This window comes from Kribbella catacumbae DSM 19601 (genome assembly GCF_000372465.1).
In the GTDB taxonomy this organism is placed as follows: Bacteria; Actinomycetota; Actinomycetes; order Propionibacteriales; family Kribbellaceae; genus Kribbella; species Kribbella catacumbae.
This window is the reverse complement of the sequence record NZ_AQUZ01000050.1, coordinates 1-57671: the sequence shown is the minus strand read 5'-3', so window position 1 is coordinate 57671 and position 57671 is coordinate 1. Positions and strand designations below refer to the sequence as shown.

The 57671-nt window shown below is 68.3% G+C and carries 48 protein-coding genes (1 of these 48 running past the window's edge); 32 read left to right on the top strand and 16 right to left on the bottom strand.

Translation table 11 applies throughout. The annotated features are described in order from the left end of the window. The 4 genes from A3ES_RS0135435 to A3ES_RS0135420 all read right to left on the bottom strand — a co-directional run. On the bottom strand, nucleotides 1-235 hold the beginning of the coding sequence (locus A3ES_RS0135435; protein ID WP_020391588.1) for a sensor histidine kinase. Its footprint begins 911 nt before the window's first position; the window shows 235 of its 1146 coding nt (coding positions 1-235); it begins with the start codon at nucleotides 233-235; its stop codon lies beyond the left edge, outside the window. 42 nt (nucleotides 236-277) lie between these two features. After that, the gene (locus A3ES_RS49535; protein ID WP_020391587.1) at nucleotides 278-2377 is read right to left on the bottom strand and encodes an MMPL family transporter; all 2100 of its coding nucleotides are present in this window, start codon (nucleotides 2375-2377) and stop codon (nucleotides 278-280) included. A 124-nt stretch (nucleotides 2378-2501) separates the two neighbouring features. Further along, a complete protein-coding gene (locus A3ES_RS0135425; protein ID WP_020391586.1) occupies nucleotides 2502-3119 on the bottom strand; it encodes a hypothetical protein in 618 nt (205 codons plus the stop codon). Continuing rightward, entirely contained in the window at nucleotides 3112-5049 is a 1938-nt protein-coding gene (locus tag A3ES_RS0135420) for an acyl-CoA dehydrogenase family protein (protein ID WP_020391585.1), read from the bottom strand. Before A3ES_RS0135420 ends, A3ES_RS0135425 begins: the two co-directional genes overlap by 8 nt. A gap of 111 nt (nucleotides 5050-5160) precedes the next feature. On the opposite strand from A3ES_RS0135420, the gene A3ES_RS0135415 reads away from it, so the two are divergent. The 10 genes from A3ES_RS0135415 (at nucleotide 5161) to A3ES_RS0135370 (ending at nucleotide 18511) form a co-directional block, all read left to right on the top strand. Next, entirely contained in the window at nucleotides 5161-5556 is a 396-nt protein-coding gene (locus A3ES_RS0135415) for a TOBE domain-containing protein (RefSeq protein ID WP_026163501.1), read from the top strand. Then, nucleotides 5556-6320, top strand: coding sequence for a molybdate ABC transporter substrate-binding protein (gene modA, locus A3ES_RS0135410; RefSeq protein ID WP_020391583.1), 765 nt, complete (start codon nucleotides 5556-5558; stop codon nucleotides 6318-6320). Before A3ES_RS0135415 ends, modA begins: the two co-directional genes overlap by 1 nt. Before the next feature lie 139 nt (nucleotides 6321-6459). After that, on the top strand, nucleotides 6460-7182 hold the full coding sequence (gene modB, locus A3ES_RS0135405) for a molybdate ABC transporter permease subunit (protein ID WP_020391582.1): 723 nt from the start codon (nucleotides 6460-6462) through the stop codon (nucleotides 7180-7182). Beyond that, nucleotides 7179-8243, top strand: a complete 1065-nt coding sequence (locus A3ES_RS0135400; protein WP_020391581.1) for an ABC transporter ATP-binding protein — start codon at nucleotides 7179-7181, stop codon at nucleotides 8241-8243. Before modB ends, A3ES_RS0135400 begins: the two co-directional genes overlap by 4 nt. Before the next feature lie 887 nt (nucleotides 8244-9130). Then, nucleotides 9131-10099 carry a catalase family protein gene (locus A3ES_RS0135395; RefSeq protein ID WP_026163499.1) on the top strand — a complete coding sequence of 323 codons (969 nt, stop codon included), beginning with the start codon at nucleotides 9131-9133 and terminating at the stop codon, nucleotides 10097-10099. Between the two features lie 248 nt (nucleotides 10100-10347). Beyond that, nucleotides 10348-12930: a class III lanthionine synthetase LanKC gene (gene lanKC, locus A3ES_RS0135390; RefSeq protein ID WP_020391579.1), complete on the top strand. Its 2583-nt coding sequence runs from the start codon at nucleotides 10348-10350 to the stop codon at nucleotides 12928-12930. A 4-nt stretch (nucleotides 12931-12934) separates the two neighbouring features. Continuing rightward, nucleotides 12935-13069, top strand: coding sequence for a SapB/AmfS family lanthipeptide (locus tag A3ES_RS53565; protein WP_020391578.1), 135 nt, complete (start codon nucleotides 12935-12937; stop codon nucleotides 13067-13069). Nucleotides 13070-13203: 134 nt separating this feature from the next. Continuing rightward, entirely contained in the window at nucleotides 13204-15171 is a 1968-nt protein-coding gene (locus tag A3ES_RS0135380) for a prolyl oligopeptidase family serine peptidase (RefSeq protein WP_020391577.1), read from the top strand. After that, nucleotides 15168-16826 carry an ABC transporter ATP-binding protein gene (locus A3ES_RS0135375; RefSeq protein ID WP_020391576.1) on the top strand — a complete coding sequence of 553 codons (1659 nt, stop codon included), beginning with the start codon at nucleotides 15168-15170 and terminating at the stop codon, nucleotides 16824-16826. Before A3ES_RS0135380 ends, A3ES_RS0135375 begins: the two co-directional genes overlap by 4 nt. Continuing rightward, nucleotides 16823-18511 carry an ABC transporter ATP-binding protein gene (locus tag A3ES_RS0135370; RefSeq protein ID WP_020391575.1) on the top strand — a complete coding sequence of 563 codons (1689 nt, stop codon included), beginning with the start codon at nucleotides 16823-16825 and terminating at the stop codon, nucleotides 18509-18511. Before A3ES_RS0135375 ends, A3ES_RS0135370 begins: the two co-directional genes overlap by 4 nt. On the opposite strand, the gene A3ES_RS0135365 is transcribed toward A3ES_RS0135370, so the two are convergent. Continuing rightward, entirely contained in the window at nucleotides 18490-19089 is a 600-nt protein-coding gene (locus tag A3ES_RS0135365) for a response regulator transcription factor (protein WP_026163498.1), read from the bottom strand. The two genes, A3ES_RS0135370 and A3ES_RS0135365, sit on opposite strands and share 22 nt — an antisense overlap. A gap of 610 nt (nucleotides 19090-19699) precedes the next feature. On the opposite strand from A3ES_RS0135365, the gene A3ES_RS0135360 reads away from it, so the two are divergent. Next, complete coding sequence (locus A3ES_RS0135360) at nucleotides 19700-20344, top strand: transglycosylase family protein (RefSeq protein ID WP_020391573.1); 645 nt, start codon at nucleotides 19700-19702, stop codon at nucleotides 20342-20344. A 112-nt stretch (nucleotides 20345-20456) separates the two neighbouring features. Here the strand turns inward: A3ES_RS0135360 and A3ES_RS0135355 are convergent, their stop codons facing one another. Genes A3ES_RS0135355 through A3ES_RS0135345 form a run of 3 tightly spaced genes read right to left on the bottom strand, consistent with a single transcriptional unit; the run spans nucleotide 20457 to nucleotide 22355 of the window. Next, nucleotides 20457-21104, bottom strand: a complete 648-nt coding sequence (locus tag A3ES_RS0135355; protein WP_020391572.1) for a class I SAM-dependent methyltransferase — start codon at nucleotides 21102-21104, stop codon at nucleotides 20457-20459. Between the two features lie 7 nt (nucleotides 21105-21111). Next, nucleotides 21112-21756: a Pr6Pr family membrane protein gene (locus A3ES_RS0135350; RefSeq protein ID WP_020391571.1), complete on the bottom strand. Its 645-nt coding sequence runs from the start codon at nucleotides 21754-21756 to the stop codon at nucleotides 21112-21114. A 41-nt stretch (nucleotides 21757-21797) separates the two neighbouring features. Then, nucleotides 21798-22355, bottom strand: a complete 558-nt coding sequence (locus A3ES_RS0135345) for a 2TM domain-containing protein (protein WP_020391570.1) — start codon at nucleotides 22353-22355, stop codon at nucleotides 21798-21800. A gap of 76 nt (nucleotides 22356-22431) precedes the next feature. Here A3ES_RS0135345 and A3ES_RS0135340 point away from each other — a divergent pair, with 76 nt between their 5' ends. The 3 genes from A3ES_RS0135340 to A3ES_RS0135330 all read left to right on the top strand — a co-directional run bounded on the left by A3ES_RS0135340 (nucleotide 22432) and on the right by A3ES_RS0135330 (nucleotide 25780). After that, nucleotides 22432-23031 carry a TetR/AcrR family transcriptional regulator gene (locus A3ES_RS0135340; RefSeq protein ID WP_020391569.1) on the top strand — a complete coding sequence of 200 codons (600 nt, stop codon included), beginning with the start codon at nucleotides 22432-22434 and terminating at the stop codon, nucleotides 23029-23031. 75 nt (nucleotides 23032-23106) lie between these two features. Then, nucleotides 23107-23625, top strand: a complete 519-nt coding sequence (locus A3ES_RS0135335) for an AAA family ATPase (protein ID WP_020391568.1) — start codon at nucleotides 23107-23109, stop codon at nucleotides 23623-23625. Nucleotides 23626-23674: 49 nt separating this feature from the next. Then, nucleotides 23675-25780 carry a molybdopterin-dependent oxidoreductase gene (locus A3ES_RS0135330; RefSeq protein WP_020391567.1) on the top strand — a complete coding sequence of 702 codons (2106 nt, stop codon included), beginning with the start codon at nucleotides 23675-23677 and terminating at the stop codon, nucleotides 25778-25780. 138 nt (nucleotides 25781-25918) lie between these two features. Here A3ES_RS0135330 and A3ES_RS0135325 read toward each other — a convergent pair whose 3' ends face one another. Continuing rightward, nucleotides 25919-26932 carry a LacI family DNA-binding transcriptional regulator gene (locus A3ES_RS0135325; RefSeq protein WP_020391566.1) on the bottom strand — a complete coding sequence of 338 codons (1014 nt, stop codon included), beginning with the start codon at nucleotides 26930-26932 and terminating at the stop codon, nucleotides 25919-25921. A gap of 534 nt (nucleotides 26933-27466) precedes the next feature. Between A3ES_RS0135325 and A3ES_RS0135320 the strand changes: the two genes are divergently transcribed. The 4 genes from A3ES_RS0135320 (at nucleotide 27467) to A3ES_RS0135305 (ending at nucleotide 32549) form a co-directional block, all read left to right on the top strand. Beyond that, nucleotides 27467-28213: a sugar phosphate isomerase/epimerase family protein gene (locus A3ES_RS0135320; protein WP_020391565.1), complete on the top strand. Its 747-nt coding sequence runs from the start codon at nucleotides 27467-27469 to the stop codon at nucleotides 28211-28213. Next, the gene (locus A3ES_RS0135315) at nucleotides 28210-29307 is read left to right on the top strand and encodes a Gfo/Idh/MocA family protein (protein ID WP_020391564.1); all 1098 of its coding nucleotides are present in this window, start codon (nucleotides 28210-28212) and stop codon (nucleotides 29305-29307) included. Before A3ES_RS0135320 ends, A3ES_RS0135315 begins: the two co-directional genes overlap by 4 nt. Then, complete coding sequence (locus A3ES_RS0135310; RefSeq protein WP_020391563.1) at nucleotides 29307-29918, top strand: SGNH/GDSL hydrolase family protein; 612 nt, start codon at nucleotides 29307-29309, stop codon at nucleotides 29916-29918. Before A3ES_RS0135315 ends, A3ES_RS0135310 begins: the two co-directional genes overlap by 1 nt. Nucleotides 29919-30074: 156 nt before the next feature. Beyond that, nucleotides 30075-32549, top strand: a complete 2475-nt coding sequence (locus tag A3ES_RS0135305; protein ID WP_157630912.1) for a glycoside hydrolase family 2 protein — start codon at nucleotides 30075-30077, stop codon at nucleotides 32547-32549. A gap of 27 nt (nucleotides 32550-32576) precedes the next feature. On the opposite strand, the gene A3ES_RS0135300 is transcribed toward A3ES_RS0135305, so the two are convergent. From A3ES_RS0135300 to A3ES_RS0135290, 3 genes are read right to left on the bottom strand one after another with little or no spacing between them, the layout of a single operon-like run. Next, the gene (locus A3ES_RS0135300; RefSeq protein ID WP_020391561.1) at nucleotides 32577-32987 is read right to left on the bottom strand and encodes a type II toxin-antitoxin system VapC family toxin; all 411 of its coding nucleotides are present in this window, start codon (nucleotides 32985-32987) and stop codon (nucleotides 32577-32579) included. Beyond that, a complete protein-coding gene (locus tag A3ES_RS0135295) occupies nucleotides 32987-33265 on the bottom strand; it encodes a ribbon-helix-helix protein, CopG family (protein WP_020391560.1) in 279 nt (92 codons plus the stop codon). The genes A3ES_RS0135300 and A3ES_RS0135295 overlap by 1 nt, the downstream gene beginning before the upstream one ends. Before the next feature lie 39 nt (nucleotides 33266-33304). Further along, nucleotides 33305-33889 carry a TetR/AcrR family transcriptional regulator gene (locus A3ES_RS0135290; RefSeq protein ID WP_020391559.1) on the bottom strand — a complete coding sequence of 195 codons (585 nt, stop codon included), beginning with the start codon at nucleotides 33887-33889 and terminating at the stop codon, nucleotides 33305-33307. A 50-nt stretch (nucleotides 33890-33939) separates the two neighbouring features. Here A3ES_RS0135290 and A3ES_RS0135285 point away from each other — a divergent pair, with 50 nt between their 5' ends. The 6 genes from A3ES_RS0135285 to A3ES_RS0135255 all read left to right on the top strand — a co-directional run bounded on the left by A3ES_RS0135285 (nucleotide 33940) and on the right by A3ES_RS0135255 (nucleotide 39453). Further along, nucleotides 33940-34497 (top strand): GNAT family N-acetyltransferase, encoded by a 558-nt coding sequence (locus A3ES_RS0135285; RefSeq protein ID WP_020391558.1) that lies wholly within the window; start codon nucleotides 33940-33942, stop codon nucleotides 34495-34497. Between the two features lie 31 nt (nucleotides 34498-34528). Continuing rightward, nucleotides 34529-35452 (top strand): polysaccharide deacetylase family protein, encoded by a 924-nt coding sequence (locus A3ES_RS0135275; RefSeq protein ID WP_051084881.1) that lies wholly within the window; start codon nucleotides 34529-34531, stop codon nucleotides 35450-35452. Nucleotides 35453-35586: 134 nt separating this feature from the next. Continuing rightward, nucleotides 35587-36948: an APC family permease gene (locus A3ES_RS0135270; RefSeq protein ID WP_040456313.1), complete on the top strand. Its 1362-nt coding sequence runs from the start codon at nucleotides 35587-35589 to the stop codon at nucleotides 36946-36948. A gap of 17 nt (nucleotides 36949-36965) precedes the next feature. Continuing rightward, a complete protein-coding gene (locus A3ES_RS0135265) occupies nucleotides 36966-37370 on the top strand; it encodes a hypothetical protein (RefSeq protein WP_020391554.1) in 405 nt (134 codons plus the stop codon). Then, a complete protein-coding gene (locus tag A3ES_RS0135260; RefSeq protein WP_020391553.1) occupies nucleotides 37370-38596 on the top strand; it encodes a glutathionylspermidine synthase family protein in 1227 nt (408 codons plus the stop codon). The genes A3ES_RS0135265 and A3ES_RS0135260 overlap by 1 nt, the downstream gene beginning before the upstream one ends. Before the next feature lie 83 nt (nucleotides 38597-38679). Beyond that, nucleotides 38680-39453 carry a GDSL-type esterase/lipase family protein gene (locus A3ES_RS0135255; RefSeq protein WP_237745150.1) on the top strand — a complete coding sequence of 258 codons (774 nt, stop codon included), beginning with the start codon at nucleotides 38680-38682 and terminating at the stop codon, nucleotides 39451-39453. Nucleotides 39454-39459: 6 nt separating this feature from the next. Here the strand turns inward: A3ES_RS0135255 and A3ES_RS0135250 are convergent, their stop codons facing one another. Beyond that, nucleotides 39460-40920 carry an NAD-dependent succinate-semialdehyde dehydrogenase gene (locus A3ES_RS0135250; RefSeq protein WP_020391551.1) on the bottom strand — a complete coding sequence of 487 codons (1461 nt, stop codon included), beginning with the start codon at nucleotides 40918-40920 and terminating at the stop codon, nucleotides 39460-39462. 54 nt (nucleotides 40921-40974) lie between these two features. Further along, nucleotides 40975-42048: an MsnO8 family LLM class oxidoreductase gene (locus A3ES_RS49530; RefSeq protein WP_020391550.1), complete on the bottom strand. Its 1074-nt coding sequence runs from the start codon at nucleotides 42046-42048 to the stop codon at nucleotides 40975-40977. 388 nt (nucleotides 42049-42436) lie between these two features. On the opposite strand from A3ES_RS49530, the gene A3ES_RS0135240 reads away from it, so the two are divergent. The 5 genes from A3ES_RS0135240 (at nucleotide 42437) to A3ES_RS0135220 (ending at nucleotide 50285) form a co-directional block, all read left to right on the top strand. After that, the gene (locus A3ES_RS0135240; protein ID WP_020391549.1) at nucleotides 42437-45319 is read left to right on the top strand and encodes a type 2 lanthipeptide synthetase LanM family protein; all 2883 of its coding nucleotides are present in this window, start codon (nucleotides 42437-42439) and stop codon (nucleotides 45317-45319) included. 29 nt (nucleotides 45320-45348) lie between these two features. Beyond that, nucleotides 45349-45561 (top strand): hypothetical protein, encoded by a 213-nt coding sequence (locus tag A3ES_RS0135235; RefSeq protein WP_020391548.1) that lies wholly within the window; start codon nucleotides 45349-45351, stop codon nucleotides 45559-45561. An 87-nt stretch (nucleotides 45562-45648) separates the two neighbouring features. Next, nucleotides 45649-45834 carry a hypothetical protein gene (locus A3ES_RS0135230; RefSeq protein ID WP_020391547.1) on the top strand — a complete coding sequence of 62 codons (186 nt, stop codon included), beginning with the start codon at nucleotides 45649-45651 and terminating at the stop codon, nucleotides 45832-45834. A gap of 117 nt (nucleotides 45835-45951) precedes the next feature. After that, complete coding sequence (locus A3ES_RS0135225) at nucleotides 45952-48873, top strand: helix-turn-helix transcriptional regulator (protein ID WP_020391546.1); 2922 nt, start codon at nucleotides 45952-45954, stop codon at nucleotides 48871-48873. A gap of 182 nt (nucleotides 48874-49055) precedes the next feature. Then, a complete protein-coding gene (locus A3ES_RS0135220; protein ID WP_237745149.1) occupies nucleotides 49056-50285 on the top strand; it encodes an ROK family transcriptional regulator in 1230 nt (409 codons plus the stop codon). A gap of 31 nt (nucleotides 50286-50316) precedes the next feature. On the opposite strand, the gene A3ES_RS51845 is transcribed toward A3ES_RS0135220, so the two are convergent. Further along, the gene (locus A3ES_RS51845; RefSeq protein WP_020391544.1) at nucleotides 50317-51066 is read right to left on the bottom strand and encodes an alpha/beta fold hydrolase; all 750 of its coding nucleotides are present in this window, start codon (nucleotides 51064-51066) and stop codon (nucleotides 50317-50319) included. Continuing rightward, entirely contained in the window at nucleotides 51063-51749 is a 687-nt protein-coding gene (locus tag A3ES_RS51840; RefSeq protein WP_020391543.1) for a DUF998 domain-containing protein, read from the bottom strand. The genes A3ES_RS51845 and A3ES_RS51840 overlap by 4 nt, the downstream gene beginning before the upstream one ends. 58 nt (nucleotides 51750-51807) lie before the next feature. On the opposite strand from A3ES_RS51840, the gene lysX reads away from it, so the two are divergent. From lysX to A3ES_RS0135195, 3 genes are all read left to right on the top strand, one after another. After that, on the top strand, nucleotides 51808-55161 hold the full coding sequence (gene lysX, locus A3ES_RS0135205; protein ID WP_020391542.1) for a bifunctional lysylphosphatidylglycerol synthetase/lysine--tRNA ligase LysX: 3354 nt from the start codon (nucleotides 51808-51810) through the stop codon (nucleotides 55159-55161). Between the two features lie 115 nt (nucleotides 55162-55276). Next, nucleotides 55277-56245 (top strand): hypothetical protein, encoded by a 969-nt coding sequence (locus A3ES_RS0135200; RefSeq protein ID WP_020391541.1) that lies wholly within the window; start codon nucleotides 55277-55279, stop codon nucleotides 56243-56245. A 67-nt stretch (nucleotides 56246-56312) separates the two neighbouring features. Then, complete coding sequence (locus A3ES_RS0135195) at nucleotides 56313-57137, top strand: alpha/beta fold hydrolase (RefSeq protein ID WP_020391540.1); 825 nt, start codon at nucleotides 56313-56315, stop codon at nucleotides 57135-57137. The last annotated feature ends 534 nt before the right edge of the window (nucleotides 57138-57671 follow it).

Here is a 57671-nt window from a genome sequence, read left to right as displayed (position 1 = left end):
GGACCACTACGCAGCAGAGCAGCGCCTGGATCGGGTAGCGGCGTCTGACAAGAACCGGCATGGTCGCCAGGACGAGCAGGGTGATGCCGAGAGTGTCGAGTTGCCTGCCGTCGAGCCAGTGCTGCGGCAGGGCGAGGACGGCGGCCAGCGGCAGGACGAGCAGCGCCGCGGTCAGCAGCAGGTCGAACCTGCCGATACCCCAGCGCCCCACTCCCACCAAGACCACCGTCCCCATCCCTCAGCTCCGTTCCCCGCCGACCAGCACTGTCCCCACTCCTCAGCTCCGGCCCTCGCCGACCAGCACCGACTCGTCCGCCGGCCCGTCGCCGCCGTCTGGCCCGCTCTTGCCCACCGGCCAGGCTGCTGCCGGTTGTGGGTCGTCCGCGGGGCGACTCGGCCACCAGATCCACCGGCGCAGCCCCACCACCATCGGCGCCAGTAACGCAGGCGCCACCAGCAGAGTCTGCAGCAGAACCCCGACCGCGACCACCACCCCGATCTCCACCATCGGTACGAACGGCAGCGACGCCAGCACCGCGAAGGTTGCCGCCAGCACCAATCCGGCCGACGCGATCACCGGCGCGGTGGCCGTCACGGCCCGCCGGGCGGCGGCCGTAGTACCGAGTTCCTTGCGGTCCTCGGCGATCCGTGCGACCAGGAAGATCGCATAGTCGACGCCGAACGCCACCAGGAAGACGAACACCAGCACCGGCATCGTCGGCTCCACGCCGCCGAACCCGAGCACGTTCTCGAACAGCAGAGATCCAAGCCCCAGCGCCGCGAGATACGACAGCACGACCGCGCCCACGATGAGCAGCGAGGCGACCAAGGACCGGAGCAGCAGGAACAACACCAGCAACACCACCGCGAGTACTAGGGGGATCACCAACTTGGTGTCGGCAGCGCTCGCCTCCTGAACGTCGACGCGCTCCGCCCCTTCGCCACCGACCAGCGCCGCCGGTGGCAGCTCGGCCCGCAGGTGCTTGATCACAGCCGCTTCCTCATCGCTGTCCGGCTGAGCCGCGGGTACGACGCTGACCAGGGACCAGCCGTCGCCCTCCCGATCGGTTTCCGCCGACACCACCTTGTCCGTCGCACGCGCCACAGCGAGCACCTGTCCTACCTGATCGGTGGGCGTGGCAACGGTCAACGGCCGGCCACCCTCGCCCGGGTAGGCCCGGTCCAGCGTCGCGAACCCCGTCACCGACTCCGGGGTCGTGGTGAACGAGTCGGCCTGCCGCAAGTCGGTCGAGAGGCCGAGCACACCGAGCCCTAGTGCACCGAGTGCCAGCGCCGAGACCCCAGCCGACCGCAACGGCCGAGCGAAGACCCACCGCCACCAGTCGCGGCCTGCGGGCGCAGTACTGGCTTGGTGCGGCACTCGAGGCCAGAAGACCTTGCGGCCCAGCGCAGTCAGTACTGCAGGGAACAGCGTGAGCATGGTGAACAGAGTCGCCAGGATCCCCAGCGCGCCGATCACGCCAATCCCTGAGATGTCGTTCATGTCGGCCACGAACAGGCACCCCAGACCGAGGGCGACCGTCGATCCTGACGCGAGGATCGCCGGTCCCACACCCTTCAGCGCGGCGCGCATGGCGGCGTGGACGTCGCTGTGGTGGCGCAGCCGCTCGCGGTACCGCGCGACGATCAGCAGCGCGTAGTCCGTCCCGGCACCGAACACCATCACGATCATGATCGACGAACTCTGCGTGCTCACCGTCAGGTCCAGCGCCCCGGCGACGACCCGGACCAGCGCCATCGACAGGTACGCGGCGGCCCCGACGGTCAGCAGCGGCACCAGCCAGAGGAACGGGCTGCGGTAGGTGATGATCAGCAGGAACGCGACGACGATGACGGTGACGAGCATCAGGGTCGTGTCGATCCCCTCGAACACCGCGTCGATATCCGCCCCGATCGCGGCCGGGCCCGTCACCTCGGCCCGCAGACCACTCGGCCGGTCAGCGGTGACTGCCCGCACCCGCTCAACGAACTTGGCGACCCCTGCGTCGTCCACGCTCGCCGGCTGGCTGACGGCGTACATGAGAGCCGTGCCGTCCTCGGCCGGGACGGGCGGCATGTCGACCTTGAACTCCCGTGCGAGGGTGGCGTGCTGCTGCGTCACCGCCTGCTCGTCCCCGTCGACGAGACCGCCGTCCCGGTGATAGACGACGATCAGTTCGTCGTCCTCGGAGCCCGGTACGCGATCCTCGACCTGATGCACGAGCGTCGACTCCGCACCGCCCGGCAGTTGATCGGTGGCGTCATCGCTCTGCACGTCTCCCAGCCCCGCGGCCAACGGAAACACCGCCACCAGCAACAGCAGCCAGACCCCGACCACACCCCACTTACCCCGCCGCCCAGCCGGCAACGTGAACATGGTGAACCTCCCCTGTCTTTGGACCTCAAACACTGGCCCGACAGGGTGGGGTGAAACGTCCGCCCGGGGTGGACAGTCCGCAGTACTCCCCTGGTTGACAAGTACTACGGTCGCGCGAAGGGCACTAGTACGGGTAGGTGTCGTCCCGGCGGGTGGGGTCCAGGTCCCAGAGGGAGAAGTCGACGACCTTGTGGGACTCCTCGCCGCCGGCTGGGGTCAGGCCGACGGTGTCGTAGTCCTTGGAACCGAGGCCGTCGAGGTAGCCGAGGAGTTCGAAGGCCGAGCGGGCGTCCTCGATGTCGTCGATGACCTCGTCGTTCTGGGCCTCGTCCGCGCGGCTGCGGACGTAAGCGACGAACGCCTCCGGGTCCGTCACCACGAAGTCGTACCGCGCCTGGTAGCTGAGGCGGATCCCGTTCTCCGGGATCAGCGGCTCGTCCAGGTCGTCGAGCTCACCGCGCTCGACCATCTCCCGGTAGTCGGCCGGGTCGTCGAAGTCGTCCGGCCCGAGCGGCAGGTCGTCCAGCTCGTCGGGGTCGTAGGAGTCGATGCCGAGGAAGATGTCACCCCAGCCGCGCTCGTGCACCGCGTCGGCGAGCACCCGGGCCTGGACCCGGACGTTCTCGATCGCCGTGGTGGCCCGCAGATCATGCAGGTCCAGGGCGTCGGCTTGCTCCAGCAAAACCTTCGCCAGTTCGCGGGCGGCCTCGGCGGCCGACGCGGGCTCAATCGGCTCACTCATGCTGCGACGGTACAACCATCGGCACATCGACTGCCGCGCCCGGTACGCCGAACGCGTCCACCAGCTCTCCGGCGTACGGCCGGACGGCGGCACAAAGCTCGTTCACCAGCGCCGTGATCGCCTTCGATCGAGGCCCCGACAACCGCCCGTGCTCGATGTACCAAGCGCGGTCCGCCTCGATCGTCGCGAGCGCGTGCAGGTCGTACAACTCCTTCAGCCGCTCCCGCGCAGTACCTTCCGGCGCAGCCTGTACCGCGGCCAGAAACGCCTCGAGCACCACCCGCTCGACATGCGCGCGGCCGGCCGCGATGACGTGGTCCTGGCAGCGGTTGAACACCTCGAACGCCTCGACCCCGTCGTCGATGCCGCGCTTCAGCCGCCGGGCCACGCCGGCCAGCATGTGCTGCTCGCGGAACCTGAGCATGCCGCAGTGATACGCGTCGTCCCGCAGCCCGGCGTCCGGGTCGGACGTGTCATTGCGATTCGGTACTACGTCCCGCAGCCGCTCGACGACTGTCCGCAGCGCGGTCTTCTCGACTGCGATCTCGACCGCCTGCGCGGCGATGAAGCGGGCCGTCCCGAGCGGATCGAGCTTGCCGAACGACTCCCGGTAGTTGGTCAGCAGCCCTTTCGCGACAAGTTGCAGCAACACCGTGTTGTCGCCCTCGAAGGTGGTGAACACGTCGGTGTCCGCCTTCAGGGTCGCCAGCCGGTTCTCCGCGAGGTACCCGGCGCCGCCGCAGGCCTCGCGGCACATCTGGATCGTCTCGGTCGCGTGCCAGGTGCCGAGCGCCTTCGTACCTGCCGCCTGAGCTTCCAGGGCTCGCTGGTCATGCTCGTCCTTGTCGATCACATCCTCGCCACCGAAGAGCCGGACGAACTCGTCGACCAGCTCGGCCTGCGCGAAGTGCAGCGCATAGGTGCGAGCCAGCAACGGCAGCAGCCGGCGCTGGTGCATCCGGTAGTCGAGCAGCAACGCCTCGTCCGCGCTGCCGGGCGCACCGAACTGGCGGCGGCGGTCGGCGTACCGGATCGCGATCGTCAGAGCGACCTTGCTCGCGTTGATCGCCGCGCCGCCGACGGACACGCGGCCCTGGACGAGGGTGCCGAGCATCGTGAAGAAACGCCGGTCCGGGTTCTCGATCTCGCTCGAGTAGGTGCCCTCGGCATCGACCTGCGCGTAGCGGTCGAGCAGCGCGGTGCGGGGTACGCGGACCTGGTCGAAGACGATCCGGCCGTTGTCGACGCCGTTCAGGCCGAGCTTGGCGCCGCAGTCGGACAGCGTGACGCCGGGCAGGGGCTCGCCGTCCGGAGTACGGATCGGGACGAGTAGGCAGTGGACGCCGTGGCTCTCGCCGCCGACCACCAGTTGGGCGAAGACCGTGGCCATCCGGCCGTGCCGGGCCGCGTTGCCGATGTAGTCCTTGCGCGCGGCCGCGGTCGGGGTGTGCACGACGAACTCTTCGGTCGCCGGATCGTACGTCGCCGTCGTACCGAGCGCCTGGACGTTGGAGCCGTGCCCGGTCTCGGTCATCGCGAAGCAGCCGAGCAGCCGGCCCTCGATCGCGTCGGTCAGGTACTCGTCGTGGTGACGGCTCGTGCCCAGGTGCAGGATCGCGCCCGCGAACAGGCCGAACTGCACACCCGCCTTGACCATCAGCGACAGGTCACCGAAGGCCAGCGTCTCGAACCCGGCGATGAAGCCGCCCAGATCACCCTGCCCGCCGAACTCCTTCGGGAACCCGCGTCCGGTGTGTCCCTCGGCGGTGACCTGCTGCATCACCGCGAGCACCTTGTCCCGGTACTCCGCCCGGCTCAGCTCCAGCCCGGCGTCGAGCAGGTCGGCGTTCGCCGCCAGCCCGTCCCTGACCAGATCCCGCGCCGCCTTGTGCGGTCCGTCCAGATACTCCCGCAGCCCCGTCGTACTCATAGGCCAAACCTATGCCGCCCGGGCCGCGCTGGTCATGACGACGCTCACGTTCGCGGAGGATAAGCCAAACTGGCCTCCTGGATGCGCAACTGCGGCGATATAGTGTCGAATGTGCCGAATTTGCGGATCAGTGAGGCGGCCGCGTTGCTCGGAGTCAGCGATGACACCGTGCGGCGCTGGGTCGAGCAGGGCCGGCTGCCCGCCGTACAGGAGGGTGGCCGACGGGCGATCGCGGGCGCTGAGCTTGCCGCCTTCGCGCAGCAGTTGGCGGAGTCGCCCGAGCCGGGCAACACGACTGCCGCCTCGGCGCGCAACCGCCTGCGCGGCATCGTCACGCGCGTCCTCAAGGACGGCGTGATGGCGCAGGTGGAGATGCAGGCCGGGCCGTTCCGGGTCGTCTCGCTGATGAGCCGGGAAGCGGCGGACGAGCTCGGCCTGGAGCCGGGCGTGGTCGCCGTCGCGTCCATCAAGTCCACTCACGTCGTTGTCGAGATCCCGGAGGCCTGATGTTCCGCCGTACTGTCGCTGTGGCGCTTGCAGCCGTTGCCGCGTCGACCTTGGTGAGCTGTGGTGACGACACCCCGGCGGCCTCTGGTACTACGAGCCTCTCGGGCACGGTCAACGTGTTCGCGGCGGCGTCGCTGACGGGGACCTTCACCCGGCTCGGCAAGGACTTCGAGGCCGCGCATCCGGGCGTCAAGGTGGTCTTCAACTTCGCCGGCAGCTCGGCACTCGCCCAGCAGATCAACCAGGGTGCGCCGGCCGATGTCTTCGCGTCGGCGGCGCCGAAGAACATGGATCAGGTGACCGGCAAGGGCACCGCGACGACGTTCGCGAAGAACAAGCTGGAGATCGCGGTCCCGAAGGGCAACCCGGGCAAGGTCACCGGCCTGAAGGACTTCGCGGACCCGAACCGCAAGATCGCCCTCTGCGCCGAGCAGGTGCCGTGCGGCGCCGCCGCCAAGAAGGTGTTCGAGGCGGCTCACCTGACGCCACAACCAGACAGCCTGGAGCAGGACGTGAAGGCGGCCCTCACCAAGGTCACCCTCGGCGAAGTCGATGCCGCCCTCGTCTACAAGACGGATGTCCTGGCAGCCAAGGACAAGATCGAAGGCATCGACTTCCCCGAAGCCACCCAGGCGATCAACGACTACCCCATCGCCACCCTGACCGACGCCAAAAACCCAGCCACCGCCAAGGCCTTCGTCGACTACGTCCTCTCCCCCGAAGCCAAGACAGTCCTCACCAAAGCCGGCTTCGAAACCCCATGACCCACGCGAGGGGGCCGGCGAGGTGTTGGGTGGGTGAGGTGAGAAGTTGGCTGGGGTGAGGGGGCGGCGGGAGCGGGTTCAGGGGCGGTTGCCTCTGGTCTTGTTGCTGCCTGCGCTGTTGGGGCTTGCGTTTTTGCTTGTGCCGTTGGCTGGGCTGCTGGCTCAGGCGCCTTGGGCGACGTTGCCCTCGCGGCTCTTCAGCGCTGACGTTGGGCAAGCGCTGCGGCTTTCACTGCTCTGTGCCAGTGCGGCGACCGTCATCTGTCTGCTTCTGGGCGTCCCGCTCGCCTGGCTGCTCGCCCGCGCCGAGCTCCCCGGTCGCGGGCTCATCCGCGCGCTCGTGACGGTTCCGCTTGTCCTGCCCCCGGTAGTCGGCGGAGTCGCTCTGCTTCTGGTCCTCGGCCGGCGCGGGCTCATCGGGGAACGCCTGGACCTCTGGTTCGGCTTCTCGCTTCCTTTCACGACGGCCGCGGTGATCGTGGCCGAGGCGTTCGTCGCGATGCCGTTCCTGGTGATCTCGGTGGAAGGCGCCCTGCGCGCAGCCGACCCGCGGTACGAGGAAGCCGCCGCGACCCTGGGTGCCGGTCGCTGGCTGACCTTCCGCCGCGTCACCCTCCCGTCGATCGCGCCGGGGATCGTCGCGGGCGCAGTACTGTGCTGGGCTCGCGCGCTCGGCGAGTTCGGCGCGACCATCACCTTCGCGGGCAATCTCCCAGGCCGGACGACGACCATGCCGTTGGCTGTCTACTTGGCGCTGGAGACCGACCCCGACGTGGCCGTAGTACTGAGCGTCGTCCTGCTGGCCGTGTCAGTCGTCGTCCTCGCCTGCCTGCGGGAACGCTGGATCAGTGGTCTGCGATGACCCTGTACGCCGACCTGCACGTGACCCGCGACGCCTTCCGGCTCGACCTCGAACTCACCGTCGAGCCGGGTGAGGTCGTCGCCCTCCTCGGACCCAACGGAGCCGGCAAGAGCACAGCGATCCGCGCGATCGCCGGGCTGCTTCCGATCACCGAAGGGCGGATCCGGCTCGGTGACGACCTCTGGGACGCCCCGCCGCGCGTCTTCCGGTCGGCGGACCGGCGGCCGATCGGGGTCGTGTTCCAGGACTACTTACTCTTCGACCACTTGAGCGCCTTGGAGAACGTAGCTTTCGGCTTGCGCGCCCGAGGCACCCACAAACGAACAGCACGCGCCGAGGCAGCCCGCTGGCTCGAGACGGTCGGCCTGTCGGAGTACGCGCGAACTCGCCCGCGCTCACTGTCCGGCGGGCAGGCGCAGCGCGTGGCCCTCGTCCGCGCCCTTGCGACCTCGCCCGACTTGCTCCTGCTGGACGAACCGCTCGCGGCACTCGACGCCAGTACGACGTTGCATGTCCGCGCCGAGCTCGGCCAACACCTGAAGCGGTACAACGGCCGCACGCTGCTCGTCACGCACGATCCGCTGGACGCGATGGTGCTCGCCGATCGTCTGGTGATCGTGGAGGACGGGCAGATCGTCCAGGAGGGCGCGCCAACCGAGATCGCCCGGCGACCGCGCACGGAGTACGTGGCTCAACTGGTCGGCCTCAACCTCTACCGCGGTACCGCCGACAGCAACATCGTCGCGCTCGACGGCGGCGGCACGGTGACCATCGCCTCACCATCCCAGGGCGCAGTCTGCGTCGCCTTCCCGCCGTCCGCAGTCAGCCTCTACCCAGAACGCCCAACCGGCACTCCGCGCAACACCTGGCCGATGCAGGTCGCCGGCGTAGAGCAACACGCCCACACCGTACGAGTCCGCCTGACCCCCCACAACGCCCCAGCCCCGGCAACCCTCCTCGCCGACATCACCACAGCAGCAGTAGCCGACCTCCACCTCGCCCCCGGCCAACTACTCCACGCCACCCTCAAGGCCACCGAAATCCAGACGTACCCGGCCTGATTCCCCCCACGCACCTCCTCCGTCGCAGCTCCCGCCGACCCCGGTACGCACCTCCTCCGTCGCCGCTTAGGAAACGGCGTGGTGGCTCGCGTGATCGTCCGCGTACTCCAAACCCGGCTAGTCCGCCGGACCCGATCGGGAATCCGAGGCAAAGAGGCGGGCCTCCGGACCGCCACCACACACCAAGGTGGCCTCGGGCGGGCGTCTACGCCTGCTGGCAGTCGGGGCTCCGGTGATTGGGGGAGGTTGGTGTGTGGTGGGCGTCCGGGCGGCGGACGACGGCCGCTCAGGCTCGGAGCCACTGGCTGCCGCGAACCAAGGCGGCTACGGCTGATGGCGGTCGCGGATCCGGTGATTGGGGAGGTTGCTGTGGTGGCGGTCCGGGGCACGCAGGCGGACGGGTCCGGCGGCTCCCACCCCTGCAGTTCCTACGCCTGAGGGGGTTAACTCCTCGAATGGGGGTTCGCCCCTTGGTCTAGCAGGGGGCTAACCCGCTGAGGAGGGGTTGACCCCACGGTTCGCGGCTGTGTGGGGATGCCAGGGTCGGTCGCCTACCCAGCAGCTCCGGCCAACGGGTGCCGGCGGAGACGCCGCGAGGGCGCGACGCAGGAGCGCGGAATGAAATTGCACCAAGCATGGCCTCAGGCTGGCTCGACATCGCGGGCCGCACCCGGCTGGCAACGCCGGGCGAGCCCTGCGCCCACCCGGCCGTCAGCGCATCTCGACACCTTCGCGGTCAAGCACGGTGACCTCGACCGAGCCGCGACGCAGGAGCGGCGACACCGGGTGGGCGGGAGCGGCGAGGCAGGAGCCGCGGTGGGAAGTGGTCGGTTGCCGAGTGCAACATTTGCGGAGGCGGATACTGGGTGGGACCGCTGGATCCGGTGATGGGAGATGTTGTGGCCGAGCCGAGTACTGAGTGGCGTGAAGTGACTCTTCCTGGGGAGGCTGAGCGGCATCAGCGGCAGGGGGTTGCGTTTGCTGAGATGCAGGGGCACAAGGATGAGAGGTTCGGTACCGGGCGGGCGCTTCATCGCCAGCAGATCGCCGCGTTGAGGGCAACGCTGGAGGTGGCTGCCGACCTCCCGGCGCACGCCAAGCAGGGCATCTTCGCGATCCCGAGCAAGTACGACGTCTGGATCCGGCTGTCCAACGGCGGCTTCAACCGCGCGCCGGACAGCACCCCGGACATCCGTGGCTTCTCCCTCAAGGTGCTCGGCGTCAGCGGGCCCGCCGCGCTCGGTGGTGAGGCGGTCTCGCAGGACTTCGCGATGATCAACCACGAGCGGTTCAGCTCGGCCACCAGCGAGGACTTCACCACCATCGTCACCACCGGCGGCAGCACCCCGGGCAAAATCCTGCTCGGGCTGCTCAAGAACCCCCGCCTGATCCCGAAGCTCAAGCACGTCCAGGCCGCGCTCAAAGAGCCGTTCAGCGGGTTCGCCACCCACGACTTCTTCACCGCGGCCCCGATCGCCTTCGGCCCGTACGCCGTCCGCGTGAAACTCGCCGCGGCCTCCACCGAGGTCAATCCGGCCGCGAGCGACGACTGGGCCGCCGACATCTACCAGCGACTCGACCAGGGCCCACTGAGCTGCGACCTCCAGGTCCAGTTCTTCACCGACGAGCAGCACACCCCGATCGAGGACGCCTCGGTCAACTGGGACGCGCCGTACCTGACCGTCGGCCGGCTCATGATCCCCCGGCAGCACGCCGACGCCGGCTTCGGCGAAGAGGTCGAGGCCGCCACGTTCGACCCCTGGAACGCACTCGTCGACCACCGCCCGCTCGGTGAGGTGATGCGGGCCCGGAAGGTCGCCTACTTCGCCAGCCAGCAGCACCGCTCAGCCAAGTGATCGACCGGCAGCGTTCGCACGATCAAATCCAGCTGAAGTTACGGCCCGTTACGTCACCGGCACGAATTGACATGATGTAACACCGCTTTCACCGCTCAAAGTGATCATCGCGTAACAAAGAGTGGTTACTTACCCATCCGTAGCGTGTGAGTTCTTCACGGTCTAGTCATGACGTCATGCACTACGCCAGCCCTGCTCGCGTTGCCCAAGATGTGCCGGGCAAGCGATGAGAAGGGGGGCGAACCGCCATGGAAAGTTACGAGCTCTACTGCCTGGCCGACCGGCGTTTCTACGAGACCCCGACGAACCGGGGTGCCGAGCATCCGGACTTCGCGCTCTGCACCCGGCCGGTACCGACCGGCTGGCAGCACGTCCCCGGCGATACCTGGATGCACTACGCGCCGGACGGTCTCGAACTGCCGTCCCAAGGCTGGAAGATCCACGTCTCGTCCGGCCTCGAAGACGCCGAGCGCACGCTCGCCGTGGTGTGGGACTACTGCGTTCCCCGCGGCATCGCGTTCAAGTTCCTGCGCAACGAGCCCGTGATGGTGATGGTCAACTCGAAGTCCGCCCCGCGCGGTTCGAGCGGCAAGCTGGTCACCATCTACCCGGCCGACGAGGCGCAACTGGAGCTCGTACTCAAGGAGCTCGACGGCCTCCTGCAGGGAGTCCGCGGCCCTTACATCCTGAGCGATCTCCGGTACGCCGAAGGCCCGCTCTTCGTCCGGTACGGCGCATTCGTCAGCCGCTACTGCCTCAACGAAGGCGGCGAGCGCGCACTCGCCCTCGAGGACGACCGCGGCCGGCTGGTCCCGGACCACCGCTCGCCGACCTTCTCCATGCCGCCGTGGATCACCCTGCCGGCGTTCCTGGAAGCCCATCTGGAAGCGCGCAACGCGGTCACCACCAACGAGCTGGCGTACACGATCGAAAGCGTCATCCAGTTCTCCAACGGCGGCGGCGTCTACCTCGGCCACCACAACGAGACTGGCGCGAAGGTTGTCCTCAAGGAAGGCCGGCCGCTCGCCGGGCTGGACATGAGCGGCCGCGACGCGGTCGCCCGGGTCGGTCACGAGCGCGACATCCTGCAGCGCCTCGAGGGACTCGACGTGGTCCCGAAGGTGCACGACTACTTCGAGCTCGGCGAGCACCACTTCCTGGTCCAGGAGTTCGTCGACGCGAACCCACTGCAGCGCGAACTCGTGCGCCGCTACCCGCTGACCCATCCCGACGCGACCGAAGCCGAACTGGCGGAGTACGCCGAATGGGCCGCGCAGATGGTCACGGACGTCCAGGACGCGGTCGCCCAGCTCCACGGCCGAGGCGTCGTCTTCTGCGACCTCCACCCGGACAACGTCCTCCTGAGTGATGGCGGCCGGATGGTCCTGATCGACTTCGAGGTCGCCACCCTCGTCGAGGAGCAGGCCCGATCGGCACTCGCCCATCCCGGGTACTCCGCTCCCGGCGACCGGCAAGGCCCGGATGTCGACCTCTACGCACTCGCCTGCATCACCCTCGGCCTGTTCGCGCCGCAGACGACGATGTTGCTGAATCTCCATCCTGGCAAGGCTTTCCAGCTCGCCGACATGGTCGCGGAGACCTTTCCGGTGCCGAGGGCAACACTCGACGCGGCTGTCCGCACGATCGTCGGCCCCGATCTGACCAGCGACCCAGAGATGGAATCGCTCGCCCTGCCGGGCCGCGCCGAGTGGACCGACATCCGCGCGGCAATCACGAAAGCAATCGTTGCCAGTGCCACTCCGGACCGCGACGACCGCTTGTTCCCCGGCGACATCGCGCAGTTCCAGCCCGGCGGTGGCACCAACCTGGCCACCGGCGCCGCCGGCATCCTTTACGCACTGGCCAAAACGGGCGCCGGCCGCTTCCCGGAGTACGAGGACTGGCTGCGCAAGCATTCCATCAGCTCCGAGATCGGCCCCGGCCTGTACGACGGACTGCACGGTGTCGCGCACGTACTCAATGAGCTCGGCCACGAGCAGGACGCGCTGGACCTGGTCGAGCGCACACTGGCCGACGAGTTCGAGACCCGTGAGCTCGGGCTGCACTCCGGCCTGGCCGGGATCGGCCTCAACCTGCTGCACTTCACCAGCGAGCCGTCGCTGCGTGCGAAGGCGATCCACGTGATCGACCTGGTCGCGGACCGGCTCGGCGACGTCGACGACGTACCGGAGACGAGTGGTGAGGGAAAGCCGCGGGCCGGGCTCATGTACGGCTCGTCCGGTCCTGCGCTGCTCTTCCTCGAAGCGTACGAGCTGACCGGCGACACGGGCCTGCTCGATCTCGCGGAGATCGCCATCAGGCAGGACCTGCGGCGTTGCCTCCAGACGCCGGACGGCATGCTCCAGGTGAACCAGGGCTGGCGCACACTCCCTTATCTGGAAGAGGGTTCGGTCGGTATCGCCCTCGTCCTGCAACGCTTCCTGCACCGCCGCCCCGACTCGGAGCTGGCCACGGACCTCGAAGCCCTGCGGCGGGTCACCCGCTGCTCGTACTACGTCCAGCCGGGCCTGTTCATGGGTCGTGCCGGTCTCCTGCTCGCCGCTCCCGCACTGGGTGCTGCGTCTGCTGGAGAAGGAGAGCTCGACGACCTGATCCGTGGCCTCGGCTGGCATGCGATGCCGTTCGAAGGCGGACTCGCGTTCCCCGGCAACCAGTTGCTCCGTCTCTCGATGGACCTGGCGACCGGATCGGCCGGCGTCCTGCTGGCCCTGGGTGCCGCGCTGCACGAGCAGCCGGTCACCCTCCCGTTCCTCGGATCTCCCCAGTGGTCCGAGTCCTCATCCCTACCAAGAACATCTGAGGAGGTGTAAACAAATGGCACTTCTCGACCTTCAGGGTCTGGAGACCCCCGGTTACGGCGGTGGCCACCACCACGGTGGTTCCACGCTGACCGTTCTCGGCTGCGGTTCCCACCGTCCGAGCAACCTGAGCCTCGTGCTCTGCCACTGATCGGAGCTATGCCCCAGCTGCGAGGTCTGTGAGTGATGGACCGCAAGGCTGAGGTACCCAGGTTCCGGGGGCCCTGGGTGGGCAGCATTCCCACCCAGGGCCGAACCTGTTTCCCGCCACGGGAGGAGGCATCCGTGCACCACCTCGACCTGAGCTATCCCGACGCCGAGCGTCTGCCGCTTGTGGACCACCTGCACGGGCACGCGATCCCCGATCCGTACCGCTGGCTGGAAGACGCCACCACGCCGGAAACCCAGCAGTGGCAGGCGATCCAGGACCAGCTCTGGCTGAACCACGCGACGACGCTCCCCGGACGGTACAAGCTCCGCAACCGGGTCCGAGCATTGTCCAGCGTCGGCTCGGTCTCCGCACCCGTCTGGCGAGGCGACCGCTGTTTCGTCCTCCGCCGGTCAGCCGGCCAAGAACATCCAGTCCTGTACGCCGATGACGCGCCGCTCGTGGATCCGCAGCAACTCGACCCGACCGGCCGCATCACGCTCGACAGCTGGCAGCCCTCACCCGACGGAGCCCTGCTGGCCTTCCAGATCTCGCGCGGCGGTGACGAGCAGTCGATTTTGCACGTGCTCGACGTCGCCACCGGTCAACTGGTGGACGGCCCGATCGACGGCTGCCGCTACTCCCCCGTCGCCTGGCTTCCGGACGGGAAGTCCTTCTATTACGTGCGATTCCGCCAGCTACTGCGCCACCACCTCGGCCGGCCTGACGATGATCGGCTGCTCACCGACGAAGCGTCGTACGGGTTGGACCTCAGCGCCGACGGGCGCTGGCTGACGATCTCCGCGTCGCGCGGACCGGCCAACGATCTGTGGCTGACGGATCTCCAGCAGGACGGTCCGCCAACCGTCGTGCAGCAAGGCGTCGACGCGATCACCGTGATGTCGGTCAGCCGCGAGGGACGCCTGTACGTCGTGACCACCCGGGACGCTCCCACCGGCAAGATCTGTGTCGGTGATCCCGAGGATCCGCAGGTCTGGCGCGACTTCATCCCGGCCGATCCCGCGGCGCCGCTCAGCAGCCTGGCGATTCTCGACAAGGTGGTGCTCGTCGGCCGGACCAGGAACGCGGTCGGCGAGATCGCGATCCACGACCTGGTCACCGGCCGCCATCTCGGCGAGGTCCCACTCCCCGGCGTCGGCTCAGTCGGTTCGCTGTCGATCCGTCCGGAGGGCGGCCACGAGGTCTGGTTCTCCTACACCGACTCCGTCACCCCCGCAGCCATCTACCAGTACGACGCCACGTCGGCCCGTACGACGTTGTGGTCGCCGCCGCCGGGCGCGATCGGCGTACCGGAGGCCGAGTCGCGTCAGCTCGACTACACCTCGACGGATGGCACCGAGCTCCAGATGCTGATCGTCGCCAAGCCGGGTGAGCACGGGCCGCGACCCACAATCCTCTATGGCTATGGGGGTTTCGGGCAGTCGCTGACGCCGACGTACTCCGCTTTCACGCTGGCCTGGGTCGAGGCCGGCGGCGTGTTCGTGACGGCCAACCTGCGCGGTGGTGGCGAGCGGGGCAACGACTGGCACAAGGCCGGCATGCTCGACCAGAAGCAGAACGTCTTCGACGACTACCTCGCCGCCGCCGAGACGCTGATCACCGAAGGCTGGACAACGCCGGACCAGCTCGCGCTCTGCGGCGAATCGAATGGCGGCCTCCTGGTCGGAGCCGCGATCACCCAACGGCCAGAGCTCTTCGCCGCCGCGGTTTGCTCGGCGCCGCTGCTCGACATGGTCCGCTACGAGCAATTCGGGCTGGGCCAGAGCTGGGTGCCGGAGTTCGGTTCCGCCTCGGATCCCGCGCAGCTGGCGACGCTGTTGTCCTACTCGCCGTACCACCGCGTGCGATCCGGCGTTAAGTATCCGGCCGTGCTGTTCACCGTCTTCGGTGGTGACACCCGCGTAGATCCCTTGCACGCTAGGAAGATGTGCGCGGCGCTGCAACACGCGACCGAAGGCGACCGACCCGTCGTACTGCGCTTCGAGGGCGACTCAGGCCATGCAGGCGGCTCGTCGAGCAAAGGCATCGGCTTGGCGGCCGACATGCTCGCCTTCCTGGCTCATCACACCGGGTTGTCCCGATGACCGCCCTCACCTTCGGAACGGTCGCACGGCACGGCAGAGGCTGGCTGCCGCTGATCGGCCTGACCGCGATGGTCAGCAGCGCGGTCACCCTCGCATTGCCGTCCGTGCTGGGACATTCCGTCGACGCGATCGTGGCCGGAGCCGACTACGGCCGCTGGTTCACGATCGCTGCTGCTCTGATCGTGACCGGCATCATCTGCAGCCTGATCGACACCTTCGCTGGGACAGCCTGCGTCGCCGGGACCACGGCCTGGCTGCGACACCGATTGGTCGGCCAGGTCGTCCGTGGTGGGCCCGAGGGCAGCCGCGAGTTCGACACCGGCGATTTGGTCAGCCGGGTCTCCGGCAACACTTCCGACGCTGCTCAGGCAGGTCCTGCGGCCGTCACCACGGTCGCGGCCATGGCGCCCCCGATCGGCAGTCTGGTCCTTCTCGCTGTCATCGACCCCTGGCTCGCGGTCGCCTTCTTCGGCGGCGTGATCCTCGTCGTCGGAGTGCTCTTCGTCTTCGCCCGCCGGACCGCCGAGATCAGCCTCGCCTACCAGGAGACCCAGGGCCGGATCTCCGCTCTGTTGACCGAATCGCTCACCGGACTCCGCACGATCGCCTCGGCCGGGACGACGGCCCGCGAGGAACGCCGCATCCTCGGCTTCCTGCCCGAGCTCCACAAGCACGGTCTGGAGACCTGGAAGGTCCTGGCCCGGTCTGGCGCCCAGGCCGCGATCGTCGGTCCCTTGGTCCTGGTCGCGGTTCTCGCCGTCGGCGGACTGCAGCTCGTCGACGGCCGGATCACCGCCGGCGAGCTGTTCGCCGCCAGCCAGTACGCCGTACTGGGCGCAGGTCTCGGCGGTCTCACCGGTGTGATCGGCGAGATCGCCCGAGCCCGTGCGGGGGTCCAGCGCGCAGCCGAGGTGTTCGCCATCGACTCGGTCGTGCACGGCACTCTGCCCTTGCCGCCCGGCCCGGGCCGGCTGACGTTCGACGGCGTGACGGTCGCCACGGCGGACGCAGTACTGCTTGAGAATGTGCATCTCGAACTTCCCGGCGGCGCAACGGTCGCTGTGGTTGGGCCCAGTGGAGCTGGCAAGTCAGTCCTTGCATCACTGGCCGCCCGTCTCCGTGATCCTTCCGTCGGTCAGGTGCTGCTCGACGGCGTACCGCTACCGGCGATCAGCCGACAAGCCCTCCGTACTGCGGTCGGCTGCGCCTTCGAACGGCCGACCCTCGTCGGCACGACCGTGGGCGACGCGATCTCGCACGACGCGGTCGGCCCGGTCCGGACCCTGGCCGCTGCCCGCGCGACCCATGCTCACGATTTCGTCAGCCGCCTCCCTGACGGCTACTTCACCCCGTTGCCCAAGGCACCTATGTCCGGTGGCGAGCGGCAACGACTCGGGCTGGCCAGGGCCTGGCCGGCGCAGCGCCTGCTGGTGCTCGACGACGCGACCTCCAGCCTCGACACCGCGACCGAGATGCAGATCAGCAAGACGCTGACCGAGGACCGCCATCGCCGGACCCGCTTGATCGTCACGCACCGAACCGCGACCGCGGCCCGCGCCGACCTCGTCGTGTGGCTGGACGTCGGCCGGGTCCGCGCCGTCGGGCCGCACCAGGAACTGTGGCAGGACGCCTCCTATCGCGAGGTGTTCGGATGAGACGCGAACTCCGCTATGGCGTCGAGGCCCTGCGCAAACGGCCGACCCTGAAGCTGGCCCTGTGGTCGGTGCCGGACATCCTCCCGACCGCCATCTACGGTGTCGCCGTCGCCCACGCCACCGACAACTTTCTCGCCGGCCACGCCTGGCAGGGCATTGCCTGGCTCGGCGGCCTGGTCGCGACGGCCTGTCTCGGCGCCGCCGGCTCCCACCAGGTCTACGGCCGCCTGGGCGACCTGGTCGAGCCACTCCGGGACGACCTCGTACGCCGGGTCGTGGGTGGCGCGCTGCGGACTGGTGACGACGCCGCGGTGGCTCGCTTGAACCGTCAGGTCGAGATCGTCCGGGACACCTTCGCCGGGCTGGTCCTGGTGATCCGGAACTTTGCGGTCACGCTGTTCGGAGTACTGGTTGGGTTGTTGTCGCTGGCGCCTTTGGTGGCGGCGTTCGTCGTACCGCCGTTCCTGGTGGGGTTCGCGTTGTCGCTGGCGGTGCTCGGGATGGCGGCGGATCGGGTGCGGGCGTCTCTGCAGGCCGATGAGGAGTTGGCGACTGCGTCCGGGATGACCTTCGGTGGCGTGCGGGACATTGCTGCCACTGGCGCTGAGGAGTTCGCGGAAAAGCTTGTGGGGCGCCCGATCGAGGCTCAGGCGGCCGCGGAACGGTCACTGGCGAAGGTAGCCGCGCTACGGACGCTTTGCTTTGCGGTCGGCGGCTGGGCGCCTTTGCTGATTCTGCTCGCAGCCGGGCCTTGGCTGGTTGGGCGCGGGATCAGCACAGGCACCTTGCTCGGCGGGCTTACCTACGTGCTGATCGGCCTGCAGCCGGCGCTGAACACGGTGATGGGTGCGCTCGGGGACAGCGGGCTCCGCTACGTCATCACCCTCGGCCGCATCCTCGATTCAGCTGCCCCGGTCGTCACGCCACGTCCGGTCGACGAGGTCAATGGGTACCAGCTTCGCCTGCGTGGCTTGACCTTTGCCTATGGGCCTTCCGCGGATCCTGTGCTCGAAGACCTCGAGTTGACCGTGGCCGAAGGCGAGCACCTGGTCGTGGTCGGTCCCAGCGGCATCGGCAAGTCCACCCTTGCGGGACTCGTCTGCGGGATGCTCGCACCGACCAGTGGCCGGGTGCTGCTCGGCGGCGTACCGCCCAGCGAAGTACCGGTGGAGCGACTGGCCGCGACGCGGGTCCTGATTCCGCAGGAGGCGTATGTCTTCAGTGGGCCGTTGATGGAGAACTTCACCTATCTGTTGCCGGACGCAACGATCTCCGAGGTGACGCAAGCGGTCGAGGCGGTCGGTGCCGCCCGGTTGGTCGAGCGGCTCGGTGGTTTCGGCGCTCGGGTTCGGCCTGATGACCTGTCGGCCGGCGAGCGGCAACTGATCGCGCTGGTCCGGGCCTACCTGTCGCCGGCGCCGCTGGTGGTGCTCGACGAGGCGACCTGTTTCCTCGATCCCGAGGCCGAGCGCCGTGCGGAGGAGGCGTTCGCGGCGCGAGGTGGCACCTTGATCGTGATCGCGCACCGGATCAGCTCCGCACTGCGAGCACGCCGGATCCTCGTCCTGGACGGCAACAAGGCCGCCATCGGCAACCACCCGACGCTGGTCCGGAACTCACCGCTCTACCGCGAACTCCTCGGCCACTGGCAGCCCGGAGGTGATCAGATCCAGCCCGCGTCCTGAGCCTTGCGGATCGCTTCGATCCGGCTGCGCGCACCCGTCTTGGTCAAGATCCGGGACAGGTAGTTCCGCACTGTGCCGGCACTCAGACTGAGTGTCCGGGCGATTTCCTGCGCGGTCGCACCGGTCGTCACCTGCCGCAGTACTTCGCACTCGCGATCGGTGAGCGGATTGTCACCCGCCTTGAGCGCCGCGACCGCGAGCCGGACGTCGACAACCGGCAGCCCTTTGGCCACGTCGCGGACCGCCTCGACCAGCTGGTCGGTCGACGAGTCCGTCGCGATCAGCCCGATTCGGGGAGCCTGCTTGACCAGGGCCAGGCTGGTGGCCGCGATCGCCTCGTGATCGATCAGCACCAGCACGCCGCGGCCGGCCAGCTTGAGGCAGAGGTCCTCGATCCCGATCCGGCCCGGCAGTTGAGGGTCGAGCAGCACGACATGCGGCCGCCGGGCGACTGCCGCCAGGACGTCGTCCGAGCGGTCCAGCTCGGCCACCACGTCGAGATCGTTCTCCCTTGACAACACCGCGGCCAGTGCACCTCGCACCATCGTGCCGCGGTGGCCGAGGACTACTCGGATCACCGCTGCCCCCATCACCCATCGAATCGCCTCATCGCGGGCCGGCCAGTGGTCGGGCCCGTCCCTGGCTCAACGAGCGAACTCGGCCGATGGCACGCGCGAATCCGGTCCGGCGCCTCAAGCAAGCGCTTGTCCACAGAGTGAGAACACCGCCGGGAAACCGTCCGGTCTCAGGCGGGAAACCGTTCTGTTGTTGGGTTTTCGGGACCTTCGAAGTCTGCAAATCTTCGGCCGATCCGCCGATCCCTCTTGCGCTCCGGCGCCTGGTCGAGCACGATGGGCCGGTCACGTCGTTACCGATGCGTGATCATTCGGACGCTGTCTCGTGACCTGCCCGGATGTTCGTCCCCTGCACCCCGGAAGGGAGTGGTACCTCACCAGACTGCGGAGCCCGGTGCGGCCACTGGCCATCCAGCGGCCGGCGATCCGAGCCTCACGCACCTAGGTGACGTCCACCTTCACCTCGCACCGGCCGCACTTGCCCGGGAGCGAGGTTCTCGGGGCAAGTGCGCACGCGGCTGAATCATCCGGGCTGGAGAACTCCGCTCTGCACATTCTGACCCCACCCCACCACCCCGGTCAGGTCACCCAGCTCATGAGGAGCAGAACGCTGATGTCCAAAGCTCGACATGCCCGACCCCGGCGAAGTACCCGCCGAGTAGTCCGGACCCTCTCCATCGCCGGCCTCGGTGCCGGTATCACCGCCGCAGGCGCCGGTGGCGCCTTCGCCGCCGACTACAAGGTCAAGGCCGGCGACACGCTCTCCGAGATCGCCCAGGCCAACGGCCTCGACTGGCACCAGCTGGCCAAGGCGAACAATCTCGAGAACCCGGACCTGATTTTGATCGGTCAGTCCCTGCAGCTCGACGGCGTGACGAAGCCCGCCGTCCGGCAGACCGAGAAGAAGCGGACCTCCCAGCCGACCCGCACGGTCAAGAAGACGACGGTCAAGAAGACCGAGCGCAAGGCCCGTGCAACTCGCTCCGACAACCGGCCCTCCACCGGTAACGGCAGCGTGAGCATGAGCGCAGCGTGGAAGAAGGTCGCCAACTGCGAGTCCAGCGGCAACCCGCGGGCCGTCAGCCCGAACGGCAAGTACTTCGGGCTGTTCCAGTTCGACAAGCAGACGTGGCGCAGCGTCGGCGGTTCCGGCAGCCCGGCCCAGGCGTCGGCAGCCGAGCAGCTCATGCGCGCGAAGAAGCTCTATGCCCAGCGTGGCGCATCCCCGTGGCCGGTTTGCGGCCGCTTCCTGCGCTGACCTTTCTGTCCCGATCGACAGGACATAGTCGGCCTTTCGGCCTGGCGCCACGCTCACGGGAGCGGCAGCCGGGCGCAGTACGGGCACTATGTCCTGTCGGTCGGGACACAATTCAGCGGTTCAGGACCAGCATCTGATCGGCGCCGACCTGGAACTCGTAGGGAACCTTGCGGATCTCGGATCGCACCGGGGACAAGGCTTTCAGCAGGTCTGGTAAGTACAAAACCGGTTCGCCCGCGCCCTGCTGGACGAGCGGGAAGATCCGTACCTCGGACCGGCTGACCCGGACCAGTTCCTTCAGCGCGGCGAGATGCCAGTCCTGGTCGTACTTGTCGGACCAGGTGAAGAGCAGATGCGAGCACAGCACCAGGTCGAACTGCCCGTCCTCGAACGGCAACTCGGGCAGGCTGCCCGCGACGTACCGCTCGGGCGCGATCGACACGTCCTGCAGGAAGCGATCGGCCGCCTCGATCCGCAACTCGTCCTTGCGAGCGGGATCGCCGTACCAGTTCCAGACGAAGCTCGCGGCGTGCTGGTCGACGATCTGCGAACCCGCCGGCAGGCTGCGGCGTACGGTGTCGACGAGTTCCGCGGTGGGCATCTCGTACGCCGGATCGACCGCGACCGCATCGACACCCCGCGCAGCCGCCTCCGCGGTGAAGCTCGCCCCGCCGGCGCAACAGTCGAGCACGGAATCGGGGAGTTCGGACAGGTCGAACATCGCCTCGTACTCGGCGTACGAGCGGGACGTCACCAGCACCTTGGCACTACCTCTCGACGGTTTGTCTCCCGAGCCGGCGGTCGAGAAGAGTGGCCCCGGCTGCCAGAGCCAGGAACAGTAGCGCGACGAACAGACAGTTCAGCAAGACCCTGCCGTAGCCGTGCTCGCCGACATCGACGAAGGGGTACGGGTAGAAGCCCGTTCCTTCGCCGCGGATCAGCGTGAACGCCAACCACAGCAGGGGAAACACGAGCGACCAGGAAACAATCCGTCCATCGGTACGCCGCCGCGGCCCGAAGAACAACCACCCCAGTACGCCGAGCAGCGGGGCGATCGTGTGGACGATGAGGTTCGCGACCCAGGCCCAACCGGACAGATCGTCGATGTCGGCCAGCACCAGGTGGTAGACGATCCCGGTCACCGCGATGCAGAGCACTCCGTTGAGCCGCAGCGTCTTGAACCACGCGCTGTCCTGGTTGCCGGCCTGGAGCGCCAGCAATAGACACGTCCCACCGAGCAGCAGGTTGGACTGGATCGTGAAGAACGAGAAGACATTGAGAACCCGCTCGGGGTTGTCCCTGTAGAAGCCTTCGCCACCGGTGGACGTACCGCTGACGAACAGTTGGATCACTATGCCGAGGACGACCACCGCCGCGGTGACGCCGAACCAGACCCGCCCAGCCTTTGTCATGCTCGCAAATGTACGGCTTTCGGACGGGTCTGGCTGGGAGGTCAGGCGGGTTGCTTCTCCTCGATCTTCTGGTCCTCGTCTTTGTCGATCTCGGTGCTGTAGCTGAACGAGACGAAGCCGTCGATCACCAGCACGAGGGTCCAGATCCACGCCGGGCCGAGCAGAGCGTCGAATCCCTTACCGGACAGCAGCCCGAGAGCGATCATCACGCCGACGCCAACGCCGTACGCGAGCACGTGCCGGTACCAGCCCTGGCGCTCGCGGCGCGCCTTCTCGCGGGTGCCCTTCTTCGGCTTGACCGGTCGCGGCCCACCGGCGAACTTGTACGCCGCCCAGCCGTCGGCCCACTTGAGGCTCTGGTGACCGAAGCCGACGCTGACGCCGATGAAGATCGCGGCCAGCGAGTGCTTGAACGAAGGCTCTCCCCCGGACCGGATGTCGATCACGCTGGCGACCAGCATCACCACGTCGACGAGCGGGACCATCGCGAGCAACACCATGCCCACCCGCGGCAGCCGCAACAGGTACCGCGTCAGCATGCCTGCGGCCAGCAGGACCCAGAAACCGATCTCGCACCCGGCGATCACAGCGAGCAGCACGGGATTCACCCTTCCGTTTATTCAATACGACCGTGTCAATACAACGACTCTAACACGGCCGTGCTAAAAAGGGCAGATGCCAAAGATCGTCGACCACGACGCCCGCCGCGAGGAGATCGCCCAGGCCCTGTGGCGGGTGGTCCGCCGCGACGGCATGCGCGCCGCCTCGGTTCGTACCGTCGCCGCGGAGGCAGGCTGGTCCGCCGGCGCCGTCCGCTACTACTTCCCCGACCAGGACGGGCTGATCGCCTTCGCGATGGACCTGGTCTCCCGCCGGGTCCGGACGAGGATCAGCGCGATCGAGCCCACCGGTACGCCGACCGAGATCGCCCTGCGCTACCTGGAGGAGGTGATCCCGCTGGACGCCGAGCGGCAGGCCGAGTTCGACATCTGGCTCTCCTTCACCGCCCAGGCACAGGCCGACTCCGGCGCGGGCGTCCTGCGCGACCTCCTCACCCAGGTCAATCAGAGCCTGCGCGACCTCTGCGAGTCCTTGCTCGTCAGCCTCTCCCAGACCGGCGCGCTCCGGTCGGATCTGAACCTCGATCGCGAGACCGAACGCCTGCACGCGATCATCGACGGCCTCTCCCTGCACGCGGCCGTCCAGCCGACCGCCAGCACTCCTGATCGCGTCCGAGAGATCCTTCGCGCACACCTGCAAGAACTAGAGCGTTGAAGCAGTTGTCCAGTAGCAAAGAAGATCTGGGTAAGGGCTGACTAAAAGGTTGTCCTGGGTGGCACCATCCCCTACATGGAGACCGAGGGGGTGATCGTCGTCAGCGGGATCATGGCGGCCGGCAAATCCACCGTCTCCCAACTGCTCGCCGAACGCTTCCAGTACGGCGTCCATCTGCGCGGCGACGTGTTCCGCCGGATGATCGTCAGCGGTCAGGCCTCGTCCGCGATCGAGAACGGCGCGGAAGCGCAGAAACAACTCAAGTTGCGCTACCGGCTGGCCTGCCAGGCCGCCGACGGCTACGCGCAGGCCGGCTTCACCGTCGTCCTGCAGGACGTCGTGATCGGTGAACTGCTGCGGGAGTTCCTCGACGGCATCCAGACCCGGCCGCGATACCTGGTCGTGCTCACTCCCCGGCCCGAGGTGATCCACAACCGGCTCGGCTCCGAGCACAGGCACTCGGTCGACGAGCTCGACTACGAGCTGCATGCCTTCAGCCCGCGCCGCGGCCTCTGGCTGGACAATTCCGACCTGTCCCCGAACGAAACCGTCGACGCCATCCTCGGCCGCCTCGACGAAGCCCGCTTCGAGTAGCGGCTCGCCCCAGGTAGTAGACGTCGCTACCCAGGAGTAGTTTGGCTGGATGGCGACCGTGCGGCGTACTTCGTGCAACCTGTGTGAGGCCATCTGCGGCGTGCTCGTGACCGTCGAGGGCGGCCGCGTCACCGACATCCGCGGCGACGAGGCGGACCCGCTGTCCCGCGGACACATCTGCCCGAAGGCGGTGGCGCTACGCGACCTCCAGGAAGACCCAGACCGCCTCACCCAGCCGGTACGGCGTACTGCCACCGGCTGGCAGGAGATGGGCTGGGAGGAGGCCTACACGTACGTCGCCGACCAGCTGAGGTCGGTCCAGAAGGCGCATGGCAAGAACTCGATCGGCGTCTACCTCGGCAACCCGAACGTGCACAGCGTGGGCGCGATGACGCACATGCCGACGCTGGTCCGGCTGCTGAAGACGCGGAACCGGTTCAGCGCGACGTCGGTCGATCAGCTGCCGCACATGCTCGCGTGCCATCTGCTCTACGGGCACCAGTTGATGGTCCCGGTCGCCGACATCGACAGGACGTCGTACCTCCTGATGCTGGGCGCGAACCCGCTCGCGTCCAACGGCAGCATGATGACGGCGCCTGGCTTCGGCCGGCGACTCAAGGAGCTGCAGAAGCGCGGCGGGCGGGTCGTGGTCATCGACCCGCGGCGGACCGAGACGGCAGCTGTGGCGGATGAGCACCACTTCGTCCGGCCGGGCACGGATGCTGCATTCCTGCTGGCCTTGATCCATGAGGTTCTGCGCGACGGATCGGCGAAGCCGGCGCAGTACGTGGATGGTCTTGACGTGGTGGAGTCGGTGACCCGCGAGTGGACGCCCGAGCGCGCGGCTTCCGTGACGGGGATTCCGGCGGAGGACATCCGGCGGATCGCGCGCGAGTTCGCCGCTGCGGAGACCGCCGCTTGTTACGGACGGCTCGGGGTGTCGACGCAGCAGTTCGGCGCGATCTGCCAGTGGGCCGTGCAGGTGCTCAACATCATCACCGGCAACCTCGACCGGCCGGGCGGGTCGATGTTCCCGCGGCCGGCTGTCGACACGCTGCGCGGGATCGGGCGGGGGCACATCGGCGTCTGGAAGAGCCGGGTGCGATCGCTGCCCGAGTTCGGCGGCGAGTTGCCGGCGTCGGTGATGGCTGAGGAGATCTCGACGCCGGGCGATGGGCAGATCCGCGCGATGGTGACGATCGCGGGCAATCCGGTGCTGTCCACGCCCAATGGACGCAAGCTCGACGAGGCGCTGGAAACCCTTGATTTCATGGTCTGCGTCGATCCCTACATCAACGAGACGACCCGGCATGCGGACGTGATCCTGCCGCCGACGCCACCGCTGGAGCGAGAGCATTACGACTTGGCCTTCCACCAACTCGCAGTACGGAACACGGCTCGGTGGAACGACGCAGTACTGCCGCGGCCGTCGGAGTCGCGGCACGACTGGGAGATCTTCCGGGGGCTGGGGCTGGCGTTGTTGCGCGATGCGCCGCGGAGCCGGAAGACGGCTGTCGCGTCGTTGCGTCTGCGGTTGTCGCCTCGCCGCGTGGTCGATCTTGGGTTGCGGATCGGGCCTTATCGGCTGTCGGTCCGGAAGCTGCGGAAGTCTGTCGGCGGCGTGGATCTCGGGCCGTTACAGCCCGCTCTGCCCGGTGGGCTGTACACGAAGTCGAAGCGGATCGATCTTGTACCGGCGTTGATCGTCGATGAGCTGCCGAGTGCTTTTGAGGCTTTGTTCGCCGATCGTGATGGCGATGGGCTGCTGCTGATCGGGCGGCGGCATCTGCGGAGCAACAACTCCTGGATGCACAACTCGGCTCGCTTGGTGAAGGGCAAGCCGCGCCATCAGTTGCTGATGAATCCGGATGATCTGCGCGAGCGGGATCTCAGCGATGGGCAGCTGGTGGAGATCAGCTCTGCTTCGGGCACCGTGTCGGTGGAGGTTGCCTCTAGCAACGACATGATGCCCGGCGTGGTCAGCCTTCCGCACGGCTTCGGGCATGGCAGGCCAGGGGCCAAGCTCTCGGTGGCCAACCAGGTCGCCGGGGCGAGCGCCAACGACGTGACGGATGCGGCTCTCACCGATCACGTGTCAGGCACCGCCGCGCTGAACGGCGTACCGGTGAAGGTCACAGCAGCCCCCGCCGGCTAACCACCGCCCTGCCCCCACCACCCCAAGCGGGGCAAGCCCACTAGTGGTGGGCTTGAACACCATCCGGCGGCCTTGGACAGGGCATACCTTGTCCGAGGTCACCAGGTGGTGTTCGAGGACGCCACTTCCGCGCCGGGATCAGGCGGGTGGCGGCCCCGAGCTGCCGCGTACTACCAGCGCGGGGGTCGAGTAGAGGTGCGACTCCGGCATCGCGCCTTCGAGCAAGCCGAACAGCCGATGCGCGACTTCGGCGCCATAGGCAACGATGTTGTGGCTAATCGCGGTCAGGGTCGGATGCACCAGCCGGCACAGCGTCGAGTCGTCCCAGGCGACCAGCGTGACATCGTCCGGCGAACGGAGCCCGAGACCGTTCACCACCGACAATCCGGCGACGGCCATCAGGTCGTTGTCGTAGATGATCGCCGTCGGCCTCCCTTCGGTCGCCATCAGCTCCCGCGTCGCGGCAGCACCTTCCTCACCGGAGAAGTCGGTATGCAGCACCCGCGCATCCAGCCCCAGCCTCCGGCACACCGCAGCGAACGCCTGATCCCGGATCCAAACATGACCGTGCTCGGGCGGCCCGGCCACCCGGGCGATCGCTTGATGCCCGAGCGACGCGACATGCTCCACCGCGGCGTACATCGCCGTCGTACCGTCGGTCCAGACGCACGCCAGCCCATCGGCCAGCGCCGGATCGCCGACCAGTACCGCGGGCAGTTCCAGCTTGCGCAGCAACGGGATCCGCGGATCGGCGACGCGTAGATCGACCACCACCACGCCATCCACCCGGCGCTCGGCGGCCCACTTGCGGTACGTCGCCATCTCCTCCTCCAGGTCCGGTACGACCTGCAGGGCGAGCGCGTACGACTTCTCACTCAGCACGGACTCCACGCCACCCACGAAGCCCATGTAGAACGGTTCCTCACTCAGGGTCTTGGCGCTCCTCGCGAGCACCAGGCCGAACGTTTCGCTCCGCGCCGCCGACAGCTGCCTGGCCGCCCGGTTGGGCACCCACTCCAGCTCCTCGGCGACCTTGAGCACCCGAGCCCGGGTGGCCTCGGAGACCCCCGGCTGGTTGTTCAGCGCGTACGAAACCGCACCTTTGGAGACGCCGGCCCGTCGGGCAATCTCCTTGATCGTGATTCGGGGCACGGTGGCCTCCTTCGAACGGGCGGTCCGAACCGGGACGGGCGGTCCGGCAGATCCCCATTCTGCGGCCCTTGTGTACTCCCCGTCTCTAGGTAATCGCTTTCCACCACCTAGAGCGACCGTTCAACCAAACCCCCAGAGTCTGACTACAGTTGGTAATCGGCCGCTCACCAAGCGCACGGACCCCGGGATGAGCGGTCGCCCAGCCCATCACGGGGCGGCCCGGGCGCGGACCGCCACGCCCTCAATGGGCCGGGGCGGATCTCCAGGCCATCAGTGGGCGGCAGACGACTGCGGTCGCACGCTCGCCCGGGCGACCGCCGGCCGCAGTACCTCGTCATTGATGACATGGAGCTCCGGCGAACCCCCGGCAAGCGCTTGTCTTCGGGGCGTGAAGGCGGCTCGACTGGTGATTACGGGGTGGTCCGAGGGTGGGTGGCTGGGATAGGCTGCCGCGAGTTACTTAACCGGTTCGGCAAGTCCAGTCCGGGGACTCTCATGGGCAGCGGGAGGCTCCGAAGACGAGGAGAGAAAAACATGGTCGCAGTGGACAATCTGTCCCTACAGCTCTACACGGTCCGGTACAAGCTGGAGGAGGACTTCGACGCCACGCTGGCCCGCATCGCTGAGATCGGGTACCGCAAGGTCGAGCCCTTCGGCGTCGTCGGCCTGGCAAACCAGCTGGCCGAAGCGCTGCCCAAGTACGGTCTGTCGGCTCCCACCACGCACGCCGGGCTGCTCAACGAAGGCAGCAGCCCGATCTTCGAGGTGGCCAAGAAGCTCGGCATCAGCACCGTGATCGACCCGTACGTCGACCCGGCGCGCTGGCAGTCCGCGGACGACATCAAGGCGACGGCCGAGGCGCTGAACAAGGCGGCGGCCGAGGCTGCCGACCACGGCATCACCGTCGGGTACCACAACCACCACTTCGAGCTGGAGTCGGTGATCGACGGCGTCCACGGCCTGGAGATCCTGGCCGACAACCTGTCCGACGAGGTCATCCTCGAGGTCGACACCTACTGGGCCGCGGTCGGCGGCGCCGACGTACCGGCTCTGCTCGGGCGGCTCGGTGAGCGGGTCAAGGCGCTGCACATCAAGGACGGCGACGGCACGCTGAACAACAAGGCCCAGGTGGCGGTCGGCGCCGGCTCCATCGCCGTGAACGACATCCTCGCCGCGTCGCCGGGCACGCTCCGCGTGGTCGAGCTCGACGACTTCGACGGCGAGATCTTCGACGCCGTCGCCGGCAGCTTCGCCTACCTGACCGGGGAGGACGTTGCATGACTGCTGTCGGCGTAGGTGTGATCGGCGCCGGGGTCATCTCCGACGCGTACCTCAAGAGCATGCAGAGTTTCCCCGACCTCAAGGTGGTTGCCATCGGCGACCTTCGCCCGGAGGCGGCGGCCGCGAAGGCGGCGGAGTACGGGATCGAGAGCCACGGCGGGCCGGAAGCGGTCCTCAGCAACCCGGACGTCGAGATCGTGGTCAACCTGACCATCCCGATCGCGCACGTCGAGGTCGCCCTGGCAGCCGTTGCCGCAGGCAAGCATGTGTGGAGCGAGAAGCCGTTCTCGCTCGACCAGGAAAGCGGTCTCAAGCTGCTCGCGACCGCTCAGGACGCGGGACTCCGGCTGGGTTGCGCTCCGGACACCATTCTGGGGCCGGGCCTGCAGCAGTCGCGCCGCATCATCGAGCGCGGTGACATCGGTCAGCCGCTGACCGCGCTGACCCTGATGCAGTCACCGGGCCCGGAATCCTGGCACCCGAACCCGGCCTTCCTCTTCCAGGTGGGCGCCGGCCCGCTGTGGGACATCGGCCCGTACTACCTGACCACGCTGGTGCAGCTGTTCGGCCCGGTCGCGGCCGTCGCCGGGCTGGGCTCGAAGTCGCGGGAGAAGCGCACGATCGGATCCGGCCCGCTGCAGGGCACGGACTTCGACGTGACGGTTCCGACCCACGTCAGCGCGATCGCGCGGTTCGAGTCGGGGCAGTCGTCGCAGAGCACCTTCAGCTTCGAGTCGCCGCTGTCGCGGGGCGGGTTCGTGGAGATCACCGGTACCGAGGCAACGCTCGCGGTTCCGGACCCGAACCAGTTCGACGGCGAGATCAAGATCCGCCGTCCGGGTGCTGAGGACTGGGAGGTCCTAGAGACGACCAAGGCGACGGCCGAGCGCGGTACCGGCGTACTGGAGATGGCGCGGGCGATCCGTGAGGACCGTCCGCACCGGGCCACTGGCGCGCTGGCGTTCCACGTTGTCGACGTGATGGCCTCCATCACCGAGTCGATCGACACCGGCACGTTCGTCGATGTCACCAGCACCGTCGAGGTCCCCGCCGTCCTGCCGGACGACTGGGATGTCAACGCCTCGACCATCTGATGACGGAAACTCTCCTGGATCCCCGGCGGACCATCGTGTTCGCCGGGGACTCCGTCACCGACTGCGGCCGCCGGAGCGATCCGGCGGGCCTCGGCGACGGCTACGTCAAGAACCTGTACGACGCCTTCGGCCCGCAACGGCCGCGGATCGTCAACGCCGGCATCTCCGGACACCGGGCGTTCGACCTCGCGGCGCGCTGGCAGACCGATGTCGTCGCGCACGAGCCGGACCTCGTCTCGGTGCTGATCGGCATCAACGACACCTGGCGCCGGTACGACGAGGACGACGCGACCTCGGCCGAGTCGTTCGAGCGGTCGTACCGCGAGCTGCTCGAACCAGTCCGGGCCAAGCAGCTCGTCCTGGTCGAGCCGTTCCTCCTGGCGGTGAAGGATGAGCAGCACGCCTGGCGTGAGGATCTCGATCCCAAGATCGACGTCGTACGGCGCCTGGCTGCGGAGTACGGCGCGCTCCTGGTCGCGGCCGACGTCGAGTTCAACCGCCAGGCGGAGTCGGTGGGCGCGACAACGCTCGCCGACGATGGTGTCCACCCGACCGCGGCTGGGCATCAGCTGCTCGCTGAGTTGTGGCGCCGGACGGTCCTGAGTAGGTGACGGACGGGGGCGACGATGTGCGCCCCCTGTCCTTCCTAACTAAGTCTATCCGGGCGGCTGCTCTCGGTGGCCGAGTTGTCCACAGGGTCGCCGCGTTGTGCACCAGTAGGGTTACTGAACCGGTCAAGTGTTTCGTTGTGAAAGAGGGAATCGTCTGTGACTTCGACGCTCAGGACTGTTTTGTTGACCTCCGACGGCGGGGTCGCCTGGACTGTGCGGGCCGTGGATGGGCCGGTGCCCGATCGGAACAGCGCGTTGCTGGCGGCGCCGGTGGCGGCGACTGTGCCGGGTGAGGTGCATACGGATCTGCTGGCGGCCGGAGTGATTCCTGATCCGTTTGACGGGGACAACGAGGGCAAGCTGGCCTGGATCGGCAAGAGCAGCTGGCGTTACCAGACCGTCTTCGACTGGGAGCCGGACGACCACGCGGTTCAGGAACTCGTTGCTGACGGCCTCGACACGGCGGCGCGGGTCACGCTCAACGGGGTCGAGGTCGGGCGGACCTGCAACCAGCACCGGTCGTACCGGTTCGCGGCCAGCGGGCTGCTGGTGGCCGGGAGCAACGAGTTGGTGGTCGAGTTCGAGTCGCCGGTCGGCACGGCCAACCGGCTGCGGGAGGAATCCGGGCTCTGGCCGCACACGAATCTCCATCCCTACAACGCGATCCGCAAGATGGCGAGCAACTTCGGCTGGGACTGGGGAATCGACGTCGCCACCGTCGGTATCTGGCGGGCGATCCGGATCGAGTCGTGGACCGGCGTACGGATCGACTCGGTTCGCCCGTTGGCCGGGCTCGACCGCGACCGCGGCGTACTGGATAGTCGCGTCGCCCTTGCCTGGCCGGACGGCGCCACCGAGGACGCCACCATCACGGTCGAGCTCGGCGGCACCACCACGCAGATGACCGTTGCTGCAGGCACCCAAGACGTCGGCGTCACGTCGACGATCGACGCGGTGGAGCTCTGGTGGCCGCGCGGGTACGGCGACCAGCCGCTGTACGACGTGCGCATCTCCGTGGCGGCCGGCGAGCAAAGCGACGACTGGCAAGGCCGAGTCGGCTTCCGGACCATCACCATGAACGTTGCCCCGGACAAGGATGGCGGCCCGTTCATCCTGTCCGTCAACGACCGGCCGATCTACGTGCGCGGCGCCAACTGGATCCCCGACGACGCCTTCGTCACCCGGCTCAACCGCGAGAGCTACGAGCGCAGCATCCGCGATGCGATCGACGCGAACATGAACCTGCTCCGCGTCTGGGGCGGCGGCATCTACGAGAGCGACGACTTCTACGACGTCTGCGACGAGCTGGGCGTACTCGTCTGGCAGGACTTCCTCTTCGCCTGCGCGGCGTACTCCGAGGAGGAGCCGCTCCGCGGTGAGGTCGAGGCCGAAGCCCGCGAAGCCGTCACCCGGCTCAGCCAGCACGCCAGCCTCGCGCTCTGGAACGGCAATAACGAGAACCTCTGGGGGTACGTCGAGTGGGGCTGGCGCGAGCCGCTGGCCGGCCGGAGCTGGGGTGAGGGCTACTACCTCGACCTCCTCCCCCGGATCGTCGCCGAACTCGACCCGCGGACGCCGTACTCGGCCGGCAGCCCGTTCTCCTACGACCGCTACATTCACCCGAACGACGAGCGCAACGGCACGATGCACATCTGGGATGTGTGGAACCAGGTCGATTACTCGACCTACCGGAAGTACAAGCCACGCTTCGTCGCTGAGTTCGGGTTCCAGGGGCCGCCGGCCTGGTCGACGCTGACCTCGGTCGTGCACGACGAGCCGCTGGATCCGTACGGCGAGCAGATGCTCGTGCACCAGAAGGCCTTCGAGGGCAACCTCAAGCTCGAGCGAGGTCTGGGCGATCACCTGCCGAAGTGGCAGACGATGGACGACTGGCACTGGACGACACAGCTCAACCAGGCCAGGGCGATTGCCTATGGCATCGAGCACTTCCGCAGCCTGTTCCCGATGAACACCGGCGCGATCGTCTGGCAACTCAACGACAACTGGCCGGTCGTCTCCTGGGCCGCCGTCGATGGACACGGTATCCGGAAGCCTTTGTGGCACGCCTTGAAGCGCGTGTACGCCGACCGGCTGTTGACCGTCCAGCCACGTGAGGACGGGCCGGTAGTTGCCGCGCACAACGACACGGATGTTGCCTGGAGCACCGAAGTGACGGTCTCCCGGCGCAGCACGGCCATGGGCGGCGAGGTCCTGGCAAGCGAAACCTTCGCACTGGAGGTCCCAGCTCGCGACGCCGTCCTCAACTCCCTACCGGAGTCGGTCGCCACCCCTGGCAACCCGTCGACGGAATACGTCGAGATCAAGGGCGCGGACGGCAGTACGGCGTACCACTACTTCGTCGAGGACACCTCACTACAACTCCACCCTGACGCCTACTCGGCCGAGGTCACCCAGACGACCAACGGCTACGACGTAACCGTGACGGCAACCGCCCTCGCCAAGGATCTGGCGTTGTTCCCCGACCGCCTGGACGCCGGCGCCCGAGTAGACACCTGCCTGATCACCCTCACCGCAGGCGAGTCCCACACCTTCCACGTCACCAACACAACCACTCCAACAACCCCACTCACCAAGCCGGTACTCCGCTCGGCAAACGACCTACTGGCCTAAGCATCTCGAGGTGCGAGCAACCCGGGGTCAGTCACGACCGGGCATCAGGACAGCGAGAGCATTGCGGCGACACGCATCGGCCAGCCGGTCGTCGTAGGTGACGACAAGATCGGCATCGGTCAGCACGGCAGTCGCCAGGTGGATTGCATCCAGACTGCGCAGGATCAGCGGCTCGATCCGGCGAGCCACGCTGATGACGTCCGCAGTCATTGCACGTTCGTCAATTCCAGCCAACGCTGCCTCGATCAGGTCGCCCGCGCCGGCCGCCGGCTTCACCCGGGCAAGTACTGCCCGGGAGACCTCGACCCAGGCAAGTGACGACGAGGCGAGAAGGTCCGCCCGCTGGTAGTGCTCCTCCAGGAAATCCTCCAGCGCGGCGGATTCCGCTTCGGCGAGCACCCTCTTGATCAGAGCACTGCTGTCCACATAGACATGCATCAGAAGCGGTCATCCCGATCGAGCAACTCCAGGCTGTCAACACCCTTCGGAAGCCGAATCCGCGGGGTCGCCCTCCGGTAGGCCACCCTCGCGGGGGTCACCACATGTGCCGCCCTCGCACGGTCACGGTCGCTAACGGGCACGTCGCCATCGCCGACCAGGTGAAGGTGACGGACGACAGCCTCCCGCAGGATCTCTTGCTGCGACTTGCCGGTGCGGTCAGCCTCAGCTTGGAGCGCCGACGTCATCTCGGGGGTGAGTCTCAAGTTCACAGCCATGCCTCGATGGTACCGCAAGTGGGACCACGAATGGTACCGCTAGGGGCGTAGTGCCTCGAGGTGGGTTTTCAGGAGGTGGAGTTGGCGTTTGTGGGAGAAAGCGCGGGGGTCGAAGAGGGCCTGTACTACTAGGCCGTGGGTGAAGGCTGCCAGGGAGGCGACCAGGTCGTCGGGGTTGCCTGGTGGTAGGTCGTTGTCTTGTTGGGCCTGTTCGACCAGGGGTTTGAGGCGGGCTCGCCAGCGTTTGTAGCGGGCCTTTTCCAAGGCGTGCAGGGCGGGGTCCGCCAGGGCTACGTCCCAGGAACTGACCCAGACTCGGTTGATCTCGGTTCCCTCGGGATTCAGGGGCAGTACGCCGGCCAGCGCCTGCTGGAGGGCTGCGAGTCCGCGGAGACCTTCGATCGAGGGGACCAGCTCGCGGGTGCGCGCCTCCGCGAGTTCCAGGGCGTGCACGATCAGCGCCTGCTTGGAGGGGAAGTAGTGCGTCACCAAGCCTGTCGTCGCGCCCATCTCCGTCGCGACCGCGCGGAGGGTCAGGCCGCCGAAACCCTCCGTGGCCAGGACGCGCCAGACCGCGGCGGAGACGTCTCGTCGTCGGGCCTCGTGATCTACCTTTGCCGGCATCGTCCTATAGTAGATACCTAACACTTGTTATGTACGCCGGGGAGGCAGCAATGTTGTTCGGAGCGAAGCTCACCGAGACCGCCGAGCTGAGGTCGCTGGAGCCGTGGCAGGCGGCCGAGTTCCTGGCGCATATCGACAAGGCCCGCGCCAACATCGAGACCTACATCCCGTGGGCCGAGGTCGTCGTCGACGAGGAGAGCGCGCGGAACTTCCTGCAGCGGTACGCCGATCGCCAGGCGGCCGACGGCGGCCGGATCTACGGCATCTGGCTGGACAGCGAACTCGTCGGTGGACTGCTGTTCCGCATCTTCGAGGCGGGCTGGGGCAGCTGCGAGCTCGGCGTCTGGCTGGCTGCCGAGGCCGAGGGACACGGGTTGATGACCCGGTCCGCCCAGCTGCTGATCGACTGGGCGATCGGCACCCGCGGCATGAACCGGGTCGAGTGGCGCTGCGTACCGGCCAACACCCGCAGTGCCGCGGTGGCGAAGCGGCTGGGGATGTCGCACGAGGGCACGCTGCGGCAGGCGTTCCCGTACCACGGCGAGATCCACGACATCCAGGTCTGGGCGATCGTGCGGGACGAGTGGGAGCACCGCGCCTGGGCCTGACGACCCCGCCTGACGGGCATAATCGGGGCTCGTGACTGCTCACTGGGGGATCAGGATCGCCGCGCTCGCCGCGGCCGCGTCCGTAGTACTGGCCGGTTGTGGAGACACCGCGGCACCCCCAGGCACAGCAGCCGGTACTCCGACGCTCGGCGACCCCAGCCGGACGGCCAGCCCACCACCCAGCACTACGCCGAAGCCGACGCCCAACAGGCCGACACCGACACCGACACCCAGCAAGCCGCCCGCCAAGACCGCACGCCCAGGCGAGTCGCACGAGACCAACCTGATGCCGGTCATCCAGCACGGCCCGCGGGACAAGAAGCGGGTCGCACTGACCTTCGACGCCGACCTCACCGCGTTGATGCGGAAGCGCCTCCAGCACGGCAAGGTCAAGTCGTACTACAACGAGCCCCTGATCACCGAGCTGCGCAAGCATCGCGTGCCGGCCACCCTGTTCCTCACCGGCATGTGGATGGAGCAGTACCCCGACCGCACTCGCGAGCTGGCCGCCGACCCGCTGTTCGAGCTCGGCACCCACAGCTACGCCCACAAGGGCTTCACCAAGCACTGCTACACCCTCGGCACCGTCCCCCGAGCCGAAATGCTCGCCGACGTACGCCGGGCCGTAGTACTGCTGGACCAGCTCGACTCGCACGCCACCAGGTGGTTCCGCTTCCCCGGCGGCTGCTACGACGGAACAGCACTGCATGAGCTCGCCCCGGCCGGCGTCACCGCTGTCGGCCTCGACGTGCCGGGCGCCGACGGCTTCGCCAAGTCCCCGCAGCGGATCGTCAAGCAGGTCATGTCGCAGGTCCAGAACGGCTCGATCGTCGTCCTGCACCTGCACGGCGGCGACAACGCGCCGTACACCGACGAAGCGATCACCCCGATCATCACCGGCCTGCGCGCCCGCGGCTTCGAGTTCGTCACCGTTTCCCAACTGATGGGCGGGTAGCCCGGACCGCCACCACTCACAAACCTCTCGCCCCGCTGGCGGCTGAGCGTGGCGGCGCGCTCCGAGACGCCGGAACCGCGACTTGGTGTGTGGTGGCGGTCCGGGGACCCATGGGATGGCACTCTGGGGGGACGATGACGACGACAACTGATTCGCGGTCCCGTGGGCGGAGCCTGCGGCGGGACGCGCTGGGGTTGGGCACGTCCACCGCGATCGGGATCTCCTCCTCCGCGCCCGCCTACTCACTGGCAGTGGCCGTCGGGCTCCTGGTCGTGTACGTCGGCGCCGCCACTCCCCTGGTGCTCGCGCTCAGCGCGGTGCCGGTCATCCTGGTCGCACTCTGCTTCCGCGAGCTGAACAGGGCCGAGCCCGACTGCGGTACGACGTTCCCGTGGACGGAGAAGGCGTTCGGCCTCGGTGTCGGCCGCATGGTCGGGTGGACCACGGTGATGGCGTGTGTGCTCGTCATGAGCAACCTCGCCCAGGTCGCCTCTGTCTACACCTACGTGCTGTTCGGCCTGGACGGCGCCGCCGACTCCCGCCTGGCGCAAGCCGGTCTGGGCGCGGTGTTCATCATCGTGATGGCAGCACTCGCCTACCGCGGCATCCAGATCGCCGCCTGGACCCAGACGATCCTGCTGACCGTCGAGGTCGTCGCGCTGGTCTGGTTCGCGATCAACGCCTTCTTCGAGGCCGGCACGCTCAGCATCCCGATGTTCTCGTCCACCGGCCAGGGAGCGTGGGCGACCGGAGTACTGATCGCCGTGTTCCTCTACTGGGGCTGGGACTCGTCCTTCAGCGTCAACGAGGAGACCCGCAACCCCCGCCGCACTCCGGCCATCGCAGCACTCATCGCCAACGGCTTCCTGCTCGTCCTGTACGCCGTAGTCGCGTGGTCAGCCGTCGCGTACGCGGGAGTCGGCCCGCTGGACGAGATCGCGGATGACGACTTCTTCTCCGTCCTGAGCAACGACCTGCTCGGTACTGCGGGCGGCAAGGTCCTGGTGGGAGCCGTACTGGTCTCCGCCCTCGCCTCGACCCAGACGACGATCCTGCCGACGGCCCGGACGATGCTGTCGATGGCCCGGCGAGACGCGTTCCCCGGGCAGTTCGCGCGGATCTCCACTCGTTTCCACACGCCGAGCGTGTCCACCTGGGTCTTCGCCGGAGCCAGTCTGGTCATCTACGTGACGCTCGTCCTCATCTCGGACGCAATACTGGCCGACGCCGTGGGAGCCGTCTCGGTGCTCGTGTCGCTCTACTACCTGGCCACTGCGCTCGCAGTACCGGTGTACTTCAGTGGGGCGATCCGGGGCCGAGTGCTGCAGCGGGCAGTCATCCCGTTGCTCGCCGCCGGTTGCTTCGTCGTAGTACTCGTTCTGGCCGTCTCGGACGTCGGTACCGGGCCGCTAGTTGTCGTGGGTGTCACGATGGTGGTGGGCGCGTTGATCATGTTCTCGATGAAGCCGCCCGCCGAGGGGGAGGGCAGGCCATGACGCAAGCACGCAGACGGATGCGGAGCGTAGGCATCAGCCTGGGACTGACCGCGCTGGTCGCCGCATCACTGACCGGCTGCAGCAATGACGACGACGACAAGGCGGACTACGCCGCGATCTGTGTCGACCCACAGACCGAGCAGCGCACCGGGGACGAGAACTGCAAGGACGAGCGCGAGTACCACGGCTCCGGGGCGGGCTTCTTCTGGTTCTACATGGCCACTCGCGGCGGCGGCCTCGTGCCTCCGATCGGCGGCCGCTACAACACCGCCAGCGGCACCTACAGCGCCTCCGGCCTGCGCAACTCCTCCGGCGGTACTGCGACCATCCAGCGTGGCGGGCTCGACACCAAGGGCGGCAACATCGGCACCATCGCCCGTGGCGGTTTCGGCAAGGCAGGCAAGGGGAGCTCTGGCGGTTGATGTGGCGGCACTCGATCAAGCCCCGCCCGGGCTGGAAGGACAAGGTCGTCGAGCAAGGCCTGGTCTTCCCGATGACGGACCTGCCTGACGGCAGCCAGACGCCGTACTGGAACGAGAGCGCCTGGTACGAGGTGACGATGGACGAGGTACTGCACCTCGAACGCGTCACCGAGGAGCTCTACGAGATGTGCAAGCACGCCGCCTCGGTGATGGCGTCCGGTGACCGCTTCAGCGACTCACAGCTCGGGCTGGCGTCCGGGACGCTGCCGATGGTCCGGGAGTCGCTGAAACGCGACGACCCGTCGGTGTACGCGCGGTTCGACCTGGTCTGGAACGGGGTCGAGCCGAAGATGCTGGAGATCAACGGCGACACCCCGACCGGGCTGGTGGAGTCGGCGGTGATCCAGTGGAACTGGCTGGAGGACGTCTTCCCCGACGCGGACCAGTGGAACTCGGTGCACGACCGGCTGGTCAAGTGGTGGAGCGAGCGGCGCGCGGCCGGGACGTTCCCGGGTAACGAGGCGCACTTCTTCAACTCGGCCGCCGAGACCACCGGCGAAGAGGCGATGACGGTGGCCTATCTGCGCGACACGGCGGCGATGGCCGGGCTGGCGACGTACGGGCATGAGATCGAGGACCTCGGCTGGGAGTCGGAGCAGCGCGCGTTCGTGGACTGGGGCGGGCGCAAGATCCGGACGGCGTTCAAGCTCTACCCGTGGGAGGACATGCTCGACGACCAGTTCGGCCGGTACATCCTGTCCGGGCTGGAACGCGAGCCGGTGCAGTGGATCGAGCCGATCTGGAAGACGATGCTGTCCACCAAGGCGATCCTGCCGGTGCTGTGGGAGCTCTACCCCGACCACCCGAACCTGCTGCCGGCGTACTTCGGTTCGCCGGGTGACCTGCTCGAGTGGGTGGCCAAGCCGCTGCACGGGCGCGAGGGCAGCAACATCAGGATCCACACCATCGCCACCACCGAGGACGACGTCCACGACGGTCCGTACGACACCGACACGATGGTCTACCAGGAGTTGAGTCCGCTGCCGTCGTACGAGGGCAACCGGGCGGTGATCGGCAGCTGGATCGTCGACGGCGTCGCGGCCGGCATGATGGTCCGCGAGTCCGACGGCCCGGTCACCGACTACTACGCCCGCTTCGTCCCGCACGCCATCGGCACCGAGGCCAGGCCGGACCAGGAGACCATCCAGAAGTGGCTTCAGGAGTAGCCCGCCAAGCCTATATGGTGGGCAACTGATCACCGTCTGCGGACAGAGACGTCCTGACGGGATGGGCGAGAAGTGGGGTGACGATGCGAGCGGGACTGCTGCGCAGAGTAACGCTCAGGTTCGGGATGCTGGCGCTGGCCTGCGCCGTACTGTTTGCCGTCGTGGCTGTTCCAGCCGGACGAGGCGAACGGGTCGGGCCCGCCGTGGCGTCCAGCAGCGGAATCGGCGGTGGACACGGCTCGGGGCAGCCGGTCGTCTGGCAGCAGAAGGGCAAGAGGATCTCGCCGGACGAGCAGGTCAGGCGGGTTCGCCGCGAGGACGGGATCGTGATGTTCGGTGACAGCATCTCCGTCCAGGACGGCGAGGCGCTGGCGAAGCTCCTGGCGAGCAGGACCGGGGACAGTCTCGCGACGCACAACTGGTCCGCCCGGCCGACCGGGCCGGCGGTCGACGCGGTCCAGCAGTGGTCCGACGACTTCGGTCTTCCCCGCCGGATCTTGATCTGTCTCGGCTCCAACGACATCTTCGAACCATCGGGTTTCGTGGAGCAGGTCGACCGGGTGATGCGGATCGCCGGCCCGGACCGAACGGTGTTCTGGGTGAACATCTACGTCGCCCGCACCAAGCAGCCCGCGGCCGTGCGGCTCGCGGATCAACAGAACAGCCAGTGGCTCAACGCCCAGCTGGCGGCCGCCCAGCGACGGTACCCGAACCTGCGCATCGTGCCCTGGGCCGAGTTCCTCGCCGCGGAACCACAACGGCCCACAACTCTCCTGCGGGACGGCGTCCACCCCTCGGTCCCGGTCGGCCAGAAGGCCCGCAACGCCCTCATCATCGACACCATCCGGCGCGGCTGAGCGGGCTCAGTCCACCGCGATGGCGAGGTACTTGAGCTCCAGGTACTCGTCGATGCCGACGGTGCCGCCCTCGCGGCCGAGGCCGGACTGCTTGACGCCGCCGAACGGGGCGGCCGGGTTGGAGACGATGCCCTGGTTCAGGCCGATCATGCCGGTCTCGAGCTTCTCGCTGACCCGCAGCGCACGGCTGAGATCGCTGGTGAACAGATAGGAGACCAGGCCGAACTCGGTGTCGTTGGCCATCGCGACCGCCTCGTCCTCGTCCTCGAACGCGGTCAGCGGGGCGACCGGGCCGAAGATCTCCTCCTTCTGCAACCGGGCCGACTTCGGTACGCCGGTCAGCACGGTCGGCGGGTAGAAGTATCCGTTGCCCTCAGCAACCGTTCCGCCAGTCAGTACTTCGGCGCCCTGGGCAACGGCGTCGTCGACCAGGTCCTTCACCTTGGCACGCTGTTTCGCGTCGATCAACGGGCCCAGCTCGACGCCGTCCTCGGTACCGCGGCCGACCTTCAGCGCGGACATCCGCTCGGTCAGCTTCGCGGCGAACTCGTCGAGCACGGACGAGTGCACGTAGATCCGGTTCGCCGCGGTACAGGCCTCGCCGCCGTTGCGCATCTTGGCCAGCATCGCGCCGTCGACGGCCTTGTCGAGATCGGCGTCGGCGAAGACCAGGAACGGTGCGTTCCCGCCGAGCTCCATGCTGGTCCGCAGTACCTTCTCGGCGGCCTGCTCGATCAGCTTCACGCCGACCCCGGTCGAGCCGGTGAACGACAGCTTGCGGGCGCGGCCGTCGCGGATCAGCGGCTCCATCACCCCACCGGCATCGTGCGTGGTGACCACGTTCAGCACGCCGGGCGGCAGACCCGCCTCCGTCATCAGCTCGGCCAGCTTCAGCATCGACAGCGGCGTCTGTGCGGCCGGCTTGATCACCATCGTGCAGCCGGCAGCGACCGCCGGGCCGATCTTGCGGGCGCCCATCGCGGCCGGGAAGTTCCACGGAGTGATCAGCAGGCAAGGCCCGACCGGCTGCCGCATCACCACGAGCCGGCCCTTGCCGTTCGGCGCGACCTGGTAGCCGCCCTCGATCCGGACCGCCTCCTCGGCGAACCAGCGGAAGAACTCGGCCCCGTACGCGATCTCGCCCTTCGACTCCGCGACCGGCTTGCCCATCTCCAGCGTCATCAGCAGCGCCAGTTCGTCGGCCCGCTCGGTCATCAGCTCGTAGGTCCGCCGGAGGATCTCGGCGCGCTCCCGGGGAGCAGTGGCGGCCCAGTCGGCTTGCGCTGCGACGGCGGCGTCCAGTGCAGCCACCCCGTCCGCAGGACTCGCGTCCGCCACGTCGCACAGCGTCGTACCGGTGGCCGGGTCCTCTACTGCGAGAGTCCTACCGCCTTCGGCCGGTCGCCACTTGCCTGCGATGAAGAGCTCTGTCGGACACCCCTCGACGACTTCCTGCTCCCGCGACATCAGCTACGCCTTTCACTAGACACCGCTACTACCTTAGGCCGGTGGTACGACCGGCTAGGCAGTGGCGACGAAGTGGGGAGCGTGCCGGGGGACGCTGCGGATGGCACGGGTGAGGCCCGCTGCCGCAGTACGGAGGATGGCTGACCGGACAAGGCCGTCGAAGGCCAGTGGCACCAGCATGACCTCGTCGGCTCCAGTGCTGGCCGCCACCGACGCCAGGCCGGCTGCTACTCCGGCCCGGGTGCCGATGACGTAGCCAGGCTCGTCCAGCAGCCGCTCGGCCTTGTTCTGCTCGCGGCTGGTCACTGATGGCTCCAGCAACTCCATGAGCTCAGTTGGCGTGGCCCTGTTGGCCGCAGTCTTCAGACGCGACTTCACCCGGACGTACTCCGCCAGCCGGGCCACTGCCTCCTCTTCGGTGTCAGCGGCAACAACCCCCACCGTCACCCCGACATACGGCTTCCCCGTCGGCCCCGTTGTCTCAAAACTGTCCCGGTACGCCGACACGGACGCCAGCGTGCCTGTCGCCGCCGTGTGATGAGCCAGGAACAGAGGCAACCCCCGTACTGCGGCCACCTGCGCGCCACTCGGGTTGTCGGTCATCAGGAAGACAGGTGGCGGCAGCCCAGCCAACGCGAGCCGGACGTCGCCGACAGGCGCACGGCCGGGCAACCCGTCCCGCAGGAAGCGGCAGAGCTCATCCAGCCGCTCCGGGAAGCTGTCCTTGTCGGTCAGGCCGAGCGCAGCGGCAGTACTGGGCGAGACGGCCGGCGCCTTGCCGACACCAAGGTCGATCCGGCCCGGGTACGCCGCCGCGAGCGCCGCGAACTGCTCTGCGACCACCAGCGACCGGTGGTTCGTCAGCAGCACACAGCCCGAGCCCATCCGGATCCGGTCGGTCCTGGCGGCGAGTACTGCAGCCACAACCGCAGGGCTTGCACCGCCTGCCCCTCGTACGCCGTGCTGCTCGGCAACCCAGAACCGTCGGTAGCCGAGGTCGTCAGCGGCCTGCGCGACCTCCACCGTCTCCCGCAGAGCGGCCGCAGCGGACTGCCCCGGCAACTGCGGCACTACGTCGAGCACCGAGTGCGCTGAGACCGGGAGACCGGGTGCGGCTGAGCTGTACACCCACTCACCGTCGCAGCCAGGGCCCGTTTGCACATGGGTGTTCGGCCCCCATCTTCTGCCCCATCCGCACCCACGCTCGTGAGCACCCGGCGGCGAGGGAAATTGGGTAGGTAGAGCCCTTGCCGCTCCTTCCGGCCGTCGGGCATCGTTCCCGGCGTCGGCAGTTCGGCAGCCGGCCGACACCTGGATTCCTGCGCCGAACCGCCTTCCACCAGAGGCCGTCCGGTGCAGGCGATGCTGGACCGCGGGGTGCTGTACTCCCCAGTCGACATCCCGCGGTACAGCAGCACCCGACAGCGCACTCCGGTATGGCGGTCGCCGGTCCCGGAAGGAATATGGGGGCTCCGTACCCATGGCAACACCCATCCCTCGATGGGAGCCTGAGCGCGTGCTCAACTCCGCAACCACCGGGACGTCCCGGACAGACCAGCCGAACGCCTGGTGGTCCGCCGGGATGGGTCCGCACGAGCAGGGCTCGCCGATGCCCGCCTGGGCGGAGTACGTCGAACGCAGTACGGCCAGGTCGGTCGTCTCGCCGCCGGTGACAGGTGACTCGCAGCAAGCGCTGCTCCGGTGCCTCGAACCGCTGCTGGCCACTGCTCGGCACGACCTGACTGCCGCGGGACAGGACGGCGTACTGGCCGAGCAGTTCCTCCAGCGGCTCGGTCGGCGCCTGGTCCGGCTGGCGTCGCGGACGTTGGTGCTGGAACTCGCCCGGGCTCGCGACCGGGGCGAGCTGGCCGGTGACACACCGGCTGAGCGTTTTCTCGACTTTACCCACCGGCTCGTTGGAGGGAGCGAGCTGGCGGAGTTCCTGGCCGCATACCCGGTGCTGGCCCGGGTCCTGGGCGAGGCGTGCCGGCAGGCCGTCGAGGGTTACCTCGAGCTGCTGGACCGTCTCGCCGAGGACCGCGAGCAGCTGGCCGGTCTGCTGGAAGGAACTGATCCAGATCCCTTGCTGAGCGTCGATCCCGGGGGCGATCCCCACCGCGGCGGCCGCTCCACAGCCACCCTCACCTTCGCCGGCGGCCGCAAGCTCATCTACAAGCCGCGGCCGCTGGATCTGCATACCCACTTCAACGACCTGGTCCACTGGCTGAACGGCAAGACCGGCCTGGACCTGCGCACAGTCGAGGTCCTCCGCCGACCGGGGTACGGATGGCTCGAGTACGTCGACCACACGCCCTGCCTCGACATCTCGGAGGTCCGCCGCTTCTACCACCGCCAAGGCGCCCTGCTGGCTCTGCTGTACGTCCTGGACGGCACGGACATGCACCACGAGAACCTGATCGCCCACGGCGACCAACCGGTGCTGGTGGACGTCGAAACCCTGTTCCACCCGAACCACGTCCTCAGCGGCCTCCCTGGCCAGGACCCGGCTCATGCGGCCATGCAGAGCTCGGTCTTCCGTACTGCGTTGCTGCCCTTGCTGTTCACGGGTGAGCACGGAACCGTTGACATCTCCGGGCTGGGTGGCGATTCCGGCGAGGTGGCCCCGCTCAGCATGGTCGACTGGGCCAACCCGGGGCTGGACACCATGCACCTGGTGCGCCGGCCGGTCAAGACGCTGGGCGGCCGGAACCGTCCGATCCTCGACGGCCAGGTGATGGAGCCGCGCGACCACGAACTCGCTTTGCTGGCTGGGTTCCAGACCGCGTACGAGGCGATCTCCTGGAACCGCCGTGAGCTGGCCGGCCCCACTGGTCTGCTCGCTGCCTGCGCCGACGACGAGGTCCGCTACGTCCCCCGGGCGACGCAGACCTACGCCTCGCTGCTGGACGAGTCGACGCATCCCGACGCCATGCGTGCCGCCTCCGGACGCAGCGAACTACTCGACTTGCTCTGGGATGCAGATCCGGCACTGCACCAACTGGTACCGGCCGAGTTGTCGGATCTGTGGTCCGGCGACATCCCCTTGTTCGCAACGCGTCCGGGCAGCCGCGACCTGTGGGCCTCCGACGGTAGCCGGGTGCCACGGTTCTTCGCCGCCGAAGGACTGGAGACGGTCGAGGCCAAGCTCGCCCTGCTGAGTGAGGTCGACCAGCACCGGCAGCAATGGATCGTCTCGGCCACACTGGCCACCCGGCCGGAGCCGGTCGCGCACGCCTGTACCACCAAGCGCAGCGCGCTGGAGGCCGTGGAGGCGGACCCGGCGCAGTTGCTCGCCGCCGCCACCGACATCGCAGACGAGATCATGGCCCGGACCGTCGACGGCGACGCCGGCCGGGCGAACTGGCTCGGCCTTGAACTGCTCGATGACCACCACTGGTCGGTCATGCCGATGGGTGCCGGTCTCCCGACCGGCTACACCGGCGTTGCCCTCTTCCTGGCTCAGATCGGCGCTCTCACCGGCGCCGACAAGTACCGCGAACTGGCGAAGGACGCGATCCGCCCAATCCCGCAGCTCCTGCAGACCCTTGCCACCTCACCGGAAACCGCGCAACTCGTCGGCCCGGGTTTCTACGGTCTGGGTGGCATCAGCTACGGCCTGAGCCGGCTCGCATCGCTACTGCACGACCCGGAGCTCGCCGACTGGCTCTCGACCTCACTCGAGATCACTGCCGGGCTGACCCCGGACGCCGACCAGTTCCCCAGCTACACCGAGGGCGCCGCCGGTGGGCTCGCCGCCATGCAAGCGGTCGACCATCCAATCGCTGCACAGCTGGCCAAGCGCTACGCTGACGAACTGGTCACGGCGGTCGAACTCGGCGTACGCCGCAACGGGTTGTCAGCGGCGACTGGCTTCGCCCGCGGCTATCAGGGCATCGCCTGGGCGCTGGGCCAGTACGGCGTACCGGGCGACAAGTACCGAGAAGCGGCACTGGTTGCTGCTGACCTGGATCGGCCAGCCGAGACCGCCAACCGTGGTTGGTGTTCCGGTGACGCCGGTACTGCGCTGGCCAGGTACAGCGCAGGCGCCCCAGCGGACCTCGACGCCTATCTGAAGTCCGCCACCGAACGTCCGGTGCTCGCCGACATGAGTCTGTGTCATGGCGAGCTCGGCGCGGTCGAGCCACTCCTGTGGCTGACCGAACGCGATCACCAAGCCATTGAGGCAGTCCGGCGCCGACGCCGCGCCGGCCTGGTGCTCGCCGCAGTACAGCAGTACGGACCGCAATGCGGTACTCCGAGGGGGGTGCCCTCGCCCGGCCTTCTGACCGGCCTGGCAGGCATCGGCTACGGACTACTACGTCTCGGCTTCACCGGACGTGTTCCGTCGGTCCTACTGCTCGAACCGTCCACCGGTAGTCAGTACCCATCACAGCGCTGACACCGGCCCAACCGACAGGGGAACCCAGCATGACCGCCCAGAACCCGTACGACGAACCGCGCGACCCACAACCCACCAGCAGCACCGACCCATTGGGCCCGATCACCTTGCCCAAGCGCAGCCGGGTCGGCGCCCGGGCCTTCGCCCTGGTCGGCGCCGCCAGCGTCCTGGCCGCGGGCGCCCTCGAGCTCGTCGAGAACTGCCCCACCTGGCCGACCACCACGATCAGCGTCGAGCAGTGACCTGCGGCTGACGCCGATCTCGCCAGCCCGGGCCCACGACCATCCGTGCGCGGGCCCGGACGACAACACCAGCACCAGGAGACACCCATGACTGCGCAGCACAACCACGAAGACCAGCCGGCCGACCCGGTCGGCCCGATCGAACTGCCCGAGCGAAGCCGGATCGGCGCCCGCGCCTTCGCTCTGGTCGGAGCCGCGAGTGTGCTCTCCGTCGGTCTGATCGAGACCAACGACATCTTCGGGACCTACATCACCACGATCAGCCACCACTGACCGGGGACGAGGCCGGCGCCGCCGGCCCGGATCGCGGCCTTTGTGCCCGCGTTCCGGCCGGCGGCGACGGGCCGACCTCACTGCGGTAGCACCGCGGCATGGCTAGAGTTTGCAAACATGCAGACCCATGCGCCCAGGGTGGTCGGCAGAGACAGGGAGATCGAACACCTCGACCGGCTGCTCACCGAAGCTCGCGATGGTCACGGGGGTGCGGTCTTCCTGGTCGGCGAGCCCGGCATCGGGAAGAGCAGGCTCGGCGCGGTCGCCACCACCATGGCGCTCAATCACGGCATGGCGACGCTCCGCGGCCGGGTCGGGGCGATGGGCACGATGGTCGCCTTCAGGCCCTTCACCGAAGCCTTCCTGTCGTTGATCCGGCGCGGCGAGATGCCGGATCCAGCTGCCCTCGGTCCCTACCGTCAGGTCCTTGGCCGGCTGATCCCCGACTGGGACGACGGCGACTCGCACGAGGCCGGCATCTCCGCGGTGGTACTCGGTGAGGCGATTCTGCGGCTGCTCGGGCTGATCGCGGCGGACCGGGGTGTGCTGCTGGTACTGGAGGATCTGCACGGCTCCGACCCGGAGACGCTCGCCGTGATCGAGTATCTGCTCGACAATCTCGAAGACCAATCGGTCATCCTGGTGACCACACTGCGGCCGGAACCAGGTTCAGGGCTCGACCTGGCCCGGCTGGCAGACCAGCGCGGCACGGCCCGGGTGGTGGAACTGCGGCCGCTCGACCGGCGGGAAGTTCGCGAACTCGCGGCCGGGTGCCTGGAGGTCAGTGCCGACGGCGTGCCCGACCAGCTGGCCGAGCGACTCTGGTCGGACAGTGCCGGAGTCCCTTTCATTGTTGAGGAACTGCTGCAGGAGGCAGACCGGACCGGGCAACTGCTGGCAGCTGCCGACGGCACCGTTCAGGTCGTGGACGACCTCCGCACCGGGGTTCCGGCGGCCGTCGTCCGCAGTATCAACAGCCGGACCAATCAACTCAGTTCGCAGTCCCGCGAACTCCTGCTGCTGGCAGCAGTGATCGGGCATCGTTTCCCACTCAGCGTGGTCCGGCATGCCAGCGGCGTCGACGAACGGTTGCTGCTGGCAACGTTGCGGGCAGGCCTCGCCGCGCAGCTGGTCGGGCCGGACGAACCCGTGCCCGACTGGTACGCCTTTCGGCACCCGCTGACCGCGGACGCGTTGCTGGCGGGCCTGACTCCTGCCGAGCGGTCGGCGCTGGCCATGCGGTGTGCCGACGCGATCGAGGAGCTTCACCCTGGTCTGCCCGGCGAGTGGAGTCCGATGGTGGCCGAACTCGCCCACAGCGGCGGTGACTACGCCCGCGCCGGCCGGCTGTTCGCACAGGCCGGCCGCCGGTCCTTCGACGAGGGCTCGATGGCCTCCGCGGTTCATCTGCTGAACCGCGCCCATACTTTGCTCGCCGACGATCCGGACGTCACCTACCGTGCCGAGGTCCTCGGGTCCCTGTTGCTGGCCGCAGGCGAGAACGGGCAGTTCGACCACCCGGTCGCCAAGCCCGAGGTGATCGAGCACCTTGACCACCAGAATCTCGACCACCGCAAGGTGGCCGGTCTGTATGTGCGGCTCGCGGGTGTCGAACATCTGGCCGGGCGCTGGTCCTCGGCCTCGACCCACGTGGCCATCGCGCGGTCCCTGCTCGGAGACCGGCCCAGCGACGCGGACGTGGCTCCCGTGGATGCGATGGCCGCCATGCTGGAGTGGGGCAAGACCAGTCCGGGACGGTTGAAGTCGGCGGCCGAACTGGCCACCCGGGCCGCCGCGGCAGCCGAGCGAGCGGACCTTCCGACGGTTGCCGTCGACGCATGGCAGATGCTCGGTGTGCTCGCCCGCGAACACGATCTCGATCAGTCGATCGTCTACTTCCGACGCGCCCGGCAGGTGGCCACGCAGAGCCATCTGTCCCTCCAGCGAGTGATGTCGCATCTCTACGAGGCCGGCACGATCTGCCTGGCCGAAGGCGCGGTCACCGAACTCGAGCACGCCCGGCACCAGGCGTTGCGGATCGGCGCGATCCCGATGGCGTACGAGATCGACGGCGCCCTCGGCCTGCAGGCGATTCTGCGATCGGAGTACACCAGGGCCGAGGAGATGATCGCAGCGTGCCTGGAGGTCACTCAGCGACTCAAGCTCAGCCGCGGCGCGCCCTACGAACTGGTAACGATGGCAGTGCTGGCCGGCCACCAGGGCAAGCGGGCGCAGATGGAGGCGACGCTGGTCGAGCTGGCCACCTGGGGCGAGCGTGCCTCACACGAACTGCCCTTGTCCTACGGGCTCGCGCGGACGTTCTGCGCGTTGCTCGAAGAGAACCGGGAGCTGGCCGAGTCCGACATGGCCCAGGCACTCGCCTATGACGCGCAGAACCCGACCACATTCCACATGGCCGGGAAGAACGGCCTCGGTCTGCTACTGGGGGTGCTGTCGCGCCGGAACGGCTGGCCGCACCACGAAGCGGTCGCGGCGACGGCGGGCAGCAAGATGCGGTGGAACCGGCAGTTCGTGCAGTTGGCGCACGCGGTGCTCCTCGGACGGGACGGGCAGGCGGCCGAGGCCACAGCGATGGTTTCCCGGTCCTTGGAATCTTCGGAGATCTACCCGATGGCCCGGCATCTCGGGTTGCGGTTGATCGCCGAGCCGGCCGCGGCTGATGGGTGGGGTGAGCCGGTTGCGTGGTTGCGGCAGGCGGAGGACTACTTCCATAACGCTGAGGTGCCGGCGGTGGCTAGTGCTTGCCGGAGCATGTTGCGGCAGCTCGGGGCGACGGTTTCGCAGCGGCGGACGGGGTCCGATCAGGTGCCGGCGCATCTGCGGCAGCTGGGGATCACGACGCGGGAGTTCGAGGTGGTGCAACTGCTGGTGGACCGGATCGGGAACAAGTCGATCGCCTCGCGGCTGCACATCTCACCGCGCACTGTGGAAAAGCACGTCGCCAGCCTGATGACCAAGACGCAACAGCCCGATCGGGAGGCGCTGAGCAGCTTCGCCCGGACGGTGTTGCAGGACTGATCCCGGGCCTCGCGCGTGTGCTGGAACATGGGACGGCTTTCGGGTGATAGTTGTCGACTCACGGAATTTCTGGGCGCCCGCCCGCCCACGGAGGTCCGGCGGCACGCGCGTAACTGGCCGGGTTCATTTATGAACGCTCGCTTTATATATAGGATGGGCGAGTGGCAGGCAAGGGGTCGGACATGAGCAAGGGAACGGTCGGCGGCGGCGGGACGACGATGCTGCGGCGGATCAACGTCGCTGCTGTGCTGGATGCGGTCCGCCGCTCGGCACCGGCACCGTTGCGCGTCGCTGAACTGGTCGAACGCACGGGACTGGCCAGGCCCACCGTGGCCCAGGCAGTCGACGAGCTACTGGACGCCGGCTGGCTGCAGCAGCACGGCCCTGATTCCGCGGACCGCTCGCTGGGCCGCCCGGCCATCCGGGTCTCCCTGCGCGGGCGTGCGGCGCCGGTGCTCGGGCTGGACGTCGGACCACACCGCGTCACCGTCGGCGTCTCCGACCTGGCCGGCCGCAAGCTCTCCCTCGTACGCCGGTCCGGGCCCGGCTGGACGGCCCAGGAGCTGCTCGGTGTGATCAGTGAGGTGATCACCGAGGCACTCGCCGAGGCGGAGGTGCCGGCTGAGGACATCGCCGCTGCCGTCGCCGCCAGCCCTGGCATCGTGGACGAGCACACCGGCCGGGTCCAGCTGGTCCCGAGCGTTCCGGGCTGGTCCGCAGTCGACCTGACCAAGCACGTCCGCAGCCTGCTCGACTGCCCGGTCATGCTGGACAACGACGCCAACCTGGCCGCCCTGGCCATCGCCGCTGCCCGTGGCGGCACCGGCACACTGCTGGCTGTCCAGTGGGGCGAGCGGCTCGGTGCCGGCATCGTGATCGACGGCCGGCTCCACCGCGGTACTGGCGCGGCCGGCGAGATCGGCTTCATCGCCACCGGCCCGGACGACGTGATCAACCCCGAGGACAGCCGCGGCCCGCTGGAGCGCGCTGTCGGCTCCGAGGCCATCGCTGAGCTGGGCCGTCAGGCTGCACTGGCGAACCCGGACTCCCGGCTCGCCGAGCTCGGCCGCGACCAGCTCGACACCGCCGACGTCTTCGCCGCTGCAGCCGAGCGCGACCCGGTCGCCCAGGCGGTAGTACAGCAGGTGGCGCGAGACTTCGCCCGGGCGCTGGCGCCCGCAGTACTGGTGCTGGACCCCACTGCTGTCGTTATCGGTGGTGGTGTCGCCAGGGCTGGAGCCGTGCTCCTGGATGCCATCTCGGACCAGTTGCGGCTCCTCACCCTCAACCACCCGAAGCTGGAGCTCTCCGCGCTAGCCGAGGACGCTGTGGTCACTGGCGCCATGCGCATGGCCCTCGACGAGGTCTGGCAGCGCAAGCTCCCGACTCCCGCTCTCACCAGCCCTGCCTGACAATCCCACCTCGGCTCTCAGACGAGCAGGGTCAGACGAGCTGGGTGACGGCCTTCGCGATGGCGTCGGGGCGGTCCAGATGGACCAGATGGGCCGAGTCAGGCAAGACCTCGACGGTGGCGTTGAGCTTGGCGGCGAGTGCGCGCTGACCCGCCAGCCAGCTGCCGGCGGTGAAGCGGGAGCTGCCACCTGTCGCCACCAGTACGACGACGGGTGGCACGAAGGTCGGTGGTGACTCCAGTAGCCGGCCGACCTCGGCTGCGAGCGCCCAACTGCCGGTCAGCTCGTCCCAGAAGAGCAGCCACGAACCGGCAGCGCCGTACCGGGAGCGGGCGGTCGCCTTGGAGAGCAGGTCGCGGTTGCTCATGCTGCCGACGCGGACGAACAGCTGTCGCGCCAACGGACCAAGCAGCTGCGGTACGCCGATCCGCCCCAGAACCCGCAGTACTGAGCGAACCGCCCGGTCGCCCCGCGTGCCCGGGTAGAGCCATCGCCAGCCGGTCTCCGACGTGAGGCTGGAGTCGATCAGGACGAGCCTGTCGACCTCGTGCGGGTGCGTGAGCATCCACCGCAACGCCGCGAGCCCGCCGATCGAGTGGCCGAGCAGCCCGACCGGGAGCGTCGCGCCGGCACTCTCCCGCAACTCCTCGACCGGCGCCGTGATCGGCGTACGCCAGGGGTCGAGCACGCGGAGGTCGTTGCTGGGCAACAGCGAGACGACCTCGGCGAACTCCTCGGGAGTCTCGGCAAGGCCCGGCACCAACACCCAGCTGGTACTCATCGGGTGAAAGCTTGCCTCAGACCGGGGAGCAATGTCGCCAGCATTAAGCAGACGAGCCCCACCGACACGCGTTGCAGGATGCCCGGCGGGTGCAGGTCGTTGCCGGTCAGCACCTCGAGCCCGGTCTCGATCCCCAGCCAGGCTTGGGTGACGGCGACGGCGGCGGCCAGCCCGGCGACCACCTTGCCCCACACGCCGCCCCAACCCGAGCGTCGCAGTACCAGGACCGCGAAGATGCCTAGGGCAACACTCCCGATCCCCGCGACGGTTGACGTGATCTCGTGCAGCACAAGCGCGGTGCCGGACTGCCCGCTGTTCTCAGATTCCCGGCAGGCCTGGCTCAGCGACGGCGCACAACTCATCGGCGACAGCGCGTCGAACAACGTCCCAGCCCCGAAGACGGCGGCACTGATCAGCAGCCCGGCGACATCGCGATGCATCCGCGCGGCAGGCCTTCCGAGGATCGCTGCCAACAGCAACAACACGCCCGAGCCGAGATCCATCGCCCGCGCGTACGGGCTGGTCGGCTGGTCGAGCGCACCCAGCTCGCTCAGGAAGGAATCGTGAACATTCAGCGGATAGCCGGCGACAAGCTCCAGCAGCAGGCTGCAGTAGAGCACCCCTGAGGCCACCAGGACACCCCGCATCAACCGATACGGAAAGCGGGCGGGGACGGCCATCATGCCCGAAAGAGTTACACACGAGACCAAAGTCATCATCCGGGGATGGGATGATCGCCGGGTGTCGTCGGAACAAGTCATCCCGAAGTGGAAGCAGCGCGCGGCCGTCTGGGTCGGCCGGGTCGTCGTCTTCGCCTCGGTCTGGTCGTTCCTGGCGATCCCGCTGCACCTGGCCGCGCCGGCGTACGTGAAGCGGGTCGACCAGGCCTTCGACTTCTTCGGGATCCCGGCCGGGCACACCTTCTTCTCGGCCGTCTACCTCGCCGTCGTCGGCAGCGCGCTGCTGCGCGGCAAGCGCGCCGCGCTGCTTTGGGTGCTCTGGGTCTTCGAGGTGCTCTGGCTGCTCAGCGCGGTGGCCTCCGTCGGCCTGAACAGCGTCCGGCTGGCCAATCCGCGTGATCAGGACCTGATCGCGGAGTTCGGCGAGGTCAGGCTGCAGGACCTCGAGCTCGCCATCGCCCAGGTGATCGTGATCGCCGCGCTGATCGTGCTGCTGTGGAAGATCCGCGCCGCGTTCCCGGCCCGGCTGGCACCCGGTACCCGGCGGCTCGCGGTCGGCGCGCTGATCGGCGGCCTGGCGATCTCGATCGCGGTCAGCATCACGCTGACCCAGGTCTTCCCCAAGACCCTTGATGGCCAGAAGGAGAAGATCGGCTGGGCCGTGATCGCCGCGCTCGGCCAGAGCCGCAGCAAGATGGGCGCCGGTCACGAGGGCCACGGCTGGGTCGGCCTGGCCGTCGGCGCGATCTCGGCAGCCTCGCTGGTGATCGCCTTCGCGATCTTCCTCCGGTCGGTACGCCGGGTCCGCTACCTCAGCCAGCTCGAAGAGCTGAACCTGCGCCGCCTGCTGCTCGAGTACGGCGAACGCGACTCGCTCGGCTACTTCGCCACCCGCCGCGACAAGGCGGTGATGTTCTCTCCCGACAACGAGGCCGCGATCGCCTACCGGGTCGTCAACGGCGTGAGCCTGGCCAGCGGCGATCCGCTCGGTGATCCAGCGGCCTGGCCCGGCGCGATCAAACGCTGGCTCGCCGAGGCCCGCACCTACGGCTGGTCCCCGGCGGTCCTGTCGGCCAGCGAAGAGGCTGCGCACGCGTACGTCGACGCCGGCCTGAAAGCGCTCGCGATGGGCGACGAGGCGATCATCGACGTCGCCGACTTCACCCTCGAAGGCCGGACCATGCGGCCGGTCCGCCAGGCGGTCACCCGGGCACAACGGGCCGGCTACCACGCCGAGGTGGTGCGGCACGGCGACTTGGCCCCCGCGACGCTGGCGGAGTACGTGCGACTCGCCGAGAAGTGGCGCGGCGCCCAGACCGAGCGTGGCTTCTCGATGGCGCTCGGCCGGCTCGGCGACCCCTCCGACGCAAGGTGCGTGATGGTCATCGCGCGCGACTCCGACGGCGAAGTACGAGGTCTGCTCTCCTTTGTTCCTTGGGGTGTGCGCGGGGTGTCGCTGGACCTGATGCGGCGCGATCCCGAGTCCGTGAACGGCCTGATGGAGTTCATGGTCAACGCGCTCGTCGAAGCCTGCGGCGATCTCGGCGTCCACCACATCTCGCTGAACTTCGCCATGTTCCGGGAGATCTTCAGCGACGCCGAACGCGTCGGCGCCGGTCCGGTACTGCGCCTCACGAACGCGCTGCTGACCGCCGCGTCGAGGTTCTGGCAGCTGGAGAGTCTCTACCAGTCCAACGAGAAGTACTTGCCCCGCTGGTCACCACGGTTGATCTGCTACCACCGCGGCGCATCCCTGGCCCAGGTGCTGCTGGCCGCCGGCACTGCGGAAGGCTTCCTGCCCGCGCCACGACCGTGGACGCGCGTCGACAGCGTGGAGACCGCCGAGCGGCACGCGATCATGGCGGCGGACGGCGGGCAGTTCGCGGCTTCCGTCCGTCGGCAGGAGGAAGAGTTGCTGCGGCCGGTGCTGCCGGACCGCACGCTCACCGAGCAGGAACAGATCCGCCGCGCCAAGCTCGACGCACTTGTTGCCAAGGGCATCGACCCTTATCCGGTCTCGGTCCCGCGGACGGAAACCCTGGAACGAATCCGGGGACTCCACCAGGGACTGCCGCCCGACCACCACACCGGCCAAGAGGTCTCCATCACCGGCCGGGTGATGCGAATGCGGAACCACGGCGCCTTGTCCTTCGCGCTGCTCCAGGACGGTCTGGCCGGCCTGCAGGTCATGCTGTCGGCCGACACCTGCGGCGTGGAAGCCATCGAGAACTGGCGCAGCCTGGTCGACATCGGCGATCACGTCAGCGTCACCGGCGAGGTCGTCACCAGCCGCCGGGGTGAGTTGTCGATCGGGGCGACCGATTGGGTGATGGCGGCGAAGTGCCTGCATCCCCTGCCGGACAAGCGCAAGGGCTTCACCGATCCGGAGGCGCGAGTCCGTCAGCGGCACCTCGATCTGGTGATGAACCCGGACACGCTGCAGATGATGCAGCATCGCAGTACCGCCGTCCGGGCCCTGCGGAACGGGTTCGAGAGCCGCGGCTTCATCGAGGTCGAGACGCCGATGCTGCAAGCGGTGCACGGTGGCGCCAACGCGCGGCCGTTCGTCACCCACATCAACGCCTACGACACCGAACTGTTCCTGCGGATCGCGCCCGAGCTGTTCCTCAAGCGGCTCAGCGTCGGCGGGCTGGGCAAGGTCTTCGAGCTGAACCGCAACTTCCGCAACGAAGGCGCCGACGCGACGCACAACCCGGAGTTCACCTCGGTCGAGGCCTACCAGCCGTACGCCGACTACAACGTGATGCGCGAGCTGACCCGCGAACTGCTGATCGAGGCCGCGACCGCGGTCTTCGGCAAGCCTGTCGTGCAACGCGCCGACGGCGAGATCGACATCTCCGGCGAGTGGCCGGTGATCACCGTGCACGACGCGGTCAGCCGGGCGACCGGCGTACCGATCGACTCCGGTACGCCGATCGAGCGGTTGCGCGAACTGTGTGCCGAGCACGGCGTCCATGCCGCGTTCGACCTGTCCGCCGGTGAACTCGTGCTCGAGCTGTACGACGAACTGGTCGAGCCGGCCACAACCCTGCCGACCTTCTACACCGACTTCCCGCTGGAGACGTCGCCGCTGACCCGCACGCACCGGACCGACCCGCGGCTGGCCGAGCGCTGGGACCTGGTCGCCTTCGGCGCGGAGATCGGTACGGCGTACTCGGAGCTGGTCGACCCCGTCGAGCAACGGCGGCGGCTGACCGAGCAGTCGCTCAAGGCGGCCGCCGGCGACCCCGAAGCGATGTCGCTGGACGAGGACTTCCTCAGCGCGCTGGAGTATGCGATGCCCCCGACCGGCGGGCTCGGTATCGGCGTCGATCGCGTGATGATGATGCTCACCGGGCAGAACATCCGCGCGACGCTGGCCTTCCCCTTCGTCCGGCCCGCACCCCGAAGCTAGGGAACCGGCTCGTGGCCGGATTCGTCCGACAAGTTGCGGACATCGGGTCGCCGGACAGGCCCTTTGCCGCCTAGGGTTGTCGGCAAGGGGATACATCCAGATCCTGGGGGCTTTCATGCGCACAAGTCTGTCCATCTCGGCCGGCGTCGCCGTCCTGGCGCTGCTGGCCGGATGCAGTGGCTCCGGCGACCAGAAACTGTCGAGCCAGGATCCGACGACGACCGACACCACGACGACCGCTCCCCCGAGCGAGCCGACCTCTCCGCCGACGTCAGCACCCAGCTCGGCACCTGTGTCGACGGCGCCTCCGGCCGGACCGTTGACGCAAGCGCAGTACCAGACGGCACTGATCCGGCTCGACCAGCGGCTGGCGGGCGACATCAACGCCTTGGGCCGGGTCAAGACCGAGGACAGCCTGACCGCCGCGATGGAGAACCTCACCCAGGCGCTGAACGCCGAGTCGCTCGCACTGGGCTCGATCAAGCCGCCGGCCAGGGCGGTCGCCGCCAACCGCGTGCTGCAGTTGCGCTTGAAGGCCGCGGCCTCTGCGCTGTCGAGCGGTGACACCAGCGACGTCGGCTGCGGCGGGCTCGCGTTCGTCTCCCAAGCTCTGCAACGCCAGCTCACCACCACGCTGTCCGTCGCGGTCACCCAGCTGCGGACGGTCGGCCTGGTCTTCGGCCGGACGCTGCCGGACCTCGGCCCTGATCCGAGCGACGCCCGTCCGTCGAACGGTGACGTCATCGTCCGGAGCGGCGCTGGTGGCTCCGGTGCGCTGCGGGTCAAGAACGGCTCGGCGGTGGACGTCGCGATCTCGATCGTCAGCCCCGGCAAGCCACCGGGCAAGCCGCACATCATGCTGTACGTCCAGTCCAAGAAGACCGCGACCGTCTACCGGATCGGCGGCGGCTACAGCCTGTACGTCAAGAGCGGCAAGGACTGGAACCCGAAGCGGCGCCAGTTCAGCTCCGACTGCTCGTTCAAGAAGTTCGACCAGAGCTTCAGCCGGAACAGCGGCTGGGAGGTCCAGCTGAAGCCGTCGGTGCTGGGCAACGCGACCTCGACCACCGTCGATCCGTACTGAGTTCTCAGCTATGTGACATCGGCCATGTCACGATGACAGCGAGCTGCCCCGGGGCCACCATGAGGTCATGAGCGCTACCGCGACCGTGACTGTGGCCGGTGTCCCCGGGGTGGAGATCGCCTACGACCGCAAGGGTGCTGGGCCGCCACTGCTGCTCCTGCACGGCATCGGGCACCACCGGCAGGCCTGGGACCCGGTGATCGACCTGCTGGCCGAGTCGCGTGACGTGGTCGCGCTGGACTTCCCCGGCTTCGGCGAGTCTCCCGACGTACCGGCCGGCCTCCCCGACGAGGTCGACACCTTCGCGTACGCAGTGGAAGCGTTCTGCGCCGCACTCGACCTCGGCAAGCCAGACGTCGCGGGCAACTCGATGGGCGGCCTGGTCGCACTCCGCCTCGGGCAACTCGGCGCAGTACGGTCCGTCACCGCGCTCTCGCCCGCAGGCTTCTGGAGTCCCCGCGAGCGCTCCTGGGCTCTCAATGTCCTGAGCAGCATGTACCGCGTCTCGCTCCGCACTCCCGCCACGACCGTCCGCAGGCTGGCCAGTACGGCGTACGGGCGGCGCGTGATGACCGGGATGATCTACCACCGCCCAGCCCTGCGCAGCCCAGAAGCCGTCATCGCCGAAACCGCCGCCATGCGCGCCGCACCCGCCTTCAACCGAGTGGCCCGCTTGGCCAAATCAGGAGTGACCTTCGACGGCGACGTCCCCGACATCCCCGTCACCATCGCCTGGGGCACCCACGACCGCATCCTCCTCCCCCGCCAAGCCGCCCGAGCCCACCTCCAACTCCCCAAGGCCCGAATGATCCCCCTCTACAACTGCGGCCACGTCCCCATGAACGACAACCCCCACCTAGTAACCCAAACCATCCTCAACACCTCGCCCTGAGGATCACGGCGAAGGCACGGACCGCTGCGCACGCATGACCCGGCCCTGAGGCCCCGACGCGCCGAGGGAAGCGTTTGCTGGGCGGAGGTGGGTATGCGTGGCGCCCCGGACTTTCCCGACCCCATGCCCACAGGGTCTCGCCGCCAGCCCTCCGGACGGGTACGCCGGGTTGCCAGGTACGCCCGACTGCCGGGATCACCGGGGTTGCCGGTACGCCGGGTTGCGGGGTGCCGATGGCCTGTTCTGGTGCCGGGGGCGCGCTGCAGAGCCTGTTGGGAAATGGGTCTGGGGTTCGCGTTGTGTCCCGACCGACAGGAAGTAGTGCCGGTTCTGCGGCCGGCCGCGGCCTGCGTGAGCGTGGCGCGCGGCCGAACGGTCGACTACTTCCTGTCGGTCGGTACACAATCGGCCGCTGCCGAGCCAATTCGCAACAGGCTCTGCCACGATCGGCTAGCGATCGGATAAGGCGCTACCGACCAGACCGGCAGTGCGTCGGGGCGGGCGGTTGCAGGGTCAGGATCACCATTCGCCAGC

Bases quoted from the DNA above. Each gene is read 5' to 3' on its own strand.
- A3ES_RS0135200 (WP_020391541.1), top strand. From the start codon at position 55,277: ATGCGCACAAGTCTGTCCATCTCGGCCGGCGTCGCCGTCCTGGCGCTG.
- A3ES_RS0135265 (WP_020391554.1), top strand. From the start codon at position 36,966: ATGCGGAGCGTAGGCATCAGCCTGGGACTGACCGCGCTGGTCGCCGCA.
- A3ES_RS0135320 (WP_020391565.1), top strand. From the start codon at position 27,467: ATGGTCGCAGTGGACAATCTGTCCCTACAGCTCTACACGGTCCGGTAC.
- A3ES_RS0135285 (WP_020391558.1), top strand. From the start codon at position 33,940: ATGTTGTTCGGAGCGAAGCTCACCGAGACCGCCGAGCTGAGGTCGCTG.
- A3ES_RS0135420 (WP_020391585.1), bottom strand. From the start codon at position 5,049: ATGAGTACGACGGGGCTGCGGGAGTATCTGGACGGACCGCACAAGGCG.
- A3ES_RS0135270 (WP_040456313.1), top strand. From the start codon at position 35,587: ATGACGACGACAACTGATTCGCGGTCCCGTGGGCGGAGCCTGCGGCGG.
- A3ES_RS0135315 (WP_020391564.1), top strand. From the start codon at position 28,210: ATGACTGCTGTCGGCGTAGGTGTGATCGGCGCCGGGGTCATCTCCGAC.
- A3ES_RS0135395 (WP_026163499.1), top strand. From the start codon at position 9,131: ATGGGAGATGTTGTGGCCGAGCCGAGTACTGAGTGGCGTGAAGTGACT.
- lanKC (WP_020391579.1), top strand. From the start codon at position 10,348: ATGGAAAGTTACGAGCTCTACTGCCTGGCCGACCGGCGTTTCTACGAG.
- A3ES_RS0135235 (WP_020391548.1), top strand. From the start codon at position 45,349: ATGACCGCCCAGAACCCGTACGACGAACCGCGCGACCCACAACCCACC.
- A3ES_RS51845 (WP_020391544.1), bottom strand. From the start codon at position 51,066: ATGAGTACCAGCTGGGTGTTGGTGCCGGGCCTTGCCGAGACTCCCGAG.
- A3ES_RS49535 (WP_020391587.1), bottom strand. From the start codon at position 2,377: ATGTTCACGTTGCCGGCTGGGCGGCGGGGTAAGTGGGGTGTGGTCGGG.
- A3ES_RS0135195 (WP_020391540.1), top strand. From the start codon at position 56,313: ATGAGCGCTACCGCGACCGTGACTGTGGCCGGTGTCCCCGGGGTGGAG.
- A3ES_RS0135295 (WP_020391560.1), bottom strand. From the start codon at position 33,265: ATGGCTGTGAACTTGAGACTCACCCCCGAGATGACGTCGGCGCTCCAA.
- A3ES_RS0135300 (WP_020391561.1), bottom strand. From the start codon at position 32,987: ATGCATGTCTATGTGGACAGCAGTGCTCTGATCAAGAGGGTGCTCGCC.
- A3ES_RS0135340 (WP_020391569.1), top strand. From the start codon at position 22,432: ATGCCAAAGATCGTCGACCACGACGCCCGCCGCGAGGAGATCGCCCAG.
- A3ES_RS0135425 (WP_020391586.1), bottom strand. From the start codon at position 3,119: ATGAGTGAGCCGATTGAGCCCGCGTCGGCCGCCGAGGCCGCCCGCGAA.
- A3ES_RS0135290 (WP_020391559.1), bottom strand. From the start codon at position 33,889: ATGCCGGCAAAGGTAGATCACGAGGCCCGACGACGAGACGTCTCCGCC.
- A3ES_RS0135350 (WP_020391571.1), bottom strand. From the start codon at position 21,756: ATGACAAAGGCTGGGCGGGTCTGGTTCGGCGTCACCGCGGCGGTGGTC.
- A3ES_RS0135370 (WP_020391575.1), top strand. From the start codon at position 16,823: ATGAGACGCGAACTCCGCTATGGCGTCGAGGCCCTGCGCAAACGGCCG.
- A3ES_RS53565 (WP_020391578.1), top strand. From the start codon at position 12,935: ATGGCACTTCTCGACCTTCAGGGTCTGGAGACCCCCGGTTACGGCGGT.
- A3ES_RS0135250 (WP_020391551.1), bottom strand. From the start codon at position 40,920: ATGTCGCGGGAGCAGGAAGTCGTCGAGGGGTGTCCGACAGAGCTCTTC.
- A3ES_RS0135230 (WP_020391547.1), top strand. From the start codon at position 45,649: ATGACTGCGCAGCACAACCACGAAGACCAGCCGGCCGACCCGGTCGGC.
- modA (WP_020391583.1), top strand. From the start codon at position 5,556: ATGTTCCGCCGTACTGTCGCTGTGGCGCTTGCAGCCGTTGCCGCGTCG.
- A3ES_RS51840 (WP_020391543.1), bottom strand. From the start codon at position 51,749: ATGATGGCCGTCCCCGCCCGCTTTCCGTATCGGTTGATGCGGGGTGTC.
- A3ES_RS0135335 (WP_020391568.1), top strand. From the start codon at position 23,107: ATGGAGACCGAGGGGGTGATCGTCGTCAGCGGGATCATGGCGGCCGGC.
- A3ES_RS0135375 (WP_020391576.1), top strand. From the start codon at position 15,168: ATGACCGCCCTCACCTTCGGAACGGTCGCACGGCACGGCAGAGGCTGG.
- A3ES_RS0135260 (WP_020391553.1), top strand. From the start codon at position 37,370: ATGTGGCGGCACTCGATCAAGCCCCGCCCGGGCTGGAAGGACAAGGTC.
- A3ES_RS0135310 (WP_020391563.1), top strand. From the start codon at position 29,307: ATGACGGAAACTCTCCTGGATCCCCGGCGGACCATCGTGTTCGCCGGG.
- A3ES_RS0135220 (WP_237745149.1), top strand. From the start codon at position 49,056: ATGAGCAAGGGAACGGTCGGCGGCGGCGGGACGACGATGCTGCGGCGG.
- A3ES_RS0135255 (WP_237745150.1), top strand. From the start codon at position 38,680: ATGCGAGCGGGACTGCTGCGCAGAGTAACGCTCAGGTTCGGGATGCTG.
- A3ES_RS0135330 (WP_020391567.1), top strand. From the start codon at position 23,675: ATGGCGACCGTGCGGCGTACTTCGTGCAACCTGTGTGAGGCCATCTGC.
- A3ES_RS0135225 (WP_020391546.1), top strand. From the start codon at position 45,952: ATGCAGACCCATGCGCCCAGGGTGGTCGGCAGAGACAGGGAGATCGAA.
- A3ES_RS0135360 (WP_020391573.1), top strand. From the start codon at position 19,700: ATGTCCAAAGCTCGACATGCCCGACCCCGGCGAAGTACCCGCCGAGTA.
- A3ES_RS0135400 (WP_020391581.1), top strand. From the start codon at position 7,179: ATGACCCTGTACGCCGACCTGCACGTGACCCGCGACGCCTTCCGGCTC.